At 65.0% G+C, this 57,291-nt stretch carries 51 protein-coding genes and 5 pseudogenes (1 of these 56 cut by a window edge); 31 read left to right on the top strand and 25 right to left on the bottom strand.

What is annotated here, in order from left to right; all coding sequences use genetic code 11:
• The 3 genes in view from ACFVJ3_RS26390 to ACFVJ3_RS26380 are tightly spaced (at most 54 nt apart) and all read left to right on the top strand, a layout consistent with a single transcriptional unit that may run on beyond the window.
• Positions 1-426, top strand: the final stretch of a protein-coding gene (locus ACFVJ3_RS26390) for a 2,3-butanediol dehydrogenase (RefSeq protein ID WP_378454853.1). The gene continues 624 nt to the left of window position 1, outside the view; 426 of the gene's 1,050 nt are visible here — the last part of the coding sequence; its start codon lies off the left edge, out of view; its stop codon occupies positions 424-426.
• A 31-nt stretch (positions 427-457) separates the two neighbouring features.
• On the top strand, positions 458-1,231 hold the full coding sequence (locus ACFVJ3_RS26385; protein WP_370181998.1) for an SDR family oxidoreductase: 774 nt from the start codon (positions 458-460) through the stop codon (positions 1,229-1,231).
• 54 nt (positions 1,232-1,285) lie between these two features.
• On the top strand, positions 1,286-2,314 hold the full coding sequence (locus tag ACFVJ3_RS26380) for an LLM class flavin-dependent oxidoreductase (RefSeq protein WP_378454852.1): 1,029 nt from the start codon (positions 1,286-1,288) through the stop codon (positions 2,312-2,314).
• Positions 2,315-2,334: 20 nt separating this feature from the next.
• Here ACFVJ3_RS26380 and ACFVJ3_RS26375 read toward each other — a convergent pair whose 3' ends face one another.
• The 3 genes from ACFVJ3_RS26375 to ACFVJ3_RS26365 form a co-directional block, all read right to left on the bottom strand.
• On the bottom strand, positions 2,335-4,164 hold the full coding sequence (locus tag ACFVJ3_RS26375) for a sigma-54-dependent Fis family transcriptional regulator (RefSeq protein WP_378454851.1): 1,830 nt from the start codon (positions 4,162-4,164) through the stop codon (positions 2,335-2,337).
• A 111-nt stretch (positions 4,165-4,275) separates the two neighbouring features.
• Complete coding sequence (locus ACFVJ3_RS26370; RefSeq protein ID WP_378454850.1) at positions 4,276-5,475, bottom strand: CaiB/BaiF CoA transferase family protein; 1,200 nt, start codon at positions 5,473-5,475, stop codon at positions 4,276-4,278.
• A complete protein-coding gene (locus ACFVJ3_RS26365) occupies positions 5,472-6,674 on the bottom strand; it encodes an acyl-CoA dehydrogenase family protein (protein ID WP_378454849.1) in 1,203 nt (400 codons plus the stop codon). The genes ACFVJ3_RS26370 and ACFVJ3_RS26365 overlap by 4 nt, the downstream gene beginning before the upstream one ends.
• Before the next feature lie 219 nt (positions 6,675-6,893).
• On the opposite strand from ACFVJ3_RS26365, the gene ACFVJ3_RS26360 reads away from it, so the two are divergent.
• From ACFVJ3_RS26360 to ACFVJ3_RS26340, 5 genes are all read left to right on the top strand, one after another.
• The gene (locus ACFVJ3_RS26360) at positions 6,894-8,999 is read left to right on the top strand and encodes a 3-hydroxyacyl-CoA dehydrogenase NAD-binding domain-containing protein (protein WP_378454848.1); all 2,106 of its coding nucleotides are present in this window, start codon (positions 6,894-6,896) and stop codon (positions 8,997-8,999) included.
• Positions 9,000-9,152: 153 nt separating this feature from the next.
• Positions 9,153-10,088: a helix-turn-helix domain-containing protein gene (locus ACFVJ3_RS26355; protein WP_378454847.1), complete on the top strand. Its 936-nt coding sequence runs from the start codon at positions 9,153-9,155 to the stop codon at positions 10,086-10,088.
• A 110-nt stretch (positions 10,089-10,198) separates the two neighbouring features.
• The gene (locus ACFVJ3_RS26350; RefSeq protein WP_378454846.1) at positions 10,199-12,082 is read left to right on the top strand and encodes an FAD-dependent oxidoreductase; all 1,884 of its coding nucleotides are present in this window, start codon (positions 10,199-10,201) and stop codon (positions 12,080-12,082) included.
• A 10-nt stretch (positions 12,083-12,092) separates the two neighbouring features.
• The gene (locus ACFVJ3_RS26345) at positions 12,093-12,635 is read left to right on the top strand and encodes a VOC family protein (RefSeq protein WP_378454845.1); all 543 of its coding nucleotides are present in this window, start codon (positions 12,093-12,095) and stop codon (positions 12,633-12,635) included.
• A gap of 71 nt (positions 12,636-12,706) precedes the next feature.
• Complete coding sequence (locus ACFVJ3_RS26340) at positions 12,707-13,138, top strand: VOC family protein (protein ID WP_378454844.1); 432 nt, start codon at positions 12,707-12,709, stop codon at positions 13,136-13,138.
• Here the strand turns inward: ACFVJ3_RS26340 and ACFVJ3_RS26335 are convergent.
• Positions 13,126-14,475 (bottom strand): MFS transporter, encoded by a 1,350-nt coding sequence (locus ACFVJ3_RS26335; protein WP_378454843.1) that lies wholly within the window; start codon positions 14,473-14,475, stop codon positions 13,126-13,128. The genes ACFVJ3_RS26340 and ACFVJ3_RS26335 overlap by 13 nt on opposite strands.
• A gap of 102 nt (positions 14,476-14,577) precedes the next feature.
• Here ACFVJ3_RS26335 and ACFVJ3_RS26330 point away from each other — a divergent pair, with 102 nt between their 5' ends.
• The 4 genes and pseudogenes from ACFVJ3_RS26330 (at position 14,578) to ACFVJ3_RS26315 (ending at position 17,247) form a co-directional block, all read left to right on the top strand.
• Positions 14,578-15,111, top strand: coding sequence for a PadR family transcriptional regulator (locus tag ACFVJ3_RS26330; RefSeq protein ID WP_378454842.1), 534 nt, complete (start codon positions 14,578-14,580; stop codon positions 15,109-15,111).
• A gap of 64 nt (positions 15,112-15,175) precedes the next feature.
• Positions 15,176-16,156 carry an NADPH:quinone reductase gene (locus tag ACFVJ3_RS26325; RefSeq protein ID WP_378454841.1) on the top strand — a complete coding sequence of 327 codons (981 nt, stop codon included), beginning with the start codon at positions 15,176-15,178 and terminating at the stop codon, positions 16,154-16,156.
• A gap of 134 nt (positions 16,157-16,290) precedes the next feature.
• Positions 16,291-16,417, top strand: a pseudogene (locus tag ACFVJ3_RS26320) (transposase); the annotation flags it as partial.
• A 200-nt stretch (positions 16,418-16,617) separates the two neighbouring features.
• A complete protein-coding gene (locus ACFVJ3_RS26315; RefSeq protein WP_378454840.1) occupies positions 16,618-17,247 on the top strand; it encodes a hypothetical protein in 630 nt (209 codons plus the stop codon).
• Between the two features lie 188 nt (positions 17,248-17,435).
• Here the strand turns inward: ACFVJ3_RS26315 and ACFVJ3_RS26310 are convergent, their stop codons facing one another.
• Positions 17,436-18,185, bottom strand: a complete 750-nt coding sequence (locus tag ACFVJ3_RS26310) for an alpha/beta fold hydrolase (protein ID WP_378454839.1) — start codon at positions 18,183-18,185, stop codon at positions 17,436-17,438.
• Between the two features lie 969 nt (positions 18,186-19,154).
• Between ACFVJ3_RS26310 and ACFVJ3_RS26305 the strand changes: the two are divergent.
• A pseudogene (locus ACFVJ3_RS26305) lies at positions 19,155-19,387 on the top strand (phosphatidylserine/phosphatidylglycerophosphate/cardiolipin synthase family protein); the annotation flags it as partial.
• 189 nt (positions 19,388-19,576) lie between these two features.
• Here ACFVJ3_RS26305 and ACFVJ3_RS26300 read toward each other — a convergent pair.
• The gene (locus ACFVJ3_RS26300) at positions 19,577-19,900 is read right to left on the bottom strand and encodes a hypothetical protein (RefSeq protein ID WP_378454838.1); all 324 of its coding nucleotides are present in this window, start codon (positions 19,898-19,900) and stop codon (positions 19,577-19,579) included.
• Positions 19,901-20,529: 629 nt separating this feature from the next.
• Between ACFVJ3_RS26300 and ACFVJ3_RS26295 the strand changes: the two genes are divergently transcribed.
• On the top strand, positions 20,530-21,177 hold the full coding sequence (locus ACFVJ3_RS26295) for a ScbR family autoregulator-binding transcription factor (RefSeq protein WP_378454837.1): 648 nt from the start codon (positions 20,530-20,532) through the stop codon (positions 21,175-21,177).
• Positions 21,178-21,254: 77 nt separating this feature from the next.
• On the opposite strand, the gene ACFVJ3_RS26290 is transcribed toward ACFVJ3_RS26295, so the two are convergent.
• Together ACFVJ3_RS26290 and ACFVJ3_RS26285 are read right to left on the bottom strand one after the other, a co-directional pair.
• Positions 21,255-21,566, bottom strand: coding sequence for a hypothetical protein (locus ACFVJ3_RS26290; protein ID WP_378454836.1), 312 nt, complete (start codon positions 21,564-21,566; stop codon positions 21,255-21,257).
• A complete protein-coding gene (locus tag ACFVJ3_RS26285) occupies positions 21,563-22,027 on the bottom strand; it encodes a helix-turn-helix domain-containing protein (RefSeq protein WP_378454835.1) in 465 nt (154 codons plus the stop codon). Before ACFVJ3_RS26285 ends, ACFVJ3_RS26290 begins: the two co-directional genes overlap by 4 nt.
• A 545-nt stretch (positions 22,028-22,572) precedes the next feature.
• Here ACFVJ3_RS26285 and ACFVJ3_RS26280 point away from each other — a divergent pair.
• On the top strand, positions 22,573-23,097 hold the full coding sequence (locus tag ACFVJ3_RS26280) for a thermonuclease family protein (RefSeq protein ID WP_378454834.1): 525 nt from the start codon (positions 22,573-22,575) through the stop codon (positions 23,095-23,097).
• Positions 23,098-23,629: 532 nt separating this feature from the next.
• On the opposite strand, the gene ACFVJ3_RS26275 is transcribed toward ACFVJ3_RS26280, so the two are convergent.
• Positions 23,630-23,794, bottom strand: a complete 165-nt coding sequence (locus ACFVJ3_RS26275) for a hypothetical protein (RefSeq protein ID WP_378454833.1) — start codon at positions 23,792-23,794, stop codon at positions 23,630-23,632.
• A 475-nt stretch (positions 23,795-24,269) separates the two neighbouring features.
• Between ACFVJ3_RS26275 and ACFVJ3_RS26270 the strand changes: the two genes are divergently transcribed.
• A complete protein-coding gene (locus ACFVJ3_RS26270) occupies positions 24,270-24,527 on the top strand; it encodes a hypothetical protein (RefSeq protein WP_378454832.1) in 258 nt (85 codons plus the stop codon).
• A gap of 166 nt (positions 24,528-24,693) precedes the next feature.
• On the opposite strand, the gene ACFVJ3_RS26265 is transcribed toward ACFVJ3_RS26270, so the two are convergent.
• The gene (locus ACFVJ3_RS26265) at positions 24,694-26,760 is read right to left on the bottom strand and encodes an FUSC family protein (protein ID WP_378454831.1); all 2,067 of its coding nucleotides are present in this window, start codon (positions 26,758-26,760) and stop codon (positions 24,694-24,696) included.
• Between the two features lie 120 nt (positions 26,761-26,880).
• Here ACFVJ3_RS26265 and ACFVJ3_RS26260 point away from each other — a divergent pair.
• Positions 26,881-27,352: pseudogene (locus tag ACFVJ3_RS26260) on the top strand (N-formylglutamate amidohydrolase).
• A gap of 214 nt (positions 27,353-27,566) precedes the next feature.
• Here ACFVJ3_RS26260 and ACFVJ3_RS26255 read toward each other — a convergent pair.
• Positions 27,567-27,732: pseudogene (locus tag ACFVJ3_RS26255) on the bottom strand (DDE-type integrase/transposase/recombinase); the annotation flags it as partial.
• A gap of 110 nt (positions 27,733-27,842) precedes the next feature.
• Between ACFVJ3_RS26255 and ACFVJ3_RS26250 the strand changes: the two are divergent.
• Positions 27,843-28,133 carry a DUF4193 domain-containing protein gene (locus tag ACFVJ3_RS26250; protein WP_378454830.1) on the top strand — a complete coding sequence of 97 codons (291 nt, stop codon included), beginning with the start codon at positions 27,843-27,845 and terminating at the stop codon, positions 28,131-28,133.
• Positions 28,134-28,290: 157 nt separating this feature from the next.
• Here the strand turns inward: ACFVJ3_RS26250 and ACFVJ3_RS26245 are convergent, their stop codons facing one another.
• Together ACFVJ3_RS26245 and ACFVJ3_RS26240 are read right to left on the bottom strand one after the other, a co-directional pair.
• Positions 28,291-29,172 (bottom strand): hypothetical protein, encoded by an 882-nt coding sequence (locus ACFVJ3_RS26245; protein ID WP_378454829.1) that lies wholly within the window; start codon positions 29,170-29,172, stop codon positions 28,291-28,293.
• Complete coding sequence (locus tag ACFVJ3_RS26240; protein ID WP_378454828.1) at positions 29,162-29,608, bottom strand: hypothetical protein; 447 nt, start codon at positions 29,606-29,608, stop codon at positions 29,162-29,164. The genes ACFVJ3_RS26245 and ACFVJ3_RS26240 overlap by 11 nt, the downstream gene beginning before the upstream one ends.
• Before the next feature lie 206 nt (positions 29,609-29,814).
• On the opposite strand from ACFVJ3_RS26240, the gene ACFVJ3_RS26235 reads away from it, so the two are divergent.
• From ACFVJ3_RS26235 to ACFVJ3_RS26220, 4 genes are all read left to right on the top strand, one after another.
• On the top strand, positions 29,815-30,276 hold the full coding sequence (locus tag ACFVJ3_RS26235) for a MerR family transcriptional regulator (RefSeq protein WP_378454827.1): 462 nt from the start codon (positions 29,815-29,817) through the stop codon (positions 30,274-30,276).
• Positions 30,277-30,383: 107 nt separating this feature from the next.
• Positions 30,384-31,424, top strand: a complete 1,041-nt coding sequence (locus ACFVJ3_RS26230) for an NAD(P)-dependent alcohol dehydrogenase (RefSeq protein WP_378454826.1) — start codon at positions 30,384-30,386, stop codon at positions 31,422-31,424.
• A gap of 1,570 nt (positions 31,425-32,994) precedes the next feature.
• On the top strand, positions 32,995-34,329 hold the full coding sequence (locus ACFVJ3_RS26225; protein WP_378454825.1) for an FAD-binding protein: 1,335 nt from the start codon (positions 32,995-32,997) through the stop codon (positions 34,327-34,329).
• Positions 34,330-34,444: 115 nt separating this feature from the next.
• On the top strand, positions 34,445-36,013 hold the full coding sequence (locus ACFVJ3_RS26220; protein ID WP_378454824.1) for an MFS transporter: 1,569 nt from the start codon (positions 34,445-34,447) through the stop codon (positions 36,011-36,013).
• Between the two features lie 305 nt (positions 36,014-36,318).
• Here the strand turns inward: ACFVJ3_RS26220 and ACFVJ3_RS26215 are convergent, their stop codons facing one another.
• The gene (locus ACFVJ3_RS26215; protein WP_378454823.1) at positions 36,319-36,609 is read right to left on the bottom strand and encodes a hypothetical protein; all 291 of its coding nucleotides are present in this window, start codon (positions 36,607-36,609) and stop codon (positions 36,319-36,321) included.
• A gap of 12 nt (positions 36,610-36,621) precedes the next feature.
• Positions 36,622-37,206 (bottom strand): flavin reductase family protein, encoded by a 585-nt coding sequence (locus ACFVJ3_RS26210; protein ID WP_378454822.1) that lies wholly within the window; start codon positions 37,204-37,206, stop codon positions 36,622-36,624.
• A 134-nt stretch (positions 37,207-37,340) separates the two neighbouring features.
• Between ACFVJ3_RS26210 and ACFVJ3_RS26205 the strand changes: the two genes are divergently transcribed.
• The gene (locus ACFVJ3_RS26205; protein WP_378454821.1) at positions 37,341-37,814 is read left to right on the top strand and encodes a nuclear transport factor 2 family protein; all 474 of its coding nucleotides are present in this window, start codon (positions 37,341-37,343) and stop codon (positions 37,812-37,814) included.
• 73 nt (positions 37,815-37,887) lie between these two features.
• Positions 37,888-39,057, top strand: coding sequence for an LLM class flavin-dependent oxidoreductase (locus ACFVJ3_RS26200; RefSeq protein WP_378454820.1), 1,170 nt, complete (start codon positions 37,888-37,890; stop codon positions 39,055-39,057).
• Positions 39,058-39,067: 10 nt separating this feature from the next.
• Here the strand turns inward: ACFVJ3_RS26200 and ACFVJ3_RS26195 are convergent, their stop codons facing one another.
• Positions 39,068-39,367: a hypothetical protein gene (locus tag ACFVJ3_RS26195; RefSeq protein WP_378454872.1), complete on the bottom strand. Its 300-nt coding sequence runs from the start codon at positions 39,365-39,367 to the stop codon at positions 39,068-39,070.
• On the opposite strand from ACFVJ3_RS26195, the gene ACFVJ3_RS26190 reads away from it, so the two are divergent.
• The 7 genes and pseudogenes from ACFVJ3_RS26190 (at position 39,251) to ACFVJ3_RS26160 (ending at position 46,921) form a co-directional block, all read left to right on the top strand.
• Positions 39,251-40,153 carry a 3,4-dihydroxy-2-butanone-4-phosphate synthase gene (locus ACFVJ3_RS26190; protein ID WP_378454871.1) on the top strand — a complete coding sequence of 301 codons (903 nt, stop codon included), beginning with the start codon at positions 39,251-39,253 and terminating at the stop codon, positions 40,151-40,153. The two genes, ACFVJ3_RS26195 and ACFVJ3_RS26190, sit on opposite strands and share 117 nt — an antisense overlap.
• Before the next feature lie 456 nt (positions 40,154-40,609).
• Positions 40,610-41,680: a sugar ABC transporter substrate-binding protein gene (locus tag ACFVJ3_RS26185; RefSeq protein ID WP_378454819.1), complete on the top strand. Its 1,071-nt coding sequence runs from the start codon at positions 40,610-40,612 to the stop codon at positions 41,678-41,680.
• Positions 41,566-42,243: pseudogene (locus tag ACFVJ3_RS26180) on the top strand (ATP-binding cassette domain-containing protein); the annotation flags it as partial. The gene ACFVJ3_RS26185 and the pseudogene ACFVJ3_RS26180, both read left to right, overlap by 115 nt.
• 228 nt (positions 42,244-42,471) lie before the next feature.
• Positions 42,472-43,263: an ATP-binding cassette domain-containing protein gene (locus ACFVJ3_RS26175; protein WP_378454870.1), complete on the top strand. Its 792-nt coding sequence runs from the start codon at positions 42,472-42,474 to the stop codon at positions 43,261-43,263.
• Positions 43,260-44,261, top strand: a complete 1,002-nt coding sequence (locus tag ACFVJ3_RS26170; protein ID WP_378454818.1) for an ABC transporter permease — start codon at positions 43,260-43,262, stop codon at positions 44,259-44,261. The genes ACFVJ3_RS26175 and ACFVJ3_RS26170 overlap by 4 nt, the downstream gene beginning before the upstream one ends.
• 70 nt (positions 44,262-44,331) lie before the next feature.
• Positions 44,332-45,168 carry a mycofactocin-coupled SDR family oxidoreductase gene (locus tag ACFVJ3_RS26165; protein ID WP_378454817.1) on the top strand — a complete coding sequence of 279 codons (837 nt, stop codon included), beginning with the start codon at positions 44,332-44,334 and terminating at the stop codon, positions 45,166-45,168.
• A 907-nt stretch (positions 45,169-46,075) separates the two neighbouring features.
• Positions 46,076-46,921: an SDR family NAD(P)-dependent oxidoreductase gene (locus ACFVJ3_RS26160; protein ID WP_378454816.1), complete on the top strand. Its 846-nt coding sequence runs from the start codon at positions 46,076-46,078 to the stop codon at positions 46,919-46,921.
• 1,249 nt (positions 46,922-48,170) lie between these two features.
• On the opposite strand, the gene ACFVJ3_RS26155 is transcribed toward ACFVJ3_RS26160, so the two are convergent.
• The 9 genes from ACFVJ3_RS26155 to ACFVJ3_RS26115 all read right to left on the bottom strand — a co-directional run bounded on the left by ACFVJ3_RS26155 (position 48,171) and on the right by ACFVJ3_RS26115 (position 57,074).
• Positions 48,171-48,611 (bottom strand): nuclear transport factor 2 family protein, encoded by a 441-nt coding sequence (locus ACFVJ3_RS26155; protein ID WP_378454815.1) that lies wholly within the window; start codon positions 48,609-48,611, stop codon positions 48,171-48,173.
• 41 nt (positions 48,612-48,652) lie between these two features.
• Positions 48,653-49,126 (bottom strand): nuclear transport factor 2 family protein, encoded by a 474-nt coding sequence (locus ACFVJ3_RS26150; RefSeq protein ID WP_378454814.1) that lies wholly within the window; start codon positions 49,124-49,126, stop codon positions 48,653-48,655.
• Positions 49,127-49,182: 56 nt separating this feature from the next.
• Complete coding sequence (locus tag ACFVJ3_RS26145; RefSeq protein WP_378454813.1) at positions 49,183-49,668, bottom strand: nuclear transport factor 2 family protein; 486 nt, start codon at positions 49,666-49,668, stop codon at positions 49,183-49,185.
• Positions 49,665-51,149: an aldehyde dehydrogenase family protein gene (locus ACFVJ3_RS26140; RefSeq protein ID WP_378454812.1), complete on the bottom strand. Its 1,485-nt coding sequence runs from the start codon at positions 51,147-51,149 to the stop codon at positions 49,665-49,667. Before ACFVJ3_RS26140 ends, ACFVJ3_RS26145 begins: the two co-directional genes overlap by 4 nt.
• Before the next feature lie 217 nt (positions 51,150-51,366).
• Complete coding sequence (locus tag ACFVJ3_RS26135; RefSeq protein WP_378454811.1) at positions 51,367-52,077, bottom strand: hypothetical protein; 711 nt, start codon at positions 52,075-52,077, stop codon at positions 51,367-51,369.
• A 562-nt stretch (positions 52,078-52,639) separates the two neighbouring features.
• Positions 52,640-53,407, bottom strand: a complete 768-nt coding sequence (locus ACFVJ3_RS26130; RefSeq protein ID WP_378454810.1) for an SDR family NAD(P)-dependent oxidoreductase — start codon at positions 53,405-53,407, stop codon at positions 52,640-52,642.
• Between the two features lie 79 nt (positions 53,408-53,486).
• On the bottom strand, positions 53,487-54,902 hold the full coding sequence (locus ACFVJ3_RS26125) for an MFS transporter (RefSeq protein ID WP_378454809.1): 1,416 nt from the start codon (positions 54,900-54,902) through the stop codon (positions 53,487-53,489).
• Between the two features lie 36 nt (positions 54,903-54,938).
• Complete coding sequence (locus ACFVJ3_RS26120) at positions 54,939-56,447, bottom strand: aldehyde dehydrogenase family protein (protein WP_378454808.1); 1,509 nt, start codon at positions 56,445-56,447, stop codon at positions 54,939-54,941.
• Positions 56,448-56,552: 105 nt separating this feature from the next.
• Positions 56,553-57,074, bottom strand: a complete 522-nt coding sequence (locus ACFVJ3_RS26115; RefSeq protein WP_378454807.1) for a nuclear transport factor 2 family protein — start codon at positions 57,072-57,074, stop codon at positions 56,553-56,555.
• Positions 57,075-57,291: the final 217 nt, after the last annotated feature.

Here is a 57,291-nt window from a genome sequence, read left to right as displayed (position 1 = left end):
CGCGCATCGATCGAGGCGCTCGGCGCGCGGACACTCGACCCGACGAGCCAGGACGTGTCCGCACTCATCGCCGACCGCACCAACGGTGACGGTGTCGACGCCGCATTCGACGCCGCAGGGGTCGCCCCGGCGGTCACCTCGGCGCTCGAGTGCGTCGGCGAACGCCGACCCCTGATCAGCGTGGCAATCTACGACAAGCCACTGCCCACGCCGCTGATCAACCTCGTTCTGCGCGAGCGCCGCATCCAGGGAACGATCTGCTACACCGGCGACGATTACCGGGCCGTCATCGACCTCATGGCCCGGGGCCACTACGACACCACCGGATGGGTCGACACCGTGCCCCTCAGCGGTGTCATCGAGCAGGGGTTCGAAGCCCTGCGCGCCGGCCAGAAGATGAAGCTGCTCGTCGACCCCACCATCTGATCCCACCCACTTTCACTACAGGAGAATGACAATGACCGTTGCACATGTCACCGGTGCCGCCCGCGGCATCGGGAAGGCCATCGCCCTGCGCCTCGCCCAGGACGGCCACGACGTCGCCGTTTCGGACCTGCCCTCGATGAAAGACGAGCTCGACGTCACCCGCAAGGGCATCGAAGCGCTCGGCAGACGATCGGCTGCCCTGACCGGTGATGTGTCGGATCATGATTCGGTCCGGCAGTTGGTCGTGGACACGGCCGATCAGCTCGGTTCCCTCGACGTCTTCGTCGCCAACGCGGGCATCGCGCAGACCAAAGCGCTGCTGGACGTCACCCCGGAGGAGTACGACCGGGTTCACGCCGTCAACGGCCGCGGCGTCTTCCTCTGCTACACCGAGGCGGCACGACAGATGATCAAGCAGGGCACCGGCGGCAAGATCATCGGCGCGTCCTCGATCGCCGGCCACAAGGGCTTCCCCCTGCTGGGCGTCTACAGCTCGTCCAAGTTCGGTGTACGCGCCCTCACCCAGGCGGCCGCGCAGGAATGGGCCGAGCACGGCATCACCGTGAACGCCTACTGCCCCGGCATCGTCGACACCAACATGTGGGTGGAGGTCGACCGCGACCTCGGCGCCATCAACAATGTCGGCGAGGGCGAGTCCATGAAGGCCATGGCCGCCGGCATCACCCTCGGACGAGTGTCCCGGGGCGAGGACGTCGCAGGGTTCGTGTCCTACCTTGCCGGACCGGACTCGAACTACATGACCGGCCAGTCCGCCCTCATCGACGGCGGCATGCTCTTCGTCTGATTCGCTCGCCCACCCCTCACCTCGTTATCCCTCCCCACAGTTGTGGAGCCCCTCATGACCTCATCTCACGTCCCGACGTTCGGCCTCTGGTACGACTTCCGAAACCCGGCCCAGTGGCGGCAGCCGCTCGGCAGACTCTACCGCGATTCCATCGACCAGGTGGTCTGGGCGGAGCAACTCGGGTTCACCTCCGCGTGGCTGAGCGAGCATCATTTCGCCGACGACGACTACGCGTCCTCGCCTCTGACGGTCGCCGCGACGATCGGCGCACGGACGTCGAAGATGCGGATCGGCACCAACATCGTCGTCGCGGGCCTGCACGAGCCGGTGCGTATCGCCGAGGACGCCGCGGCGCTGTCGCTGTTGACCGGCAATCGGTTCGAGCTCGGCGTCGGACTGGGCTACCGCGCAATGGAGTTCGCCGCCTTCGGGCGCACGGTCAAGCAACGCCCGAGCCTTCTCGAGGATGCCATCGCCGTGATCCGACGCGCCTGGAGCGGCAGCGGAGAGCCCTTCGACGGCAAGCGCTTCTCGCTGCCCGGAGTTCCGGTGACACCCCTGCCGGAGGTGTCGCCGCGGCTGCTGATCGGAGGCCAGTCCGAGCCGGGTATCGATCGGGCCGCCCGACTCGGCGACGGCCTGATCACCCTGTCGAACGACCACTGCCAGGTCTACCTGGACGCTGTCGAACGCCATGGCGGAAGCACTGCCGATGCGCGGATCTACGCGAGTCAGTGGGCGATCGTCGCCGACGATCCCGAGCGGGTCTGGTCGCAGGTGGGCGAGCACGCCCGGTACCAACTCAACAAGTACATCGAGTGGGGATCGTTCGAGGGCCCGAATCAGCCGTCACAGTTCCCCGACACCCAGTCCATCCTCGACGCCGGCGCCTACCGGTTGATGGACGCCTCGATGGCGGTCGACGAACTGGTGTCACTGGCGACCACCTATCCCCAGATCCGCGACTTCCACTATTGGGCTCAACTGCCCGGCGAGTCCGTCGAATCCGGATCGGCGCGCATCCAGTACCTGGCCGACAAGGTCATCCCCGTGGTGACCGAGAAACTCAGCGCCCGAACCTGAGGTGACTCGAGGATGCAGGCTTACACCTCGATGTTGTGAGCCTGCATCTTTCGATACAGCGTGGTCCGGCCGATTCCCAATGCCTCCGCGGCCTTGCTGCGATTGCCCGAGAACTGTTGGAGAGCCCGCAGAATCGTCTCGCGTTCGGAGGTTTCGATCATGGACAGCCGACGCCCGGACCGCGCCCCTTGAATCTGAGCCGGCAGGTCGGCAATCTGGATCACCCGGCCGGGCATACGGCGGACGAGTTGCTCGATGGTCCGGCGCAGTTCGGCGAGGTTTCCGGGCCAGCTCCAGCGAATCAGCAATTGTTGCGCTTCGGAGGAGAATTTCGTCGTGTGCTCGGAACCCTCCAGTTCCGACAAGACCGCATCGATCAGGCCGGGGATGTGTTCGCTCATGTCTCGGAGGTCGGGTAACGCCACGGTGGTGGCCATCTGACTGATCAGGGCGCTGACGTGCGCGGGGGCGCTGTCGCCTTCGACGGTGACGACTACCGGAACGTGCGATTCCGCGGGACGCATGAGCGCCTTGACCCGGTTCACCTGCAGCGGGGCGAGGTCTTGCAGGTGCTGCACGATCACCGGCCGTCCCGTCTCGAGGGCGGCGGTCGCTGCGGCGAACCATTGCGGTCCCTCGTCCGGCAGAAGGGTTGCGACATCGACCACGTGGGGGTCCTGCTGCGCGAAGTGCGTGCGCAGGAACGCAGCGGCTGTGTGAAGCTTCCCGGTGCCCGGACCCCCGTCGAGTGCAAGGCATTCGCGGTGCCGAGCCACCTGGGACAGCTGCTCGTCGACCGCGGGCACCGGATGCACCGGCGGTCGGGGTGATCTCGTCGTCGCGGGGGATCGACGACGCGCGGTCGCGGCCTCGCCCCGGTGCAGTCGCAGTCCGGTGTCCTGTGTCGGCAGTACTCGAATCATGTATGTGGGGCTCGATCCGGACCCGCGGTCGATCATTTCCACCTCGGCGTCGTGCCACTCGGACTGCAGCGGTATCGGCATTCGGCACTTGTCCCGGGTGGGTGTGTTGTCGTTGAGGTAATGCCACAGCATGGCGTGCGTGCCCGGACCCAGATGGGAGAGGCCGGCGGTGTTGGCGAACATGGTCTGTTCGTTGATCACGATGACCTGATCGTGCTTGTTTCGGTTCGCGTAGAGGTAGGACCGGACCAGGGCATGATCGTGCATTTCGAGTGTTGCGGCGAGGTTGCTCTCGATCTGCCGTCCGACGTCGACAGTGATCGCCCCCATCAGCGGGGACGCGTCCTCGGTGTTGGCGGCGAGTGAGAACGTCCCCAGCAGGCGACCGGTGAAGGGCTCGAAGACCGGGGCCCCGGCGCAGGAGAACGCGGCCAATCGCTCGCTGAAGTGCTCGTTGCCCTGGATCACCAGCGGACGTCTCTCGGCGAGGGAGGTCCCCATCCCGTTGGTGCCGATAGTGCGCTCGGAGAAGTCGAATCCTTCTGCAGCGTAGGCGCTGTCGAGTCGAGAGCGCTGGCGCGGTTCGCTGGCCTTGCGACTGAGGATGTTGCCACTGCTGTCACTGAGGAACATCGCGACACGCACGTCTGCCAGGTGGTCGGCCAGGCGCGCCAGCACCGGCTCCGCAGCTTCTTCGAGAGCGGAATTGGTGACCAGGCTGCCCCGGTGCGGCGGCTGGACGGACTGCACTTCCTCGCCGATGCACCGTCGCCAGCTACGGTCGATGACCTCTCGGACCCCGGAGTGCAACGTATCCGAGTCCAGCAATCCCTTGGTGAGGAGTTCCTCTTTCGCTCGTCGGATCCGCTCCTGATCGAGTGGACCGGCGACACGACCGGATTTGCCTCCGCCGGCGCGCTGAGCCATGTGCTCCCCTTACCCGATACAACAGTGTTCCGCACCACATTCTCGGTCAGTTCAAGTATGCGCCGGTGTTCCACAATGAAACACCGACGATATATCGGGAAAGTGAGGTGCCTACCCGACGGTCCCTCCGGTACGCAGTCCGGCGATCGTGGCGTCGGTGAGGCCGAGTTCGGTGAGCACGGCCTCGGTGTGCTGCCCCAGGGCGGGGACCGGTCCCATGGGCAGTTCGACGTCGGTGAACGTCATCGGCGGCAACACGGCCCGGACCTGGCCGGACTCGGTGTCGATCTGACGCCACCGGTCGCGCTCGGACAGCTGCGGGTGGTCGATGAGATCGCGCATGTCGTTCAGCCGTGAGGCAGGCACCCCTGCTGCGGCGAGCCTTTTGTCGAGTTCGTCGGTGTCGAACCGACGGGTGTGTTCGGCGACGACCGCGTCGGTCTCGGCTCGGTGCCGGACCCGAAGGATGTTGGTCGCGAACTTCGGGTCCTCGACGAGGTCGGGGCGGTCGAACACCTCGGTGACCAGGGCCCGCCAGCCGCGGTCGTTCTGCACGCCGATGAGGATCCGGCCATCGACGGTCGGATAGGCGTCGTAGGGCGAGATCGAGGCGTGGCTCAGTCCCATCCGTTGCACCTGCGTGTCCTGGTACATCTGCAGATACATCGGGTGGCCGAGCCATTCGACGGTGGCATCGAACATCGACACATCCACAACGGCGCCGACGCCGGTGCGTTCGCGCCGGAACAGCGCCGCCTGCACGGCGGTCAGGGCATACATGCCGGCGGCGATATCCGAGACGGGGACACCGGTCTTCGTCGCGGTCTCGGGGGTACCGGTGATCGAGCACAGCCCGGTCTCGGCTTGGACGAGCATGTCGTAGGCCTTGCGGTCCTTCAGCGGCCCGTCGGTGCCGTAGCCGGTCATGTTGACCACGATCAGCTCGGGACGATCCCGGCGCAGTTCCTCCGCGCCCAGACCGAGCCGGTCCATGGCGCCGGGTGCGAGGTTCTGGACCACGACGTCTGCCCGGCCGACGAGTTTGCGGACGACCGAGACGCCCTCGGCCGTTTTCAGGTCGACGGTCACCGATTCCTTGCCGCGGTTGAGCCAGACGAAATGCGACGCAATTCCGTGCACGGCGCTGTCGTAGTTGCGGGCGAAATCGCCCTCACCGATTCGTTCGACCTTGATGACGCGGGCACCCAGATCGGCCAGGTGCCGGGTGGCGATCGGGGCGGCGACGGCCTGCTCGAAGCTGACGACGGTGATTCCGTCGAGGGGCAGTAGTCCGGGTAGCTGGTTGCTCATCGTTGCGCGCCTGCGGTGTTGCGGGCCTGCTTGACCAGGCCGCCGCCGATGATCAGGCGCTGGATCTCGCTGGTGCCCTCGTACAAGCGCAGCAGCCGGACGTCCCGGTAGATCCGCTCCACGGCGACCTCGCGCATGTACCCGCTGCCACCGTGAATCTGCACCGCGAGGTCGGCGACCTTGCCGACCATCTCGGTGCAGTACAGCTTCGCGACCGACGGGGCGATCCGCCGGTCGGTGCCCTCGACCCAGGCGCGGGCGGCGTCACGTACCAGCGCCCGCCCCGCCATGACGCCGGTTTGCTGATCGGCGAGCATCGCCTGGACCAATTGGAAGTCCCCGATGGCGCTGCCGCCCTGCGTTGCGGTCGCCGCGTAGGCCACCGACTCGTCGAGCGCACGCTGCGCCTGCCCGACCGCCAGCGCCGCGACGTGCACGCGGCCACGGGCCAGCGATGTCATCGCCGCACGATAGCCGACATCCTCACTGCCACCCACGAGAGCCGAGGACGGCACCCGCACGTCGTCGAAATGCACGGTCGCCGTGGTGGACCCGGCGTGCCCCATCTTGCGGTCCTTGCCGCCCACCTGCACGCCGTCAGCATCGGCCGGGACCAGGAACACGGCGATGCCCGGGCCATCACCGTCGGCGGGCCGGGTGCGGGCGAACACCACGAACAGATTCGCGATCAGGGCGTTGGTGATGAAGCGTTTCTCGCCGGTGATCAGCCAGTCGTCGCCGTCGCGCACCGCCTTGGTGCGCAGCCCGGCCGGGTTGGAGCCGGCGCCGGCCTCGGTGAGGGCGAACGAGGCGACAACGTCGCCGGACGCGATGTCCTCGAGCCAGGTCGTCTGCTGCTCGTCCGTGCCGTAGTTGACCAGCACCTGACCCGCGATGCCGTTGTTGGTACCGAACATCGACCGAAGGGCGAGGGTGGTGTACCCCAACTCCATCGCCAGTTCGACATCCTGGGTCAGGTTCATGCCGAGACCACCCCACTGCTGGGGAATGGCGAACCCGAACAGGCCCATGTCCTTGGCCGCGGCCCGGATCTCGGCGGGGATCGCATCCGTCTCGTCGATCTCCTGCTCACGCGGAACCACCACGTTCCGCACGAACGCCCGGGTATGGGAAAGGATGTCGCGGAAGTCGTCGTCGTCCAACTGCGTTGTCGGATCACTGGTCACGGTGGCGGTCACGGTTGTCTCCTGAAAATCGAACCAATCGTCAGCTCACGCGGCCGGCGAGCCTCGGTACGCCGGGTGCGGCGTGCGGTGGGTGCTTCCAGGATCGCTCAGCTAGAGGGCGTCCGGTTGTTCCAAATCGGAACACCACGGCGCCGCGGAATCGGACACGATTGAGAGGCGGTATCGGAGTCGACCACGACGCCCGCAATCAGCATCCGAGGAAAAGGGTCCATGAGCACGTCCCAGCAAAACCAGCCGTCGTCGACAGTGCGGTACGAGGTACGCGACGGTGTCGCCGTCATCCGCCTCGCCAACCCGCCCGTCAACGGCCTCGGTGACACCGTCCGCGCCGGTCTCGCCTCCGCCGTCGGCCGTGCCGCCGCCGACGACCAGGTACGCGCCGTCCTCATCGTCGGCGAGGGCAAGGGATTCTGCGGCGGCGCCGACCTGCGCCAATTCGGCACCCCCGCCGCGACCACTGACCCCACCCTGCCGGACGTCCTCACCACCATCAGGCAGCTACCGAAACCGGTGATCGCCGCCATCCACGGTTTCGCCCTCGGCGGCGGCCTCGAACTCGCTCTCGCCTGCAACTACCGCATCACCCACCGGGACGCGAAACTCGGCCTGCCCGAGGTCAACGTCGGCCTGATCCCCGGTTCAGGCGGCACCCAACGTCTGCCCCGGTTGATCGGCGCCGCGGCCGCGCTGCGGATGATCCAGCAGGGCACGCCGGTGTCCGGCGCCCGGGCCGCCGAACTCGGTATAGCCGACGCCTGCTTCGACGGCGACCCGCTCGGCGCCGCCCTCGACTTCCTCCGCACCCAGGTCGACACCAATACCTCGGGACCGGTGATCGACAGCCTGCCGCCGGCCGACACGGCAGGTGTCGACTTCGACGCCGCCCGCCGTACGGTGCGGCCCAGCACCCGCAACGGTCTGGCCCAGCTCACCGCCATCGACGCCCTCGAGACCGCCACCCGGCTTCCTACCGCCGCCGGGCTCGCCTTCGAACGGGCCGCCTTCCTCGGCCTGCTCCGGGGCCCGGAATCCGCGGCCCTGCGGCACGTGTTCTTCGCGGAGAAGACCGCCCCCAAGTTCTCCGGCGTCCCCGCCGTGTCCGCGCGGCCGATCTCCCGGGTGGCGGTCATCGGCGCCGGCACCATGGGCAGCGGGATCGCCATGGCGTTCGCGAACGGTGGACTCCCGGTCACGTTGATCGAACAGAACCAGGACGCCCTGACCCGGGGAACGGCCCTGGTCCGCAAAACCTACGAAACATCCACCACCAAAGGAACACTCACCGAGACCCAGGCACGCGACCGCATCGCGTTGATCGAACCGAACCTCGATCTCGACGCCGCCGCCGACGCCGACCTCGTCGTCGAAGCCGTCTTCGAGGACATGGCCGTGAAGAAGGAGGTGTTCGGCAAACTCGACGCCCTCTGCAAACCGGGGGCCATCCTCGCATCGAACACCTCCCGACTGGACCTCGACGAGATCGCACGCGCCACCAGCCGTCCGTCCGACGTGATCGGACTGCACTTCTTCAGCCCCGCCAACATCATGAAACTCGTCGAGGTCGTCCGCGGGGAAGCCACCGCCGACGACGTCGTCACCACCGGCCTGACGCTCGCGCAACAGATCGGGAAAACCCCGGTGCTGTCGAAGGTATGTGAGGGTTTCATCGGCAACCGCATGCTCACCCCGTACCGCCGCGAAGCCGAATTCCTCCTCGAAGAGGGTGCGACTCCGCAGCAGATCGACGCGGCCCTGCACCAGTTCGGGTTCGCCATGGGACCGTGCGCGATGTCGGACCTGGCCGGCCTCGACATCGCCTGGGCGGCACGCAAGCGACTGACCCCGAACAGGCCGAAAGACGTCCGGTATTCGCGGGTCGCCGATACCCTCTGCGAGAACGGACGGTTCGGGCAGAAGAGCGGTGCAGGCTACTACCGGTATGAGAAGGGCAGCCGCACACCGGTTCCGGACCCCGTCGTCGACGAGATCATCCGCACCTTCGCCGCCGAGGACGGCATCGAACGCCGCACGATCACCGACGAGGAAATCGTCGATCGATGCGTACTGGCCCTCGTCAACGAAGGCGCCACACTGCTCGGTGAAGGAATCGCCCAGCGCGCCTCCGACATCGACGTCGTCTACGTCGACGGCTACGGATTCCCCGCCTTCCGCGGCGGGCCGATGTACTACGCCGAAACCCTCGGTCTGGAGGTCACCCTGCAGAAGATCCGCGACTTCGAGAACGTACACGGTCGAACGTGGACACCGGCACCACTACTCGCACAACTCGTCGACGCCGGTCGCACCAGCTTCTAGTATTCGGCTGCAACGGGTTCCGTCCTTCGATGGAAGGGCGGAACCCGTTCCGTTGGGTCGCTCACGGACCAGTCACCGTGGTGGGCACCATAATTGACGTGCGGTATGATGTGGTTCACACCAACAGGCTCTCTTGCGAACGGTGATGAACACATGCGCGACACATCAGCACACGACAACCCCTCGGCCACTGGCACCTTCGTGGATGACGGACCGGGTAACCCGTTCATGACGAGCCATCTGCCGTGGAACCTGGAGTTCGATCCCGCAGTGGCACCCACCACCACCCGTGTCCATCTCGGTGAACCGTGGGTGGTCGGCTGCCGCGTCGGGCGCATGAGTGGACGTCGCCGTGCTCCCGAAATACGAAACACGCCTGGCGAATACGTCGCACTCCTGATGGTGCATCATGGAACGGAAATCCTGGCACAGCAGGGCAGGAGCGCCGAAGTTCCCGCGGGCACTGCCGCTCTGTGGGACGGCGTGCGACCCGTCGAGTGTTTCAGTGCCGCATCGCTCGTCAAGAGCACGATGTTCATCCCACGCGCGTTACTGGCGGGCGCGGTCCCCGACCTCGATTCCGTGTTCGTGCGCACGATCGAGGATTCGGCGACCCTGCGACTGCTGACCGGGTGGCTCGACGTGTCGATGCGGCAGACCGCACTCGACCGCGACGCTGCGCACACCGCGGGCCGGATGGCGGTCGATCTGCTGCATTCCGCCCTCGCTCGTACTCGCGGCGATGTGAGTGACTCCAGGGAAGTCCTTTTGTTGCAGATCAAGGACTTCCTCGACCGCAACCTCGGAGACCCGGATCTGACGCTGGACATGGTCGCGCGGGCGAATGCGGTATCGGTGCGCTATCTGCACATGCTCTTTCAGGGCACCGGCGAGACCGCCCGGGAATTCCTGCGACGCCGCCGTCTCGAACGCGCCCAGCGCCTGCTGCTCGGTTCCGGACCGGAGCTACCGGTCGCCGAGGTCGCCGTCCGTAGCGGCTTCGACAGCCCGTCGTCCTTCAGCCGCGCGTACCGCACCCGATTCGGCGTGGCACCACGCGAGGCACGGCGGCAGTCCACTGCCGCGTAACGGTGTGCGCTGGAGGTGAAGTTCCGTGCTCATCACGTCAAGACCGGGGCCCTGGTACGTGCCAGCCTGTGATCATCGCCTCTTTCAACGACGCAAAGGCAGGCAACACCATGACAATCACGACACCCGATCCCGCCGGCGTGCGCGCGCCGCAGGACGGCCCACTCTTCCAGCCCGGCCAAATCGGGAAGATGACACTGCGCAACCGGTTCGTGCAGGCCCCGATCTTCACCCAGTTCGCGAGCACCTTCGGCGAGGTCGACGAGCGGCTGATCGAGTACCACCGCGCACGTGCCCACGGCGGGGTCGGACTGATCATCATCGAGAACACGTCCATCGACTGGGAAGTCGGCCGCACCGTCGGCCACCCGATCCGCATCGATCACGACCGGTTCCGCGCCGGCCTGTCGGATCTGGTCGAGGCCGTCCACAACGAGGGCGCCAAGATCGCCGCCCAGCTCCATCACACCGGCCGCCAGAACTCGCAGGGCAACACCGAGCGCAACGAACCACCCCTCGCTCCGACCGCGGGAATCACCAGTGCGTTCGGCACGCCGCCGCGGGCCATCGAGGAACATGAGATTCCCGGACTCATCGATCGTTACGTGCAGGGCGCCCGCCGCGCCGTGGCCGCGGGTTTCGATGCCGTCGAATTGCACGGTGCCCACGGTTACCTGCTGGGACAGTTCTTGTCCCCGTTCACCAACCACCGCACCGACGACTGGGGCGGCCCACTCGCGAACCGGGCCCGGTTCGCGCTCGAGGTCGTCAAGGCCGTCCGCGCGGAGATCGGACCGGACGTCCCGTTGCTGTACCGCCTCAGCGCCGAGGAACCCTACGAAGGTGGCCTCAGCCTCGACGACGGCCTCGCGTTCTGCGAGATGCTCGACCCGCTCGTCGACGCACTCGACGTCAGCGCGGGCAACTACGACACGGCCGCGACCCTGCTGCCGATGATCGCCCCGGGATCCCTCGTCGGGTACGCGAAGGCGGTCAAGAGGCGGGTGTCCGTGCCGGTGATCGGCGTCGGTCGCCTGACCTGGCTGCTCGACGACATGCACAAGGCCGTCGGCGACGGGGAACTCGATTTCGTGGCACTGGGCCGCGCACAGCTCGCCGACCCCGAGACGGTGGCGAAAACCCGTCGGGGCGAGCCCGATCGGGTGCGACGCTGTCTGGCGGTCAACGAATGCATCTCGCGGTGGATGTTTAACGGCAAGCGCACCCAGTGCGTGATCAATCCCGCCCTCGGCCAGGAACGACGTGCGGCAGAAGCGCGACGTCCCGCCGCGATCCGGCGGCGGGTGCTCGTCGTCGGCGCCGGCCCGTCGGGCTGCGAAGCCGCCCTGCTCGCCGCCGCCCGGGGCCACGACGTCGAATTGGTCGACCGTGCACACCACATCGGTGGGCAACTCCGTGCCTGGTCCGCCCCAGGTGCGTTCCGCGCCGAGATCGAGAACCTTGTGGCCTTCTACGAAGGTGAGCTCGACCGGTCGGAGGTGACCCTGCGGCTCGGAACCGACGCCACCACGCTCGCCGTCGATGCCTGGGACTCGGTGCTGCTGGCGACCGGCACGATCCCCACCCACGACGGTCTCGACGCCGTCACCATGCTCACCGAGCGGCGCGCACCCGCGGCCGACGACGTCACCGTCTTCGGCGAGACCGAAATCGCCATGTTCGCGGCCTTGTGGCTCGCCGAGCAGGGCAAACACACGACCCTTCTCTCCCCGAACGACGTCGTCGGCGTCGACACCAACGACATGGAGCGAGAACACCTCACCGGCCTGCTCACCGAACACGGTGTCACCATCGGACTCGGCGCGACGGCCCCGGAGACCGGCACCGTCGTCTGGGCCACGCCGCGGGTCCCGTCCACAGTGTTGTCCGCTGCCGTCGACGACGACCGTGTGCAGACGATCGGCACCCGCTTCCGCGGCGGCCGCCTGTACGAGGCCACCCAGTCCGGTTTCTGGACAGCCGCACGAATCTGAGGAGAACACCATGACCGTCCGAGCTATCGAACACATCGGCATCACCGTGCCGGACCTCGAACAAGCCACCACCTTCTTCGCCGACGCGTTCGGAGCCGAGAAGATCTACGACATGATCGATGCCCCGCTAGCCGGTCCCGGCATCGAATCCGGCCTCGGTGTTCCACCGGGAACCGCCATCGAGTCGATTCGAATGCTGCGGCTGGGCAACGGCCCGAACCTCGAATTGTTCGTCTACTCCGGGACGAAACAGCGAGAGCCCGTGCTGCCGAGCGATTTCGGCATCCAGCACTTCTGCGTCTACGTCGACGACATCGACGCCGCCGCTACAAAACTGGAGAAGGCGGGCGGAACTCTGCTCAGCGCCCCGGGCGACCTGCCCGGCGGCGACGCCGGACCCGGAAACCGGTACCTGTACGCCAGAACTCCCTGGGGAAGCACGGTCGAGCTGGTGACCTACCCCTCCCCGCAGGCCTACGAAGCCGGCACCGAACTACGACGCTGGCGGCCGCCGGTCACCGAGTCCACGGACAGTCGGCGGCAAGAGTCGTGACCCTCCGGCACGCAGTCCGCATGAACGCCCCGCCGTCGTCGTTGCTCCACAAAGAAATCGGGTGATCGCGTATGTCGCACTCTGACGCACCGCCCACGACCGGAATTCACCACTTCTCCCCCACGGTCTCCGACGTGGAGGCGTCGGCTGACTGGTACAGCCGAGTCTTCGGACTCGAGCGATTACCGACCGTCGCTCCTCACCATGGCGACGAGGAGGGCGGATATGCGGTGCTGTTGATCGATCCGCGCACTGGTTTCCTCATCGGGTTGCACCACCACACGGCTGTCATCACAGGCTCATTCGACGAACGTCGTGTCGGCCTCGATCACATCGCGTGGGGTGTGCCCCAGCGGAGCGACCTCGACGCCTGGGCAGCATGGCTGAATGAGCTGAGTGTTCCGCACTCGGGTGTCATCGACAAGGACAGCGCACGCCCCTACTCGGTGGTCGTCTTCCGCGATCCGGACAACATCCAGTTGGAGTTGTTTCACAGATCGTGACAACCGACCGCCGGCCGGATGCGAATAAACCCGGGTGCGGTCTCGGGCATGCGCCACAGGACGGGGAGAGCCAGTAGGGCGACAGCGGTGACCATGGCTCCGGGGACGATCACCGAACCGCCGGCCTGGACCAGGGTTTGGGCGCCGTACGGGGTGAGGCCACCGAAGATGGTGGTTGCGACGGTGCCGACGGCCAGACCAGACAACCGGCCGGCGACAGGTAGTTGTTCGGGAGTCGCGGCGGCCCCGACAGCGCCGAGGCCGCCGGCGATGCAGGCCAGGATCACCGCGCCGGTCAGCGCGCGGCCCAGCGAGCCGTGGGCCATGAAACCGAACATGTTCACGGGCAACGCAACCGCAAGGACGCCGAGAACGATCAGGGTCGGTCGCCGCCCGAAGCGGTCGCACAGTGCCCCGGCGATCGGGGTGACCACGACGACGGCCACCGACGCGATCGTCGTCAACCCGAGTGACCACCGTTCGTCATAGCCGCTCACGGTGGACAGAAAGACAGGCACGTACGTGATGCCGACGTAGTAGGTCACCGAGGCCAACGCGGAGATCGCGAACGTTCGATACAGCGCGGGCCGATGCGATCGCAGAACCGACCCGAAAGGGCGAGAAGGCACCGACCCGGATTGCCGCAACCGCTCGAAAGCCGGGGACTCCTGCATGATCGACCGAGCGGCCACGGTGAGCGCGGCAAGCACGGCTCCGACCAGAAACGGGATCCGCCAACCCCACTCCTCCAGCGCGTCACCACTGACGAAGAACACGGTCAGTGCGGAAACCCCGGCGGCGAGCAGACCACCGATCTCACTCGCCGCGGCAGCAAGTGACGCCACCAACCCGCGACGGCCCGGAGCCGCACCCTCGACGAGGTAGGTCATCACGCCGGTGTATTCCCCGCCCACGGAGAACCCCATCACGCACCGCAACAACAGCAGCAGGACGCCGGCGGTAGACCCGATCTGCGTCTGGGTGGGTAGCAGCGCGGTCGCGAGCATCGCGGCTGTCATCACGGTCATCGATGCGAGCAGGACAGGGCGCCGGCCGAGTCTGTCACCGAAGTATCCGAACACGAGCGCCCCAACCGGTCGCATCACATAGGCGATCGCAAAGACGGCGAGGGTGGTGAGGATCGATTCCGGTCCGTCGCCGAAGAACACGCGTGAAAGCACCGTGGCCATGAACAGATACAGGGTGAAGTCGTACCACTCGACGACGGTCGAAAGGGCCGCGACCACGATCGAGGCCCGCGGGAGTGGGTGGTCGGTCGCCGCGTCGCCTGCGGCGGGCGGCCCCTGAGGGTCGGGGGCAGCGGGATTGATCGTCATGAGGAAGTGCACTCCGGGGTGTCGAAGAGGCAGGCGCCAAGTTTGCGCAGGCAAACGATACCTCGTATCGAGGTATCTCGTTTCGAGGTGTACTCTGGCAGCATGCTGGAGTTGACCATTCTGGGTTTCCTCACCGACGGTCCGTTGCACGGTTACGAGCTGCGCCGCCGCGTCACCCAGTTGTCCGGTTACACCCGCCCGGTCAGTGACGGCAGCCTGTACCCGGCGATCAAACGCCTGGTGCGGCAAGGGCTTCTGGAACAGCGGGCCGAACCCGGCTCCGCGGCGGCCCCACGGCAGGTGCTGCACCTGACCGCCGGCGGCCGGAGCGAACTGCTGCGCCGCCTGCGGGAACCGGACGAACACGAGATCACCGACAACACCAAGTTCATGACCATCCTGGCTTTCCTGTCCCGGTTACCCGACCCCGCCGCTCGGGCGGCGGTGCTGCGGCGGCGCCTGGCGTTCCTCGAGGAACCGGCCAGCTTCTTCTACGAGGGCGACCGACCGCTGCGCGCCGAGGAGGTCGGTGACCCCTACCGCCGCGGGATGCTCCAAGTGGCCCGGGCGACCAGTACCGCCGAGCGAGCCTGGCTGCACGAAATCCTTGCCGAACCGGAAGTCGATCCCAAGTAGAACGTCCGCCGCAACATAATCGCGTGCGCGTCACTCCTGTGGCGTGCGAGAGAAAGGACTCCCCGTGCTGGCAGTCTGGTACGACACGCAGGGCCCGGCCGAGCAGGTGCTGCGATTCGGGGAACTGCCGACCCCCGAACCCGGCCCCGGTGAGGTTCGGGTGCGAGTGACCCGTTCCGGGATCAATCCCGGCGACACCAAGAAGCGTCGGGGCTGGCTGGGGTCGGCGATGCCCTTCCCCCGGGTCATCCCGCACAGCGACGGCGCCGGCGTGGTCGACAAGGTCGGCGCAGGTGTCGATTCTGCCCGCATCGGCGAACGGGTCTGGGTGTTCGGTGCGCAGTCCTACCGCGCGTTCGGCACCGCAGCCCAGTTCACGGTTGTCCCTGCCGGTCAGGCCGTGGCTCTTCCCGAGACCGTCGGGGACGATGTCGGCGCCGGCCTGGGTATCCCCGGCATCACCGCCCACCGCGCGGTCTTCGGTGACGGCTCGGTCCGGGGCAGCACCGTCCTGGTGCACGGCGTGCTCGGCGGCGTCGGAAGTCTTGCAGCGCAACTCGCTACGTGGGGCGGAGCGACCGTCATCGGGACGGTGCGTCATCGCGTCGACCTCGAGAACGCCCACGGCCGCGGCGTCGAGCAGGTCGTCGCACTGGGTGGTCCCGACCCCGCGGGCGAGATCCGCGATCATGCGCCGGGCGGGGTCGATCGCATCGTCGAGGTCGCCTTCTCCGACAACGTCGACCTCGACGCCGCGGTCGCGAAGAACAACACCGTGATCGCCGCCTACGGCACCGGCGAGGGGCCGCCCAACTTCCCGTTCTGGCCGATGCTGTTCGACAACATCACCATTCGCTTGCTGGGCAGTGACGACTTTTCGGCTGAGGCCAAACAACAGGCCGCCACCGAACTGACCGCCGCAGCGGCGGACGGCGCCCTGTCGATCGCCATCGACGAACCCGTCCCCCTTGATCAGGCCGCGCGCGCCCACGACCTCGTCGACCGCGGCACCCACACCCGCATTCTGCTGGATGTGCCGGACTGAACGAATGACAGGAAGGGCGTCCTCTACGCACGTCGGATGCCACCACCGCGTCGCAGGCACCCCGAGCGGCCTTCTCCACCGACTCGACCGCTGACTCCATATCACCAATCGGCCAATGCCCACGAAGGCCGGTTAAGGAGCGGCTGAAGGAGATCCGCCAGAGGTCCGACCACGGCGGATCTTCCCAACCGCACCGCGCTGATCCGGTTCGTCGGAGCGGTTCTCGCCGAGCAGCATGACGAGTGGAGCGAAGCTCGCCGCTAGCTCGGGCTCGATGCGCGCCGGCACCACCGCCCACCGAGCAATCACGCGGCGGCCTCGTACACCACGCCCCGGGACTTGACCCGTGGGTGAGTACGACGGCGTCCGCCCTCGGTGGTGAGCTGGCACGAATCGGCCTGACCGTCCCCCGCGGACCGACTCGAGGATCTGCTCACCGAACGAGTGGCGTAGCGGAGCGAATGCGCATCACAGAACGCACCGCGCGTCAGTATTTCGATCAGGAAGCACTGCGCACGCTCGCCCGTGAACTGGCCCTTAGCATCAAAGAAGAGGCACCCGTCGCCGACCTGCTGACCCTGCCCCGCACCGTCGCCATACCCCTCTCCACCCTCGGCGTCCTGACCCGAGGTCACGACGATGACCTTCCCACCGTCTGGGTGCTGGAGCCACTACTCATCCGAGCGGTGCGGCTCGTCGAGAACACCGCCGACCTCGTACAACAAGGCTCGCACTGGAACGTACGACCCCACCTGCAGAAGGCACTGAGCGAAGACGCCGCCCGGCTCCGGGCACTGGATTCCCGACACCGACCGACGGTCCGGCTCGGGTCTGTGGGCGGTTCCCGACGATCCATCGTGAACACCGTGGTGTCCCAGGCCAGATCCGCGCGTCAATTGGGGCATGGCTTAGCGGCGGCCGAGTTGATGTGCTGGCCAGCCCGGTTGGGTGTTGTGTCATCGACCCGGATGATCATCGGGGGTCACACGGTGCGGTGTGGGCGCCCCGCCGGCTTGACACACACCACCGGGTCGGCGGGTTCCACTGAACCCGATCCTGGAGATACGTTGCGTGAGTTCGTAAAGACATAGGGGCAGGGAGCCCTGGCGGGGTTGTCCCAAAAGAACTGGTGCGCAAGCACTCCACCCGGTTCCGGTAAAGCCGCATATTCGATTCCGTCGTAGTGGGCGCCTGGGGGTGGCGAGGGGTCAGCGATCGCCGGCGCGGCGACGACGCTGACAGCGCGCAGAGAGCTTGTTGCTGATCGTCATCCTGGGTATCACTGTCGTCCCACTCCTGCCCAGAAGTCATTGATGGTCGCGGCGCCCCGTTGTGGGTCTTGCGTGAACCACCAGTGGCCGAGTCCGGCGAGCTCTGCGATCTCAGCACCGGCGCGCGCGCTTGCGCGGCGACGATGCTCGTCGGTGGCGTAGGAGTCCTCGGTGGCGATGACCGACAGGCCTGGCCGCGCGGCGGCTCGCTCGAGATTGCGGCCTAGCTCGGCCATGGACGGCTGGGTGGCGTCGCGGTACAGGCGAAGGATGCACTCGCCCATGGCGGCGTTCTGCCCCTCTGCGACAGGTAAGGCAACGTCTGGGTGCATTCCCTTCTGCACCAGTGCCGCAGCACGTTCGGTGACCGGCGGGTCGATCATCGCCGCTACCGCCTCCTCGCCGGCTCCCGGGGTCGCCCACACCTGCACCCGATCGGGCCACCGGAAATCCTGGTCGAAGAGGCCGATGACGTCGCACACCCAACTGCGCACCAGTTCTGGCCGTGTCATCGCGACGTTCATCACGTGGGCACCGCCCCAGTCGTGACCCACCAGGTGGACCGGCTGCCCGAAGCGCTCTAACTCGGTGACCAGCCAACGGCGGTACTCCTCCACCGTGGCCGTAAACCGCGGGGGCACCGGGGCACCGAAACCCGGTGGGGACAGGCGTACGACGGGTCCGCGATCGAGGAGCGGAGCCAATCTGTTCCAGACGGCGGCGGTCTCGGGGTTGCCGTGGACGAGGCACACAGTCACGCGCTTCCCCTTTGCATCAAACTCGAACATCGGTGGCGGCCCTCAACCGCAAATAACCAGGTCAACACCCCGGATGCCCGTCGAACCGTACAGTCCCCGTACTCACCGTGCGACGAAAGGAATGCATCTGATGAAATAATGGAGGGCTTCAGTTGACATAATAACTCTCTTATCGGCGTATTACGTAGCGCGGCAGGGATCTCTCGATTACTTTTCGCGATCGTGCGCCGAGAGCAACGAACGCCCCTCGCCGAACGGGGGGCGTTCGTTGTGCGTGGGTGGGCGCGCAAGGCTGGAAACCGCTGTGTGGGGCTGCCTACAGAGGGTGCTTACGCCCCGGAGACCCCGCCCGCCGAACGTCGCCGGCGCCGTCTCTTCACTGCCTTTTCGGTCCCTACCTGCGCGAAATCCTCGATCGAGGCGCTCCGACTGCACTCTGCAGAGCAAAAAGTGTGCTCAGCTGGGTTTTGATCGAGACGTTGCGAAAAAGTCTTTTTACAGCAGTCACCCCGCACAAATCATGAGTGACACGGACCAGCCCCTGGACGATCAGGATTCGCATTGGTGATGTCCCACTTACCGTCCCGTTGCGGAGATGGTCAACGGACTACCTCTACGGGACGGGGGTTGCCCCCTGAGTGAGGACATCGTGCAGACACACTCGGCCGAGAACATCCCGAACCACACCGCCGATGACGGTACATTCGGCGGTTCGGCGGTTGCCTCTATCGGCACTGTCCGCCCGGTCGTCACGCATACGCCGGGTGCGCGCAGGTGGGCGGCGAACCTCGATTCGACCTCGGCGGTGACGACGAGCGCCGTAGAGAACCCCACAAACCGCGGTCAGCGTACTACGGGCGGTGCAACCCCTTGGATCGACATTCCGTCCAGTTCGACACGGCGGGCCACGGACATCGCTACCGTCCGAGACATAGGACCACATTCCACTGGCCGAGCCGCTGGCCGCAGATCACCCGCGCCATCCGAACGCGGGACACGACGCACCCGAACTGCGGCCCCTGCGTGCCGGCGACGTCCTCGACAATGCCTCCCGGGCCGCGGTGCGCGCACACGCGACATTGCCGATTGCACTCGCGCACTACGTGGACGCCGGTCTCCGGGTGCTGTCGTCGCCGAACCCGCAGGCCAACGTGATCGCCACCAGTAAGCGGGCGCTCATCGTCTCTACGAAGCCCTCCTACAGACCGGCGTGTCAGTGCCCGTCCCTGCCCCGGCGGCCAATCGCGAGTCGCAATGTGTACCGGCCGGCGGGGTCGAGACCGCCCGAGTCTGGGAGCGGGCGGCGCTGACCACAATACGGCGACGGACCTTCACCGTCCCACAGGCACCGAACCCTCGCGTCAGCGGAAAAGAGCACCAACAAACAGGAACTACTCCCGGCGGCGAGGTGCGGCGCGTTCCCACCAGTCGATCCTCTCGCCTTCGGCCACGCGCTTTTCCAACGAACGCGCGGTCAACTCGACCTGGGCGCCGGAACCGGACCAGCAGACCTTCCACAGTTCCTTCGCCGCGAGGTGATAGTGGTGCAGGACCTCATCGACGGTGTGCGCGTCCACCTCGCCGGCCCGGAAACGGTCCACCTCCGCCGCGACACTCGAACTCGGCAAACCACCCGCCCCTTCCTTGCGAGTGGTCCGTCGATGCGCCACGGAGATCAACCGGCCGTCCTCCCGCCAGAATGCAGACCCCGGCACCGCAATCCGGTACTACAGGAGCCATCGTTCGCGGAGAGTCGAATCCGATCCGGACCCACGGCCTCCATCAGCAAGAGAATCAGAGCCAGATGTGAACCCTCCGACCGAAGGGGTCCGGCGGCCGGAGGGTCTGGCCGTCGCGGGGTTTGACGTTCCGAGGTCACGCGGCAGCACGCCCATCGGATACCCGCATCCGACTGGTCTACTCCTCAGCCGAGAACGCACCGGTCCAGCTGACCGAAAGCGCCTGCCCCCGCCCGCTGAGCAGATCCTACGACCTGATGAGCCGGACCGAGTCGGGTCCAACGGACCCCGACATAAAACCGGAAAGTGTGTTCGATCTAGGAAAGTGTGTTCGATCTAACGGGGTGCGGACGCTGGTCACCGCCCTGATCGTCGTCGCCCGTCCGGCCTCACCCCTGGGGACGACCCCGTGGGGCCAGTCCGACGAAGACCGGAATCGGGCGGCGCGTCATCTTCTGCGAGACCCGACAGAGGGGGCCACGCCGAACATCATGCGACGAACCTCCACATCGGGTATGCATTGTGCAGGGCGTCGTTCAACCCCATTCAGGACGGTTCACGACAGCCGTCCGACCAGATGATCTCGTTACTCGAAGGGCAGGTGAATGGCCACCCAGAAGCGGGCGGAAGTCACTCGTCGCGCATTGCTCCATTCCGCGGCCGAGGTATTCACCCGCCACGGCTACACAGACACGAAGCTGAGCGAGATCCTCACCCAGACCCGGGCCACCAAGGGGGCCCTGTACTTTCACTACGCCTCCAAGGAAGAACTCGCCCGCGCCGTCATCGACGAGGGCACGCACCGATTCACTGCCGTGTGCACCCCGTACCTCGCCTCCCCCACACCCGCATTCGAGGCCATGATCGGCATCTCCTTCGTCACGGTCGACGCCGCCCTCACCGACCCGGTAATGGGCGCAACATTCCGCCTCATCACCGAAATGGGCGACTACCGCAGTTCCGAGACGGACACCTTCACCACCTGGATAACCACCTACCAACTCCTCGCCCGCCGAGCAATCGACGACGGCGACCTGCGCGAGGACACCGATCCGGACGCTGTCGGTCAACTCCTGGTGGAACTCTTCGCCGGCGCACGCCTGCTGGCGACGGCCACCGACAACCCTGCCACCCTGCCGACGCGGACCGCGATGGCGTGGGATCTGCTGCTCCCCGTCCTGGTAACCACCCCGAAGATCGACTACTTCCGACAATTCGTCACCCGGAGGCTGCCCACAGTGCGGCTGCCATGAAAGGTGCTGTCAGGAAGCGTCGAGGATCCTCGGTGTAACGGAACGCAGGATAGAGCCCTCGCGGAGTGCTTGTTCGATCAGGTGATCCTTGACCATATCGGCGTCGAGGCTGCGGTACCCGTCCAGGTCGGGGATGTGGTCGCGGAGCAGGGTGCTTGTCCCGGCGCCGGGTGCGCGGCGGTGAGGATCGCCGAGCGTCCTTCGCGGAGTGGGGTTTCCCGCGCCAGATACCGGTCGATGACGGTGCGGCGGAACCGCAGCCGGGCAGGGGATGCCGCGAAGCGGACCATCGTGTTCGTGTCAGCCTTGGTGTGCAGCGGGCCACCGGGCACGGACATGGCGGTGAGCTGCGCGGCGACCTTGCCGCGCAACGGATCCGGGGAGTTCACGCAGACCGTGCCGCCTGTTCGAGGGAGTCCTTGTTTCGCTTCATCAGCCGCCCGATCTCGTCGTCGGTCAGCAGTCCGCGGTAGTAGGCGCGTTCGATCTCGTCCCAGCTGCCGGGCTCGTACGCATCCGCCGAGACGCCGCCGCTGACCGGGACCCGGCCGAAGGTGAAGTTCCAGTCCAGCAGAACCTGCATCATCTCGGTATCGCTGATCTGGCCGGCGGTGCGGCGGTCGATGACCTCGGTCGGTGTCCGATCGAGCAGGGCCGGGTTCTCCAGCACGGTGCGCAGCATGCGGTGAATCGTAGGTTGCGAAATTCCGATGTGCTCATGGATGACCCGTTGGGTGATGTTGGCGGCGTTCGCCTCGGCCACCGCCCGCAGGACGTCGAGGTCGGCGACCCTGCGGCGGGCGGCCGCAGCATCGAGTGCGGCGACAGCCTTGTGGTCGATGGTGTCCACAACAAGCACCTCCTGATTCATTTTGAATCATCCCACTACAGGATACCCACACCCGCCCGACACCGTCCACCGCAGGCTCGATCGGACAGGAGAACGTCTAGGCCCGAGCACGTCACGGCCTGTCGGCGAGCAGGCGCGGGAACCCGGGCAGGTCACCGGTCCCTCATGGTGCGTGCTTCCGCAACCGAGCAGAGCAGAGAGGACGCACCGTTCAGCGCTACCGGCCGCACAACGTACACGTGCCAGCCAGGCGAGCGGGCATCCGCGAAACCCGTGAGGCGATCACAGCCACCGGGCGAACGATGGCGTCCCGGCGAAGCTGATGCGCGAGCGCGCGGGCTTGCGTGCACCCGCCCGACATCACGGTGCGCCCACCACGATTACTCGTGATGGGCGCACAACCGCCCCGACACCGTGGCGACGGTTTCCTCTCGGCCACCGACCGGGCACCCGCCACTAGTCGGGATCGGCGAGCCTACCGAGCAACCACGCTGCCACCTCCGGATCGTCGGTCATCACCATCAGCTAGCGGTGAGACGCTCACCGTGTCCGTCCTCGGCATCGACGCCCCCGAAGGCCAGGACTGCTGGGCAGACCAATCAACCCAGTTCGCGAAGGATCACCTCCTCGGCCGGGCAATCCAACTCAACCCGGAGTCGACGCAACCCGACACCGATAGTGCGGGCCAGGTCCACCGTTACGTCGCGCTCGACAACGACATGGACGGTGACTACGCGATCAAGGCCGCCCGCGAAGGAGCTGCCCGCGCCTACACCGTCGACTACTTGCGCACATCGGACCGGTTGATCGAAGCCGAATCCGCCTCCCGCGCAGCCGACCGCGGACTGTGGACCTGCGACGGCGGAACCCCGGCACCGAGTCCCGCGCCGGCACCGCAATCTCGCCCTGCACCAGCACCGTCCACCCCGGCACCGAGCCCGGGCCCGTCGGGGAACGTCGTCAAACCCGGTGCCTTCTGCAGCGGCGGCACCGGCGTCACCAGCACCGGAACTCCGATGGTCTGCGCACCCGGTTCCGACGGACACAACCGGTGGAGGGCCGCGAGCTAAAACCAGCCGCTGGGTGGTGACGATCGAGCAGTCACGCCGTACCGCGTGACCTGCTCGCTCAACCCGAACACCGGCAGTGGGGCGCGCCTACCATGAGATGCGCCCCACTGCGCGTTCGTGTTCGTTTACGAACGCGCCGATCCGTCCGCCGATACCCGTTCCGGGTTCGGGGGGACCGTTTACGGGCCGGGCGGCAGCATGTCCATGGCGCCGGCCGCCGCCAACTGCCGTCCGGGTGGCGCTCAGCCACGCATCGGCCCACCCGCCATCGATGTCGTTCAACAGTTGAGACTGGGTGGCCCAGGACGGACCTCGGAAAATCCGGCCGCTCCGGTGGATGCAGACGCAACGAAGTCCGCTCGGACACCCACTGCACCACGCAGAACACGAACTCCTCTGGATCGGTGGTGCGGGATTCGGGCACTCCCCCTGCGCCCCTCTGTCATTCACATGAATGACACAGGGCAAGCACATCGGGCGCCACTTCGCGGCGCGGACGTAACGCCAGCCCCAATCCCCGGCGCGATGGCGGCTACTCTCCCCAGCCGTCGAACAACTCGAGGAATGGGCGCGACGGCTCCATACCCGCCGCGCGCGCCGCCCGCCGCTTCGCGGCCTGCTCCCGCGCGACACCATTGAGGATCAGACCGGCCACTTCCACCCGGCCGCCCACCACCACGACCCGACCAGGACGCACACCATTCCGGCGACCAACGCTGCCACTTCCAGCCCTCGCATCCAGAAGTCATATCAGCAATCCCCAGCAAACACACGATCCCGGCGCATGACGACACCGATGCTCTGACACAATCGAAAGCACATCGCGCAGAGCAACAAGCGAAACGGGAACGATGACACACCACTGATCACGTCCGCCACCGGCCTCGTCACGGCTACCGGGGTGTACTGCCTCTCCCCGACAGCAACCACATGGTCACCCACCATGTCCGTCATCGGGATCGGTACCTGGGCGGTCAGTGCCACCGCCATCGTCCGCCACCAGCACCGGCGACACTCACCACCCACGGCACGGTGAACACCTCCCTCCGCTGCGACTCCAGCACCAAGTTCAGCGCATAACACAGCGCATAACACTGTGACCGGTTGCGGCGAGGGCTCAGTGGTCCGACCCGGCCGCATCTTCTGCACCAATGAGTGAGAGGAATTTGCCCGTGGTGACATTCGACGAGACCAACCTCGGTATCGAGGCGCCCGAGCGCACCAACGTCTGCGCGATCGTTGCACTGTCCTGCGCCCTGACAGGGCTATTCGTCCCGGCGCTGGTGTTCGGAGCGATCGGTTACGTCGAGACCGGCGGGCGCGACCACGAAACCGGCTCCGGTCTGGCCGTTGCCGCACTGATCCTCGGGGCCATCGAACTAATCGTCGCCGTGCTGACCGCGGTCATCGTGCTCGTGACGATGCGTTGAACGGGGCAGTCCAGGCCCGGCATTGTCGGCACCCGACACCCACCCCCGAGGCAGCCGCATACCGTCACGGTCATCGATTCGCGCTGGACGAGCCGCGCGATCCAAGCCGCCGCTTCCCCCTTCGACTGGCTTGCTTTGTGCTTCGGAGGGGGTATGCACGACGCCATCAGACACGCGTCAATGCCTCCCCCATCGTGCGGTTGAGGGTGCCGAGCGAGCGGACGGCACTGCGAACCGGCCCGGGTGTGGTGGTCGACTGCAGCATGACGTCGGGTGCCGAGGTTTCGGTGAGTTTCTCTGGAGGCTCTACGTGCTCGCCGGCGAGTGCGCGTTTGACGTCGGCGATGGTTGCCTGAGTGACGTCGGCTGCTTGGCGCAACGCCTTCGTGGTCGCCTGCGACGGTCCGCTGTCCGATTCGCCGCGAGAGGCGCTCACCCCCGCTCGGGCGAGTGCATGAGACGATCGATTGCTGACCGTCATGATCCGCAACAACCGTTTCGCTCCCCGACGGGTCCGCGTCGTCGGTCCCATTTCCAAGGGCTTGCCCGCCGTGACAAGGTCCTTCAGCGCGTTGTCCAGCTTCCGGATGTCGGCGACGAGGTCAGTCTCATGGCCTGGTTGGACGACGGCTCCGATACCGGTGTCGATGATGGCACTCATCTGATCGAGGTAGTCGTCGATCTTCGAGATCAGCGTCGATCTCGTTCCGGTGGAGAAGATGAAGTACGCCGCCGCTATTCCGACGAGTCCGCCGGCCGCCGTTTCGTAGATGCGCAGTTCGAGTACCGCGATGCTGAATGTGCCGAGCAGTCCGTACAGCATCGCAAGCATGACGGTGACGAAGAAGGAGAGCAATGCGTAGGCAACCGTGACGAGGTAGAACGCGAAGAATACGCAGACAACGAGCAGGAGCAGCTGCAATGGCTGGTTGTTTCCGACCAACGCGGACAGCAATACTCCTGCAAGAACTCCCGCGATGGTGCCGACCACGCGGTGGCCTGCGCGCGAGAGAATCTCACCGCGGGTAGACGCTCCGGTGAAAACGAGGAAGGCCGTCAGGACCGCCCAGTACCAGCGGTCGGGCGAGATGAGCTCACCGAGAATCGTTGCAGCGCTGGTCGCGACGGCTACCTGGATCGCGGCTTTGGTGCTCGGATTCCATCCGGTGTCCGTGTCTTCGACCTCGTCCGGTTTCTTCCTCGGCCCCGGTTCTGTTCGCAGGGCATTATGGGTGATGTGATGGATCGCGATGTGTGCCTGCACTGCTCGCATCGCGACGGCGGTCGCGATACCCGCCGGAGTCGATGGATCGGACTTGTCTGCGGCCGCGGCGGCGAGGCGTCGGGCAGCGCGGAGTTGGTCGTCCGACGGATTGTTCTGCAGGCACGATCCCAGTGCCGTGGTCGCCTGCCCCAGCGAATTCGGCCACGACTTGTTCGGGTCGAGCGCCCACAGCGCGCTGACGAGTTGTTCGGTCGCGATTTGCGCGTCGAAGATACGAACGGACAGATCATCGTTCGTGACGCTCAGTAGCTGGGCGGCATCGTTGCGGTCAAGCCAGTCGTCGATCATCAGCGCGGTGCTTCCGAGCCGGTCGAGTTTCTTGCGGAGTAGATCGAGTTTCCGATAGCCCCTGTTCGACGCCACCTCCAGCACGTCGATCGACGCGGCCCGCAGCGCCCGAACCAACCGTGTGAGTTCGAGCCCGGGCCGGTCCGGCAGGATCACGGTACGGACGAGGAGCGAGATACCGACGCCGGCGACGATGGACACGGCGAGGATGGGAATCTGCCCAGGCTCGGCCCGAAGGAAGAGCGCGAAGAAGTAGCAGATGAACGCGACCATCCCGAGAGCCGTCCCTCGCAGGCCGTAGCGCCGCACCCAGACGGCCGCGAAGAGCACCGCGATGAAGCCCACATCGGCGACCTTCCCGAACTGTGACAGCACCGCGGACATCGACACCGCTGCGATTGCGGGGAACACGAGCAGCAGTGTCGTGATCACCCTGCTGTGCTGATCCCTGTCCTTGACCGCCGCCGAGGACTGCATCGCGACGACCGTCCCGAGCAGCGCGACGGTGAGTGGCTGGCCGATCACGTGGGAGCCCGGTAGCAGCACCACCATCGCGAGCACGACGGTGATCGTCGTGGCGGTTGCGGCACGCAGCCGCAGCCTGCCGGGATCGGAGACCGCGAGAAAACGGACTGTCTCCTGTACGAACCGAAAAGCCATTCACCGATTGTGCGCCTTCGGCACCCGCGCATCCGTCATGACACCCCTATACATCGCGGATACGTCCCGAATCAACTTACAGTGCATAGGATTAACTCTTCGACAGGAGGAGTTTCGGGTTTGGGAGATATCGCTCAGCACCATGTGGCCACCGTCTGCATCTCAGCGGATCCACACCTCATCACAGTGGCGGCGGCGCGCACCGGAACGGACGTCGAGCTGCAGATCCACGTCCATCGCGGCGTTCGGCGTCGCGGCAGAGCAGTGGTTCCCCGCCGTGGCCGGGTTCGCGGTCACGGTTCTCGTGCACACCGTCGACGCCGAGACGGGTCGGCCACGGTATCTGCCGCCCGCCGAGCCCGCCGAGTGGGCGCGCGTGATCTTCTCCATCGCCGGCGCCTCGCACGGATACTTCCTCGGCGCCGTCGACCCGGACACCGGCCGCCACCGACGCGGGCAACTCGCACACCGCCTCTACCCAGGCACCGACCGCCAGGCGATTCCCGTGCCACGACAGGTGCTCACCTGCCCGCACTACCTGCTCCCTGCCATCGACGGCAGAGAGCAGATCACCATTCCCACGACGGCCTGACGATCACCAACGCTACGGCGCAGCCGAAACTGCTCTTGACCTGCCACGACGACACGTTCCCCATTTGGATGCGACCGCCGACCACGGCCGGCGATTACGACGGTGACGATGCGAACCTCCCGTGACAGCCTCCGGAGATCGCGGTACGCGTGAGCCGCGGGTGCTGATCGTCTCGGTCAGGTCGATGACCGCAGCCGCGGGTGTCGCGGTCGGTGAACCGTTTCGTCGCCCGTTCTCGCTGTCTGGTGGGTGGTGTGAGTTCTCGATCCGATTGTTCAAGTACTTCGAGCGGCGATGCTCGACCGATGCGATCAGCTCGCGGTGGGCGACCTGGTAGCTGTCGAGTTTACGTCGGTGACGATCACCCGCGGCGCATAGTCCGCCCCAGGAGGTTGACGTCGCAGCACGCGATGCCCCCGAGAGCATGGCGCGGCACCGCGCCCTCTAGTCTGGCGGGTCCGAACACCCACAGTATGAGGAAAGATCAGTCATGGCCACCGACTACGACGCACCACGAGTCACCGAATCCGACGAGACGGACACCTCCCTCGAACAGCTGGCCGCCAGCCGGAAAGACACCCAGTCCCCCGTCGTGGACGTCGAGGACGCCGACACCGCCGAGTCCTTTGAACTGCCCGGCGCCGACCTCTCCGGTGAAGAATTCACCGTCCGCGTCATCCCCAAGCAGTCGGACGAATTCACCTGCACCAGTTGCTTTCTGGTCCACCATCGCAGCCGTCTCGCTGATGCTGATCAGCTGATCTGCCGGGACTGCGCCTGAGAACGTCGATCAATCGGAGTGCCTCGCATCTCCGAAATCCGGGCTTCCCGGATTCGGTCGCCATCGCCGTCGCTGAGTAACCTCTCACCTCGCCCGTGGGCCCGCGGCCGAGGCGTTGCGTCCACGGGCGGGTTGGCACGTGGCACGGACGGGAGGGTCAGGTCTCGGGTCGGTCGGCCGGAACCTGCGGGTAGACCACGACACCGTTCTCCTTCACCCACGTCTCGTCTCCACCATCGGCATGCTCGACGAGCAGCTCCACGGTCGGGATCTCCGCGGACAGTGGGTGATCGAACGCCGCGCGGGCGTTCCGCGCGCACACCGTCACCTCGGAGTTGCCGGTGTAGAGGGCGTCGATGACGAATCCCGGGGTGAACCGGCCACCGAAACCGTCACCGCCACGCAGCGCTTCCTGCCGCCCCCGCCACCACCTAGTCAGAGCGCGTGCCCGGGTGATGTGCTGGGGCGCTTCCACATCGAGGATGGTGAACTTCTCATACTCGGCGTAGGCGAGGTCTCTCAGTAGCCGGGGGCCGAGGCCGGGCCAGCTGAACGTGCCCTCGAGGACCAGGTTCTCCCCGCGGGACAGACAGATCTCGGTGATGATGTCGAGGAGCTTCGTCGACTCGGTGTGCACCAGGGTGGCGAGTTCGCGGGGCATCAGCCGGTGCCCGTCCGCGAGGTCGATGGTCAGCAGGTCGGTGTAGATGCCCTGCTCGATGGCGTCCCGGAGCAGGTAGTCCTTGATCGTGTCCGCGTCGAGCACCCGCCATCCCTGCCCGGCGAGGTGCCGGCGGTCGATGCTCGATGACTTCCCCACCCCCGGTGGGCCGGCGGTCGCCAACGCAAGGAACTGGCGACCGATCCCGACGTCGGTCTGCTCCGCCAGGTAGGCATCGACGATCGCGTCCCGCGTGCGCCGGCGGGACACGGGTTCGAACAGGTGGATCGAGGCGGAGGGGCCGTCCTTGTCGAGGATCCCGCCGGGCCGGCACCAGGCCTCGAGGTCGGCGGCGACCGCGGCGGGGTCAGAGTGCATTCGCCTGCGCACGCCGGTCGGCGGTGGCCGCGAACAACACCCGGTAGTCCTCGTCGCTCAGGAGGTCGCGGGAGCGTTCGATCTGATCCCACGTCCCCCGCACATAACTCTCCCCGAGCGGATCATCGCCCGGAACGTGCCCGAAGGTGTAATCCCACGCCATCAGCTCGGCCATCATCCGCTCGTGGTCGATCCGCTTCGCCGCATGCTCGAGCAGCACCTCCCTCGGGCTGCGGTCGCGGGCGGCCGGGTTCAACCGCAGCTTCTTCACGATCCGGCTGACCTCCGGTTGTGTGACGGCCAGGTTCTTCGCGATCACCCGCTGCGGCACCTGATTGTCCGTCGCGTGCGCCACCGCCCGCAGCAACTTGATCTGCAGCAGCTCCTTCTCCGCCGGGATCGCCCGCAGGTCGCGCTCCACATCCGTCAACGCCATCACACACCACCTTCAACTGCAGTTATACAAAATGGTATCACTCCAACGAGGGCCACCCGGTGCAAGGTCACGCCGGCGGGAAGTGGAGGCGCCTATCGAGTACGCCAATCCCCCGCAAGCCCACTGATCCGCCGGGGCCCGGGGACCACGGGTGTGACTCACCCGACCTTTGACTTCAAGTACTTGAAGTTCCTAACGTCGATGACGTGAGTGCACAAACCACCCCACGCGACTACACCATCAAGGACGCGGCCGCCCTGACCGGACTTCCGGCCAGCACGCTGCGCTACTACGAGTCGGTCGGGGTGATACCGCCGATCAACCGCGGGGAAAGCAGCAAACACCGAGTCTTCGACGAGAACGACCTGGGCCAACTGCTCGGGATCGCGTGCCTGGCAGCGACCGGGATGTCCGTCAATGACATGAAAGAGTACGTCGCCAACGGGCAACACGGGGCCGCGGCCGCCCCCGCGCAGATCGAGTTGCTGACCGAACGCCGGCAGCAACTTGCACTCGAGGCCCAGCAGATCGCCCTTCGTCAACGCTACGTCGACCTCAAGATCGACTACTGGCACGCCATCGACGCGGGCGACGAGCCCCGCGCCACGCTCCTCGCGGCCGAGGCGAGCGCACTGGCCGACGACCTCCACAACACCAAGAAGCGATAACCCCACCCACCTGCCCCGGTGCGCCCCTCGACTGCTGCGCCACCGGTTACTCAGCCCTGCCCTGCTCACCACCCCTGTGACCACCACAGAAGTAAGGAAGTACTGCCATGCGCGTCAACGCGTACGCCGCCCCCACCGCCGGCCAGCCGCTGGCCCCCACCACCATCGAGCGCCGCGACGTCGGCCCCCACGACGTCCTCATCGAAATCCAGTACGCCGGCATCTGCCACTCCGACATCCACACCGTCAACGGCGACTGGGGCCCGCAACCCTTCCCCGTCGTGCCCGGCCACGAAATCGTCGGCCTCGTCGCCGAGGTCGGCACCGATGTCACCGGCCACCAGGTCGGGGACCGCGTCGGCGTCGGCTGCCTGGTCAACTCCTGCGGTCACTGCACCCACTGCCAGGGCGGCGACGAGCAGTACTGCGAAAACGGCATGGTCCCCACCTACGCCGGCGTCGACCGTGACGGCACCACCACCCAGGGCGGCTACTCCACCCACGTCGTCGTCGACGCCGACTACGTCCTGTCCGTACCGGAGAGCCTGGACCCGGCCGCCGCGGCCCCGCTGCTGTGCGCCGGCATCACCACCTACGCCCCGCTGCGCCGCTGGGGTGCCGGTCCCGGCAAGAAGGTCGCCATCGTCGGCCTCGGCGGGCTCGGGCACATGGCCGTCAAGATCGCCCACGCCCTCGAAGCTGAGGTCACCGTGCTCTCCCAAACCCTGAAGAAGCAGGAGGATGGCCTGCGCCTCGGCGCCGACGCGTACCACGCCACCTCCGACCCCAACACCTTCGAGCACCTCGCCGGCCGGTTCGACCTCATCGTCAACACCGTCAGCGCCGGCATCGACCTCAACGCCTACCTCGGCCTCCTCGCCGTCGACGGCACCCTGGTCAACGTCGGCGCGCCAGCCGAACCGCTCAGCGTGAACGTGATGTCACTGATCGGCGGCCGCCGCAACTTCGCCGGATCGATGATCGGCGGCATCGCCCTGACCCAGGAAATGCTCGACTTCTGCGCCACCCACAGCATCGGATCCGAAATCGAGGTCATCCCCGCCCACAAGATCAATCAGGCGTACGAACGGGTCCTCGCCTCCGACGTCCGATACCGCTTCGTCATCGACACCAGCACCCTGAACTAACCCACCACGAACGCCCGCCGCAGACAGGTCCCGCCGGGCGTTCACCCACACCACAACCCACCTTGCCGCCCGAGGGTGCACAGATCCGCAGCCTCAACGACTGTGCACAGGAGTGCTACTCAGCCGGGGGTGCTACTCAGCCGGGGTGCTCGGCCATGACCTGCCGTCGGTGTCACCACTCACGCTAGTTCGGCGGCAGTTGGCGTCGCGGGACGGCCAACATTTGCGGTGCAGGCTCCCCGATGACCTACACCACCGCCCGGTCCGATGACGAAACACATCCATTGAGGTGAAAGGACCGGTCCCCGACGGATCCACGCCATCTATACACCGACAGACGTCACCCGCGAAAAGGGCGCCTCTTGTCCGGGAACCCACTTCGGTCCGCCGATCCGACGTCAACCTTCCGAACGGGGATCATGACCGCCGCCCGCCGCCCGCAGCACCCGTTCCGACCGCTGCGTGTGTTCCTCCGCCGACAGCAACGAGATAGCGCACCGACATTCTTCGCGATTGCCTGCCGTGTCGATCGCCCTGAGGACGCTCTCCGTTGCTGCGTTCTGGGTGATCGGACTTGGATTCGTCCTGGCAGTGGCCGCGATTGCCTGCGGCGCCATCACGACGTCGCGGTCCCCTGCGGCCGACGACGAGGCCGCATCCTTGCGTGCGCTGCTGCGCGCGCTGCTAGAGGCGTCGTTGCCGGCGTCGCGGGGGTCATCGTTTCCGCGATTGCCCTGTTCCCCTCGCTGCGCAGCTGTGACCACGGGCGTGGCCGCAACATTCCCGGTCGACACCTGGATTGATACACGCCATCTGTGACCGCTGTCCCGGCTCGCACCGGTCCGCGAAGCGCACCGAGGTCGTCAGCGTCAGGCGGCGAGCCAAGTGGCGCAGCGCTTCTCGATCCGTAAGGGCCGGGTGTCGCTTCGGCCGATTTCCCGGGCCATTGCGGGAACCGATCCCCGGGGGCGTGCGACACGCTTCATACGCACTCTCAGGTCGGCGACGCTGCCGGCGATGCTAGCGATGCTAGCGACCACTGCAGTCCGACACCACCCGCCGCCGCAGCGCGGCGCACCACGGCGATTGTGGCCCGTGTTCGGTGCACCCCACGACCGGACAGCGTCAGTGACGCCTGTTCCCGCGGTCAGTGTGGCTCGCAGCACCCTCACCCGGCGGACAAATCGTCGAACAAGTGCGCCCGCTCCCCGCGGGACCGCCAATGCGTCCACGGGTCTCCGATTCGGCGTCGACGAACACCGACGACCACCGCCCCACAGCCCGCCAATGACCGGCCTTGACCTCGACCGCCGCACGATGACCGCCATGAAGCCGGCACAGCAACGCCCGCCCCGGCCGAAACCCGTGCTCGCCCAGCCACGACCGGGTCTGCCCCGCACACCAGACCTGCCGGCCAGCGCGCAGTACCGGACCCGGGCTCTGCCGGGGTGGTCCGGGCTCTGGCGCGGCGGTGGAACCGTGCCCACACGGATCCCTGCACTTGAACTGACTTCAGTTAGGCGACTAATGTGACGGCTGACACTACAGCTGCACAACGGAGGGGCACGATATGCCAGGAATCGACACCGACGTACTCGTCATCGGCGCGGGGATGGCTGGACTGACCGCTGCCGCCCGGTCCCTCGGCAGGGGTAGTTCGGTGATCGTCGTCGAGAAGTCCGCGACGGTGGGCGGGTCGGCTCAGTTCGCCGGGTACGCATGGACGGCGCCGTCGCATGAGGTGATGGACGAGGTCAACCCCGACGGCGACCCCGCATTGCGGCGCGCGCTCGTCGACGGGTTCGCTCCGGGAATCGAGTGGATTCGCTCCCTCGGGGTCGAGTGTGCGGAGGCCGTGACGGTCCTGCGGTACGGCACAGGCCACCAGTTCGACACCAACCAGTACATCGACGAGTGCCGCAGACGAATCCGGGCCGGCGGCGAACTGCTCACCGGCACCCGCACTCTCGGGCTACTCGCCGAGAACGGTGCCGTCGTCGGCGCGCGGATGCTGCTGGCAGATGGCACCGAACGGGAGATCCGTGCTCGCGCGACGATCCTCGCCACGGGCGGATTTCAGGCGAATGCCGAGGCGGTGAACAAGCACATCCATCCGGCTGCGAGCGCGATGCAGCTCCGGTCCAACCCGGCGAGCGTCGGCGACGGACTACGCCTGGCCGATGCTGTGGGTGTCGCGACCGGGACGGATCGCTCCGGTTTCTATGGACACCTCATTCCCACTGGGGTGAGCTTCCGTGACCCGTCCGACTTCGTGGCGCTCTCGCTGTACTACAGCGAGCACGCACTGCTGTTCAATCTCGACAACCGCCGGTTCACCGACGAGACCATCGGCGACCACTTGACCACGATGGACCTGCTCGAACAGCCCGAGTCCCGCGGATTGTTGGTGGCCGACGCGCGTGTTCACCGCGACTGGATCACCGGCAGCTACGTGGAAGGTGCGGCTGCCATCGACAAGTTCGACCTCGCGCAACGCCGCGGTGGCAGATGCGGATTCGCCGAGAGCCTCGACGATTTCGCCTACTTGCCCGCAGAGTGGGGTTACGACGGTGCCGCGATCGCCGAGCAGATCCGCGCGATCAATGCGGCAGGAAACGCGGTGCAGCCGCCACGCACCTACGACGCCGAGCCCATGGACGAGGGCCCGTACTACGTGATCGAGGCGTGCCCGGCGCTGACGTTCCCGTTCCACGGCGTGCGCATCGACGAGACCGGCCGGGTTCTCGCCGCTGCGGGCGGAACGATCGAGGGTCTGTTCGCAGCGGGTTCCGATACCGGCGGACTCTACGTCCACTCCTACACCGGTGGTATCGCTCCCGCTCTGGTGTTCGGCCTCGCCGCGGCGGACCGAGCTGCAGCCGACCGTGCGATCGTCAGCGCGTAAAGCAGGTGCCCGGCCACAACTGAAAAGGCGTGACGCCGTCGACGTCGATCCGAACGGTGCACGGCACACAATCCTCCAGTGCGTCATGCCGACTGATCGGAAAAGGAGATTCATCGTGCAGACCGCTGCGGTTACGCCCTCGCTCCGGGATCCGCTGCGCAACGCAGATTTCACGGTCCTCGTTGCCGTCCAGTGCGTCACAAATGTGTGCGTCTGGGTTTTCGTCGTTGCGGTCCAATGGACGCTGACCGTGTCTGGGGAGTCGTCGACGGTCATCGCCTCCGTCCAGACGGCGCTGGCGATTCCCTTTCTCCTGCTTGCTCTTCCGATGGGCGTCTGGGGTGAGCGCGGGGCGGGGCAGGTGTTGATGCAGGGCGCGTTGCTCGTCCTTGCGGGTGCGGCGGTGGCCGCGGCCGTGCTCGCGAGCATCGGCGACGTGCCCGCATGGCTGATGCTCGCCGCGGTCGGTGCGGTCGGCGTCGGGTTGTCCACTATCACGATCGCGTGGCAATCGCTCATGCCGCACATCGTGGGCCGACCCCTCGCGGGTACCGGGGCCATCCTCGATGGCGCCTCCTACAACGGCGCCCGTGCAATCGGTCCGATTATCGGTGGTGCACTGTTGACCGCGACGACGTCCGAGGCCCTCTTTCTGGCGTTGGGCGTCGTCTTCGCCGTGCTGGTCGTGCCGCTGCGCTCGCGGAGACGCGTCGGCTCGGTGCCGCGTTCATCCGAACGGATGCTGCCCGCACTGGCGGCGTCGACGCGGTTCGTCTGGAATTCTGCTTGGACCCGGAGACTGTTGTATCGCCTCTCGGTCTTCGGGATGCCCTCGAGTTGTCTGTGGGCTCTGCTGCCCGTGATCGCATACGAGCGGTTGGGCCTGTCCTCGAGTCGGTTCGGTCTGATGTTCGGGCTCGTCGGGTTCGGTGCCGTCGTAGGCACCGTGGCGGTGATGCCGCTTCGCCGCCGGATGACGCAGAACGCGTTCATCTGCGCCGGATCACTCGCCTATGCTGCCGTTCTCGCCGCGGTCGCGACGGTGTCGAATGTTGTGGTCGTCGCCGTGCTCATGGTGGTCGTCGGCGCCTCGTGGGTCGGTGTGCAGAGCTCCTGGATGATGGCTGCCCACGGTGCTCTGCCGACGTGGATCCGGGCCCGCGTGATTGCCTTGATGCTATTGGTCTTCCAGGGCTGCCAGGCGGTCGGCTCCCTCGTGTGGGGAGCGCTCGCCGACATCGTCTCCCTCGAGGTCGCATTCGCCGCGGCAGCCGTTGTGATGATGTGCGCGGGGATGGGCGCACTCGTCCATGGGATCGTGCCGGCGGAGACGATCTCCCCTACTCTCGACGACGAGACACGGTCCGCGGTTCCGCTGGCACCGGTGGCGGAGGAGTCGGCACCGGTCCGCGTGACTGTGACCTATCGTGTGCGGCCTGGTGGGGACGCATCGTTTCGGACCCTTCGGCGCGACCTCGCACGCGCCCGCCGCCGTCTCGGCGCGCGCCGCTGGACCGCTGAGGTCGGTACGGACCGCGTGATCGAGCGGTTCGATTTCCGCGATGTCGCGGAGTACCGACGGTATCTATCCACCCGGTTGACCGATCCGGAAAGGTGCCTGCTCGACAGAATCTGGGTCGACGCGTGCGCCGAACGCCCCATATCGAGGCTTTCCCACCGCTGATAGATTCCGACCGGCGCACTCGACACGACTGATTCCCCATGTGCGGTTGTTCGCGTCGCCTCGGCCGGTACAGAGTCCTTTCACACGAAAACGCGCGATTCGGAATCCGTATTACCTGGCCGACGCCCTGTCACGTGAGCGGCGGTGGCCATCGCGGATGGACGAATTGCCCCTAGCAGGGGCGCCCGGGCGGGGTGGCTCCGATTGCGGCAACGAGCCCAGCGTGCGCGTTGGAGACGACGGCTAACCTATGCCCGGCCAGGCCGCCTACTGGGTGACACGGCGCGCTCGAAGCAAGATCTGGTCTATTCGTCGGGCTCTATGTGCCCTTCGATGAATTCCCCGTCATACCACCCGCGGTCCTCTGCGTAGGACAACATGGCTCCGAAGTTCTCGCGCCACTCACGGGTGTGTGGTCCTTGATCACGGAGCCAGGCAGACCTGATGAAGACCGCGTCGTTGTCGATGTAGCCGATATTTGCGCTGACCAGCGATTCGTGGGCCTTCTCGCGATCGGAGCTCATTCGTACGTGAAACGTCTTGAGATCCAGGAGGTGACGAGTTACAACACTGTCAGAAGTGACCTCGATGTACATTGTCTTCCTTCCCTAGCTCGACGGGTAAGGCCCGGAGCGCGCCATCCGATGGAATTGGCTGTCGTGGAACACAATGGGTGATACCGAACTGTGCATCTTGATGCGGTTGACGGCAAGCACTGCGATTTCGTGATCACCCGCCCGAACCTGCTCGTAGATTGAACAGTTCACCCAAAGGGCTGCGCCGGCAATGAAGACGGCCCCGGAACTGTCGCGAACCCAATCTATTTCCGCGAATCGATCGGGCACTTGCGACGCGAGTGCCCGAGCGGTCGACGCGTGGGCGTCGGCCAGCACACTGACACCCAGAGATTGGGCTCGTCGGAGCAGAGGCCATGTTGTTGATGTGAGGGCGACGCACACGGACACCAGTGCTGGTTCGAGCGACACTGACACGAAGGAACTGGCTGCGATACCGGCCGGCTCGCCGTCGATCACTGCGCACACTGCCGCGACGCCTGATGGAAACCGGCCGTACGCGCCACGAAGGACGTGCGGCGACAGATCGTCGCCGCCGAAGAATCCGTCATCGGACCCTGCTGCCTGAATTTCTGACATTGACACCCCGCCACTCGGAACAAACTGAATTGGGTTCATGTCAGGTTACCGCAGACGCCCGCGCACCAGAACCGTTTCGGTCGCACGACTTCCAGCACAAAGATCTATTGACGAGACGTGGATCACAGCCTAACCTTCGCATGAAATGAGTTCAGTTTGCCAAAGGAGAGCGTGTGCCGACTGTCGAGGAGTTGCGAGCGTCGAATATCGACATCGCCCGTAGGTATCTAGAGGCCATCAACACCTGGGACTTCAAAGTCAAGCGTGAGCTTCTCGCGGAGGACATCGTCTTCGAGATGCGTTACGCCCCGCCTGGATTCAATCGCCGGATGGAAGGCATCGAGGAAGTGATGGCCTTCCTGGAGACCATTCCCTCCATCATCGAGACCGAGGGGCTGTACGACTTCAGGCTCGAGACGTATCACTCCGATCCCGGCGAGGTCATCGCCGAGTACAAGAGCGACATGAAGATGGTCATCCCGGTCGAGCTGAAGAACGAGTACGTCACGCGGTTCACCATCCGAGACGGGAAGATCACGCACTTCTGCGAATTCTACGACCCGATTCCCCTGGTTATCGCTCTCGGCGGCCGAGTGGAGCCCGCGACCATCGAAAGCGCCAGATCGGCCCATACCGAAAGTGCCTAACGCTCATCAGCAAGATATGTGCTCGCTGGGCTACGACAAAAGTCAACGCTAGACCGAGAAACCGAGGTGTTGTATGTCCGAATCCCACTACCCGACCGCGTTCGGTGTCTTCATGGCTCCCTTCCACAAGATCGGAGTGAGCCCCACCGTTCTCTATGAGCGGGACCTGCAGATCATCGAGCTCGCCGACAGCCTCGGGTTCCAGGAGGCGTGGCTCGGTGAGCACCACTCCGGTGGTCACGAACCGATCGGCGCGCCCGAAATGCTGCTCGCAGCGGCCGCGCAGCGCACCAAAACCATCAAACTGGGAACGGCCGTCAACTCGCTGCCCTACCACAACCCCTTCCTCCTTGCAGAGCGCCTGGTCACCCTCGACCACCTATCTCGCGGTCGCGCGATCATGGGATTCGGTCCCGGACAGCTGCTTTCCGATGCTTACATGCTGGGTATCGACCCGACGAAGCAGCGCGACATGATGCTCGAGGCCGCGGAGGTCATTGTTCGGCTCCTCCGGGGTGAGACGGTGACGGAGAAGACGGAGTGGTTCGATCTTCGCGAGGCCAAACTGCAGGTACGCCCCTACAGTCTGCCGGAGCTGGATGTAGTTGTCGCAGCTGTCACCTCACCGTCCGGGCCTGTCACCGCCGGGAGGCTGGGTGTGGGGATGATCAATCTTGCTGCCACCAGCCCTGCCGCCTTCGGCGCCCTTCGGGGCCATTGGAAGATCGCCGAGGACGAGGCAGCGAAGGCCGGGCGGACGGTGTCGCGCCGCAACTGGCGACTCTCGGCGATCACCCACATCGCAGAGACAGAGGAGCAGGCACGCCAGGACTGCACCCACGGGTTCGAGGAGATCTGGAACTATCTGGCACATATCTCACCGCTGCCGGCCTCCGAGAAGCCCGACGTCGAGGGAATGATCGACGAGGCCATCGAGTCCGGGTCTGTGCTGATCGGAACCCCAGACACAGCAATCAAGAAGATCCGGCAACTTGCCGACCAGACCGGCGGATTCGGAAGTTTCATCATGACGCTCACCGACTTCACCGACTACGAACGCCAGCGAAATGCCGTCACGCTCTGGGCCGAGCACGTGATTCCCGAATTCCGCGGGCAGCTCAAGCCCATCCGCGAGCACAATGCGTGGGTGCGGGGTAACGAGTGGAAGGCCGAGACCATGGCGGCCATCAACGCTGCCACCGAGAAATACGCGGCACAGCATCAGCCGGTAGCGGTCAACTAACACTCCATTCTCACGAGCTGTGACCAGCCGTCTGCAGCAGCTCGAGAGACAGGGCAGTTCCCGGCCTGACCACCAGGAAGACGATCTCACCATGACTGTCACCGACGAAAGTCCGCTCGCGCAGCGCATCGCCCTCGTACCAACGCTCACTGAGATCCACGCGGAAGAACGAGTGGTGGCTGCGATCAGTCAGCTGTCCCGCGGGGAGGCCATCATCCTCACCGATGGGATTGACTCGCCGACCAGCGGTGAGATCGTCTTTCCTGCGGTCCGGATCAGCACGGCTGATGCCGCTTTCGCTATCCGCCACTCATCAGGATTCCTGCAAGTCGCCTTATCATCGGACCGATGCGACGCCCTATTGCTTCCGGCTCAACAGGGTGCCGCTCCAGGAACCGCACAGTGCGTCACCGTCGACGCGGCCACTGGTATCACCACCGGCATCTCTGCCGCGGACCGTGCAACAACGATCCGGCTCTTGGCGTCCCCGGACGCGTCACCCGCGTCCTTCAGCCGTCCAGGCCATGTGGTGCCCCTGCGCGCGGACGCGGCGCTGCCCACGTCGGAATTCGGGTATCCCGAGGCTGCAGTACATCTGGTAGCGGCAGCCGGTTTCCCACCCGCCGCGGTGCTCACCACCGTCGTCGGCACTATCCACCCGACAGACGTCGCCTCAGGTAACGACCTGCACGAGTTCGCCCGCACGCACCAACTTCCTGTCGTCGGGCTCCGTGACCTCGACTCCGAGAAGCCACCATTGCCCTGCCTCCACGTCTCGGTGGACCTCCCCGGCGGAAGAACATCCCTCGAATCATTCACCGACCGGGGCCACAACTATCTCGTTGTGGCCGTGGGTGAGGTATCCGGCCGAGCGGACGTGCCTGTTCACCTGCTGCCGGCAGATCAGGTGTTGATCGACGCAGGATCTCCACGCGCCGAGCCGCGCATTGTGATCGGGCTACCCCAGACCGCGGAGGACGAATACAGTCGTGCGATCGACGGGCTTCATCGGCCGCACAGCGTGATCCGCGCCGTCCTCCGCCGTCTGGGTTGCCTTTCAGTGCGAGCACACCACCGCCCCGACAGTCTCAGATAACCGGCAACGGAAGGACCATTCACTGCGTCTGCAGGTCCGACGCCGAAGGCTCTCGGAGGACTCCGCTCGCCGCGACATCCGCGCAGCACGCGAGGACCAGACGAATGCAAGGAACCGTCAGAAACCCGATCGGCAACACCGGAGACGACGACCGAAACGCCGCGACAGCGCGCCGGAGCGCACACCAGTCGATCCCGGCTCCTGCACTGTGCCCCACTCATATTGGCGCGAAATCTACAGATCCATCGGGCGCACCTGCTCGATCGGCCTAAGCATTGCACTGTAATCCAGGTTACGCCCAGACCCCGTTCGTCAACAGAACCCAATTCGATTCAGAGTGAGGCGACATTGAAGGTCCTATGTGCCACAGTCATTCTAGGAGTTGCGCTCACACTCACAGCGTGCGACTCCACATCCTCCTCCGCGGCGGGAGACGGCTCGGTCAATACCCACGCCGTGCAGATTGCGCAAGCAGAAGTCGACACGCACCTGGCGGACGCGACGAACGTCGGAGTCACCGAACCTACCAGTGGCGCACCGCGTCAGGGACTCCGATTCGCCTACGTAGGCTGCGCACTGCCGACCTGCGCGACGTTCCGCGATGGCATGACCGCTGCAGCCGACGCCATCGGGGCGACAGTGACCACGCTGACCTACCAGGGCACCCCGGAGAGCATCCAGTCGGCCTTCGACAACGCGGTGCAACTACATCCTGATGCGATCTTCAGCACGGGTACCCCGCCGTCCGCCACTGTCAAGCAACGTGAGGAAATGAAACGCCTCGGCATTCCGTTCATCGACAACTCCGCGATCTACGAACCCGACCCCAAGACGGCGACCGGCACCGTAGACAACGACCCGGCTCCACCGACGGTCCTCTTCGAGCCGGCCAGCATGGTGCGCTACATGGGCCAGTTGCTCGCAGACTGGGCGATCACGCAGTCCGGCGGCAATGTGAACAGCATCTTCGTCAACGTTCCGGATTTCCCGATTGTCGTCCCCCCACAGGTCGGATACGAGGATCGGCTCGCGGAGCTGTGCCCGGATACGTGCTCGAATACCAACATCAACGGTACGGCCAACGACATCGGGACGGCCATTCCATCCAAGGTCGTCAGCGCACTGCAACAGCACCCCGACACCAACTACATCGTCTTCACGGCGGGTGACTTCTCGCTGGGCGTACTGCCCGCAGTACGCGCGGCAGGGTTCACCGACGTAAAACTCATTGGCAACAGCCCGATCGCCGACAACATCGCGGGCTTAACTGCTGGAGACCAGAATGAGGCATGGCTGGGCGTCTCCAACCAGGTACTGGGCTGGCGTTACGTCGATGCCGCGGTGCGCGCGCTGAAGGGCGATGCAATCCCCTCGCCGGTCGCCGACAGCCCGGACGATACGACCGCAGCGGCATGGCCGTGGATCCAGATCCTCACGAAGGACACCGCCCCAACCGAGGATCCCTGGATCACCCCGCGCAACTACAGGGAGCTCTTCCTGAAGATGTGGGACCTACCAGTTACCTGACCAACCACGAACATTCGAGGTCTCAGCCTTTTCAGAACGGGAAGCCAGTGAACGATTTGCTAGAGCTCTCCAGCCTGTCGATGACTTTCGACAGCGGCCGCGCGCTCGACGGCGCGGATCTGAGCCTGACGGTGGGTGAGATACACGGTCTGGTTGGACAGAACGGGTGCGGGAAGTCCACGTTGATCAAGATCCTGTCGGGTTACCATTTTCCAGACCCGGGAGCGGAGGGCACCTTTCTCGGAGCACCACTCCCCTTTGGTGACCCTTCCGCACCGCACCGAGTCGGAATTCACTTCGTGCACCAGGATCTCGGGCTCGTGGACGGCCTTTCGGTTGTGGAGAACCTCGCATTGGGATCCGGGTACGCAACCGGCCCATTCGGGAACATCCGATGGCGGCGGCAAGTAGCTGCGACCAGGGAGGCCACCCACGCCCTGGGATACGAGCTGGACCCGCACACCGATGTGAGCAAACTGAGTCCCTCAGAGCGCGTCGGTGTTGCGATATCACGCGCCCTGATCAACGACTCGAGCGCAGCACTTCGGCTGCTAGTTCTCGATGAACCAACCGCGGCGCTGCCACCGACGGAGGTGCAGCGCCTCTTTGCGGTCCTACAGAGATTGCGCGAGCGCGGAGTGACCACGTTGTTCGTCTCTCACCGGCTCGAAGAACTGCTCACCGCCTGCGATCGAGTGACGGTGCTTCGCAGCGGTCGCCGCGTATCCACTGCGCAGACGTCCACCATGACACGTGAGAGTCTCATCCGGGACATCCTCGGCCGGCCACTCGTGCCGCACAAGCCGACAAGTCTCTCGGTCAACAGCCAGGAGCCATCCGTCACGGTTCGGCGGCTGACCGGCACGAGACTGAAACCGCTGAACTTCGACGTCTACCCAGGCGAAGTCCTCGGGCTGGTCGGTTTGACGGGCTCGGGCCGGGAAGAGGTGGCCAGCCTCATCGTTGGCGCGACCGAGCCGATCGACGGATCTATCACGGTACACGGGAGCACATACTCGGGATTGAACCCCCACACCGCATCTCGGGCGGGGATAGCCTTCCTGCCGACGGACCGGCGGCGCAGTGCGGTCATCCCAGACGCAACGGTTCGCGAGAACCTGACTTTGCCCATGCTCGCCGACATCACCCGGCTGGGCCGTATCAGCAGGCGTGCAGAGAGCCGTGTCGCGGGTGACTGGATCGGGAAAATGCAAGTCCGCCCATCAGACCCGGAGAACCTCGTCATCAACCTGAGCGGCGGTAATCAGCAAAAGGTCCTTCTTGCACGATGGCTGCGAACCAAGCCCAAGATGCTGATTCTCGATGAACCCACCCAGGGTATCGATGTGGGAACGAAGACACAGTTCTACGCGTTGCTGAGCGCGGCTGCCCGAGACGGGATCGCGGTCGTCGTGTGCACAACGGACGGTCAAGAAGCGGTCGAGCTCTGTGATCGCGTTCTTGTTCTCGCGGACGGGGTCTGCACGCGTTCACTCACCGGCTCGTCACTGACCACCGCGGTCGTGGAGCAAGAGTTGCTGGGCTTGCACGAAAACACAGAGAAGGACGAGGTACTGGCATGACAAGCGTTGAATCCAAACCAGCAGCACACCCCCAGATGCAAGGGGACAAGAAACCGCTGCTCGGCATTGTTCTGCAGCGCTACTCGGGCCTCGTCCTGCTCGCCGCGCTGATTGTGTTGTTCTCCGTCCTGCTACCGGAAACATTCCCCACGATCCGGACCTTCCGCACACTCATCGCCGACCAGGCGATCACGACGATCCTCTCTCTAGGCCTGCTCGTCGCGTACCGCGCGGGTGCCTTCGACCTCTCAGTCGCGCAAGGCCTCGGCCTGGCCGTCATTCTTGTCTCCTGGCTGCAGTCATCGCACGGGCTATCCGTCCCGATGGCTACCCTGCTCACCTTGACTGTCGGGGCCCTCGTCGGAGCCGCGAACGGGATCGCCATCGCGATACTCAATGTGAACTCCTTCATCGCCACCCTGGCGATGGCATCAATACTCGAGGCCGTCATCTACGGCGTCTCCGGGGGCAACCAGATCGTCGGCGGAATACCGCAGGGATTCCTCTCGCTCGGTCAGGCCCAGTACTTCGGGATTCCCGTCGTGGTCATCTACATGGCCGTCGTGGCAATAATCGTCTGGTACGTCACCGAACAGATGCCAGTTGGACGCCGACTTCAAGCTGTCGGCAGCAACACGGAAGCATCGCGTCTCAATGGCATTCGCACAGCACGGTACATCTTCGGCGCGCTCGTGGCTTCATCAATCCTCGCCTCACTCGCCGGTGTGATCTTCGCCGCCAAGATCGGAAGCGCATCCCTGACCGCCGGCGCCCCCTACCTCCTTCCCGCGTTTGCCGCGATCTTCCTGGGATCGACCCAGGTTCATCCCGGCCGAGCGAATGTGGCTGGGACGCTGATAGCGATCGCGCTGCTGGCAACCGGAGCCAAGGGGCTTCAACTGCTCGGCGTGCCGATCTGGACAAGCAGCCTGTTCAACGGCGCCGTGCTCTTGGCCGCAGTGTCCATAGCGCAGATCAGGCGCAGTAAGTCGCGGTAATAGCTCGCCGCACACCCTGATCTCTGCCGCCGAATCGTCCCCAACCTACTCACGAGAAAGAGGAACGGAAATGGTCGATCTAACAGGCAAAACTGCCCTCGTAACAGGTGGAGCGCGAGGCCAGGGCCGTTCGCACGCCCTCGCCCTCGCCAAAGCCGGCGCTTCAGTCGCCATCCTCGACGTCTGCGAAGACATCAAGAATGTCTCTTACCCGCTCTCCTCGCAGGCGGACATGGACGAAACCATGCGGCTCATCAACGAGGCTGACGGAAAAGCACTTGCACTCAAGGCAGACGTGCGCGACCGGGAGGCCATCAGCGATGCAGTCGAGCGGATCGTCGACACCTTTGGATCGCTAGATATTCTCGCGATCAATCACGGCGTCATGGCGATCAGCGAATTTCGCCACATGGATCCCGCCGACTGGGACGTGGTCATCGACATCAACCTCAACGGCGTCTTCAACGTGCTGCACGCGGGCCTTCCGCATCTGCTGAATCAGACCTGGGGACGGGTGATCATCACATCGTCGATGGCGGGCAAAGGCGGCTACCCGCAATTCAGTCACTACTCGGCCTCGAAGTGGGCGGTCATCGGGCTGGCAAAGACCGTCGCCCTCGAGGTGGCGACCACCGGGACCACCGTGAACGTCATCTGTCCCTGCTGCGTCGACACACCGATCATCCACAACAGCACGATGTACGGGCTGTTCCGACCCGACCTCGCCTCCCCGACAATCGACGACGTCGCCGAGGAATTCCGCCGGTATCAGCCCCAGGGAGTTCCATGGATTCCCCCTCATGCAATCACGGACGCACTGATGTTCCTGGTCTCCGACGGTGCGAAACACATGACCGGCGAGACCCTCTCCGTTGCGGCCGGCCAGAACGCCAATGGTGCGGCATAACCAATCCATCACCGTCATATCGTTCGCGGCGCCCATCAGGGTGCGGATTCACAAGAAGGACGGACGGGATTGGCGGTGCCGCCGCGGCGACCACCCGGCCGAACGTGCTGAACAGATCGTGCGCTTGACCGAAGGGAGCAACACATCGGCGCGAACCCCAGGCCCACCCTCGGTGCGCGGTGATCGGGAGCCGCGGCATGAGATATTCGGCACGGCAGACTGATTCGGATTACCTCCGTTCCGGATTATCCCACAACGACGAGCATCTCTGAGGTGACACTCTCCCCATCCGGACGGTAGCGGCCGCCGCCCGCGAAACCCGCGATCTCCTCTCACCCGCCACCGGTACGGCGCCATCACCCGTACTTCACCAACCCCACCGCACCCATTCCGTCGACTCCGACATCACGCACCGCACACCCGCATTGATCGATATCGCGCACTCGGACCGGATCGACGGACCGCTCCACCTGCCCGGGGGTTGTCGGCGCCAACTCCGCCTCAATCCCAGCACCCGGCGACCGCCGATATCCGGAGGCCATGTCTTGCCCTGTCTTCACGACACGATCATCGCCGACCGATGCCCCCGAGGCTGGCACCGTGCTGTCGCCCCACTCACGTGGTGATGCCGAAGTCATTCCATCTCAGTTGATTTCGGTTGCACGGCCGACAGAAACAGAGTTTACTTAACTGAGTTCAGTTTACGTCGCAGTCGCAGACGGAATTTACTTCGCGAGACAGCCGCCTCCCGTGGCGCATGAGGAAATGGAGCGAGAATGACCAGCAATCCAAATACCCGAATCGAGCCGATTGTGGCCCCTTGGAAGGATCTCACCCTCGCGTCCATCGCGGCGATGCCGGCGGACCGTCCCAGTCCTAGGCCCGCACCAGTCGAGGGACAGCCGGCATGATCGATCTCACCGGCAAGGTCGCCATCGTCACCGGCGCAGCGTCCTTCCATGGCGACGACGATCCTTACCGCGTCGGCCAAGGCGCATCGACCGCGAGTCTGCTTGCGCAACTCGGCGCCAAGGTCGTACTCGCGGACATCAACGGCGAGGTTGCCGAGCAACGGGCGAAGCAGATCAGGGCCGACGGTGGCGACGCGATCGCCGTCGAGACCGACGTCCGCGTCGAGGAACAGGTCCAGCGGATGATTGCGACCGCGGTGGACGAGTTCGGACGACTCGACATTCTGCACAACAACGCCGCCGACCTGAGAATCCCATGGGAGCCCGGTGACCCCCCCATCACGGAATTCGTGGTGGACACCTTCCATGCCCAGGTCGAAACACTGCTCCTGGGCCCGATGCTCGGCTGCAAGCACGCGATCCCGGCAATGGTGAACACCGGCGGCGGCAGCATCACCTGCACGTCGTCGATCTCCGGCGAAATGGGCGAGCTCAACTTGACCACCTATAGCGTCGCAAAGGCGGGCGTCAACCAGCTCGTGCGCGCTGTCTCCGCACAGCATGGCAAGCAGGGAATCCGGTGCAACGCCGTGGCGCCCGGACTCATACTGAGCTCCCCCGGCCTCCAACTCGGGGACGAGTTGATTACCCAGTACACGCGCCACTGCGACACCCTTCACGTCGGTCAGCCCGAGGACATCGCCCGGGTCGTCGCGTTCCTGCACTCCAATGCCGCGCGGTACATCACAGGGCAGGTCATCCGAGTCGACGGGGGCTTCACCGAGCACTCCCCGATGGTCACCGAGGGTCGTGCATCCGGCCTCGTCGCCGGAACCACGTGAGGATCAGCGCCTTGGACACCCGCCGAAGACGCGAGGCGACAGGACATCCGGACACCCCGCGAAAGCACTCCGACCTCTGATCGGTGAAAGTGCCCCGCCGAGCAGTGGGGTTCGCATCGTCGTCGGCGGGTTTGGCGACTTCTCTGTTCAGAATTTCCGAATGGGCGTGGTGACGTCAACTTGAGACACGCGAAATTCGCGAAATGGCAGGTTCGCCCTCCCAGATCGCCGAGTTGGGGGGGCTCCCCGATCCACGTGACGTGTCGGGCCGGTCCCGTCCCAGCGGTCGTGGCCGAAACGGGAGGAGCCGTGCACCAATGGACGTGATCGCGAAGGCCATCGCGAGTCGGTTCCGGGCGGGCCTGCGCGCGCGTGGGTTGCTCACGTGAGCAAGCGGCGCTGGCGTTCGCGGTTCCCGACCGGGCCGTCTCGTCCTCATGTCGCAGCCCAGATCCAGTGCGCCCAAGAGACACAATCTCGAGGAACTGGTTCCGGTTCCCGGTTCTGCGGAGTCTCGCTCCCACCGTGAGCGTGGTCTCGGTGGGAGCGGCCGAGCACCCCAGTTGATAGCAAGCAGACGGCGTGAGCACAGTGGCACACCCGCCCTGTCGGTACCGATAGCGCGACGCCGGGAACGGGTCACCGGACCCCCTGCCCCGGCCGCCACCATCGATGCGGCGCTCGTCACTACGTGCACGTTGACCGTGTAGCGCCCCTGCCAGCTGATACCCGTCGTAGGCCGGGGCTGCGCTTGGCTGCGCCGCAACACAACCGGCATTGCCACCTCTCCCGGCACCTCGTTGGACCACGTCTCCCGACCAACGACCCCGGCCTCGAAGCGAGTCACCATTCCCATCGTGTGCTGGAGTTCGAGAAGGTGGGCTCGCTTCCTGACCTTCGTTTCAGAGCGTCAGCTGACCTTGATGGCGTGGCGCTCATCAGTCGCCTTAGCGCCCTCGGCCGCCTGTTCCAGCGGCAGGATCAGGTCGATGACCTTGCCCGGCCCGGTTGTGCGGTCCCAATGAGCTGAATCTGGTCCCTCGTACCTGGCTCAGTGAACCGCGCCGGGGCGGTCTACCGCGCATTCACGGCACGAGGCACTCAGAGGTCCGAATCTTCGCACCTACGCCTTACCTATTTTCGGTGGATCCGCGTCCGCCTCACCCCTGCCGACCAACCTCATGACACGATCGGTCTGTCCGGAGTCTCTACCCAGTAGAACGTCGGGTCTCCATGAACCTCGGGGTGTTCAGTATGAATCGAGCTGTGGTGGCATCAGTGGACTAATGCGTCGCGAGGCGATACGCCAACCGTCCGCAGTGCGCCTGTAAGTATCGTCGTTGAGGCAAAAGCACCGAACGGTCGCACCATCTTTGTTGTGTCCGTCCTGGAGGAGGTAGTTGCTCCCGTAAGCCTCGTCGGAACCGCTGAACTCGATGACGAAGTTGCTCAACAGGTGCATCTGGTCTGCCATGACTTCCTGGTTATGGGCGAAGAACTCCTGGATCGCCGCGCGACCCGAGTAGCTCTTTAGTCCCATCGGTCCGGCGTCGAACACGGCATCATCGGCATATGGCTCCATCAGCGCCTCCATGTTGAACTGGTCGAGCCCCCGTGCGTAACGCGCAGAGAGCATACGGATTTCTTCGATGTCCGCGGTTTGCTGCGGCCTGACGGTGGGAATGGTCATGCACTTCTCCTCGATAGGTCTGTGAGTTTTCGGGCGACAAATCACTCGCCGGCTTGACGGGCCAGGAAGCCCTCACCAAGCATGCGTTCGGGCCAAATGAAGTTCAGATTCTGGCGCACGATCTTCCAACCGTCATCGGTGCGGCTGTAGGACTCCTCGTAGACGCCGAGCCAGTAGAGTGGGTTGCCCCCTTCGCGGATCTGATCACCGGTGACGAAGTCGAGAAGATAGACAAGCCCCGTCGCGGTGTCCGTCCCGGTGAGCTCGACGACGTGGTTGACCACGACGTGCAGGTTGGAGAAGTACCCACTGGCGTAGAAGGGGCTTTCGGCCTCGGCGAAATTCTGTTTGAACTCAGTCCGATCCGTCCAACTCCCATATGGACCGAAATCACACACCGCGTCGGGGTGATACAGCTCCACCAGCTCATCCAAACGGCCCCCGTCGAGGTAGGCCGATCCGAGGGTTCGGAGATGTTTGATGGATTCGATGTCGAGCAGTTCGTCGATTGTCATGAATTCTATTCCTCAAAAGGTATTTCGTGAAGGGAGGAAGTGCGCTCGCCGAATCTTCACGGCCAGCCGGGGATCTTCGGACCACGGCCACCGACGGCGGCAATGTATTCATTTTTGGCCGGGCGCTTTTCACCCCAGACGATTTCGAATACAAGCTTGGAAATCTTCCAGGTGCCCTCGTGGCGCACCAGCTCGTTGTGGTAGCGAGCGACCAAGAAGCAGACGTCGTCGTCGCCGGCGAACTTCTCGAAGGAATTGTGGTAAACGAGCGCCGTCGCCTTATCGCCCTCGATGTCGATGTGATAGACGTTCAGCATGTGGTGCTGCCATTCACATGTCTTCGTGAAGTCGGTCATCCAAGTGATGACGGCGTCCGCGCCTTCGACGGGCTCCCCGTTGCCGTACTGCGCCTGAAGATCAGGATGCAGGACATCGTGCAGCTGATGCATCTGCGCCGAATCGACACTCGACGCGTAGCGGTACAAAACTTCTTCGATCGCGATCCGGTCGTAGCCGACGGTCCATTTCCCTGTGGTGGTCATCGTGTCTCACCGACTTTCGTCCACACGCTCTTGACCTGGGTTAGCTCGCCGATCGAGGCTTCGCCGAGATTGCGTCCGTGCCCGGAGAGCTTGACGCCGCCAAAGGACACGCCGGGGTAAACCATCTGATAGCTGTTGATCCACACCGTGCCCGCGTTGAGCCCCGCCGACACCCGCTGGGAGGTATCGAGGTCACTGGTCCACACTCCCGCGGCGAGACCGTAGTTCGTGTCGTTGGCGATCCTGATTGCTTCTGCCTCGTCATCGAAGGACAACACCGCCATCACCGGGCCGAAGATCTCCTCCTGCGCGATGCGCATGTCGTTGGTTACTCCGGTGAAAACGGTTGGCTCATGGAAGTATCCGGGCATGTCGAGGCGAGACCCTCCGCTGGCAAGGGTGGCACCTTCGTTCTTGCCGATGTCGACGTATGAGCTCACCCTGTCGAGTTGTTCGGCGGAGACCAAGGGACCGAGTTGCGTCGCTGGGTCGAAGCCGGAACCGATCTTCATTCCCTGCGTGCCCGCGAGAACCGCCGCGGTGAACTCGTCCTGGATCGAGCGATGTACCAATACTCGTGATCCGGCAGTACAGACCTGGCCGGATGCGCCCCAAACTGCCGTCTGGGCAGCAGCTGCAGCTGCGGCGATGTCGGCATCAGGGAACACGATGAACGCGCTCTTGCCACCCAGTTCCAGTGAAACCCGCTTCACCCGCTTGGCGGCCGCGGCCTGAATGGCACTGCCGGTCGGGACCGAGCCAGTGAAGGAGATGGCGTCCACACCCGGATGCTCCACGAGCGCAGCGCCCACAGTGGCACCACGGCCCTGCAAGACATTGAACACACCGGCCGGAATGCCTGCCTCGGCGGCGATCTCACCCATGAGAACAGCGGTCATCGGCGTCTGTTCGGCTGGTTTGAGGATCACGGTGTTACCCGTCGCCAAGGCCGCCGCCACGGAGCCGAACACACTGATCGGCCCGTTCCACGGAGTGATCAACCCAATTACGCCGATCGGTAGACGTTCCTGTCGCACAGAGAAACTCGGCGGCGTGGGCGGAATGCTGCCGTGAATCTTGGTTGGCCAACCGGAATAGTACTCGATCCCATTTGCGGCGAAATCGACCGTGAAGTCGACGTACCACCGCAGCAGTCCGGCATCGATGACATCGAGTTCGGCGACCTCCTCACGGCGGTCCAGAAGTAGCTTGCCCATCCTGCGCAGCCGCCGCTCCTTTTCAAGCGGGTCAAGAAGGCGCCAGCGGCCGTCGTCGAAGGCTTGCCGAGACGAGGTCACCACGCGATCTACATCTGCCTGGTCCCCGCGGGCCGCACGTGCGACGACCTCTCCCCGCGCGGGATCTATGACGTCCATAGTCTTCCCGTCGAGGGAAGGAACAACCCTCCCGTCTACGACGTGGCCGAAGACGTCACGCGCCAGGCTTTGCCTGGCCGCCTTGGAGATGGGGTACTCATTCATGAACGTTTCCTCGCCTCACTCCGATGAAGACTGGCATTCGAACTGACTTCAGTTTAGGTTGGCACACCATATGTGTCAAAGGTCACAAGCAGGCGCTGCTCATGCAGCTGGCTACACCGCAGCCCATGCCTAATTCCGGCCCGAGATTCTTTGGGACAAGCCAGTTGCCACGGCGCAGTCCAGTCGCTGCACTCGTACCCCATTGGCTACTCTGTGATCATTTGTTTGCACGGCCTCCTGGAATCTCTTCTTCGCCACTGAGCCGTACACCCAGGACAAAGTCGGCAGGTATCATCGACCGCATCGCCTCGAGCACCAACTGCGGGAATCGCATTCGATTGGCGAACGAGCCGCCGAAGCTGTCGGTTCGCTGATTGGACAGCGGAGACATGAACTGAGCCGGCAGGTAACCGTGTGCCGCATGAAGTTCGACACCGTCGGCGCCTGCCTTGACCAAATTCTGCGTCGAGATTCGCCAACCCTCGATAATGTCGTCGATCTCCGCGACAGTGAGTTCATGGGGTGGATACGCATCCCGCACCGTCTTGATCGGCGATGGCGCGGACGGCGGCGCATCCGATTCTCCGCCGATGAACTCCCTTCCGAGGTGGCACAATTGACCCACGAAGCGGGCACCGTGCCGATGAACGACCGCAACTTTTGCCTCCGCCGCGGGCACGAACTCGTCCAAGTATGCCTCGATAAGCTTTCGCGAACGCAACGCGGTGGTTCGATGCACAATGGTAGCGCCGCCGATGATCAGCCCAACGCCACCTGCAGCAAGGCGCTCGAAATGTTCGGTATCACGGTGGGTGGGAACTCCACCCTCAGCCATACTCGTCCCAGCGGGCAGTGCCACCAGGCGATTCTTCAGGGTGATCCCACCAACCTCGAAGGGTGAGAAGAGGTAGGGAAACTCAGTACTCATGGGTCGTCTCTTTCCGGCTGACAAGGCAGCCGCCGATGTCACCTAGGACTCCAAGCTCCTGCGACAGACGGGCGCCTGTATTGAAGTCAGTTCAGCCTGCTCGCTGGGCACAACCCGGCCTCCCGAACGCTCAGTTCGATTCGGACCACGCTGTCGACCAGTGCATTACGGGTGTCGGGCGATATCCAGGTTCGCCATTCTCAGTTCGTCGCGTTTATCGCCGTGCAGGCCGACGAGCGACGTTCGCTCGCCGCTCTCCCCGGACAACTGCCGCGTGGGCGCGCACATCCGTCCACCGCGGATCATCCCGCCGTCACCGAGGCGTACACATCCAATGCCCTGAGGCCATCGCCTGACATCTGCAATGGAATTCGGTGGGATCTGGGCACGACCTCGTAACAGCCCCGCTCCGTCCATTCGACCATTCATGGCGCATTACTGGCTGCGACCATCGTCATCTCGTCACCAGCACCATTAGATGCTTGCCGCGCATCGCGCCGCGCGGGTCAATGCGGGGAGGGCTATAGGCTCCGTCGTCGATCCGGCGACCGCCGCCTCGCTGTTAGCGCGCCAGGTAGCCGCCGTCCACGGGCAGCGGAACTCCGTTGACGAAACTCGCGTCGTCGCTCGCGAGGAACGCCGCGGCAGCCGCGATCTCCTCGGGTTGGCCCTGCCGGCCGAGCGGTACGTTGACAGTGAAGCTGTCGACGACGTCGGACACGTCGGCGCCGGTATCGCGTCCGAAGAACTGCGGGAGCATCGGAGTCGCGATCGGGCCGGGGCAGATCGCGTTGACGCGGATGCCGAGCGGGCCGAACTTCAACGCCAGTGACTTCATGAGCAGCACGATGCCGCCCTTGGTCATCGAGTAGAGCGGGCTCAGCGGCGAACCGACGATGCCCGAGACCGAGGCCGTGAAGATGACAGAGCCCTTACCGCCGGCGGCCTCGAGCAGGTCTTGGCACGCGGCCGTCAGGAAGAACGCGCCCTTGATGTTGACGTCGACGGCCAGATTGAACTGGTCCTCCGAGATGTCGAGTCCGGAGGCGCCGGGGATGCCGGCGTGGTTGTAGAGGACGTGGAGCACGCCGTGGGTGGCGCGAACCTGCTCGATCAGGCTGGTGACGGCCGCCTTTTCAGCAACGTCGAGCTGATGCGCTTCAGCCGAGCCGTCAGCCGCTTCGATCTGCGACACGGTTCCCTTGGCCGCGTCTGCGTCGAGGTCGGTGACGATGACATGCGCGCCCTCTGCGGCGAAGCGCACACAGGCCGCGCGACCCATACCGGAACCTCCGGCGGTGACCAGTGCGATGCGATTCTCGAGCCTCATTGAATCCTGCCTCCGTACCAATAATTCAGGTGTGTTTCGTATCTGTATGTCGTGCATGATGCGCCGGGCTGCTCGGCCGCTATCGCGCGGCTTCTTCCTCGGCACGTCCTGCGGCCGCGGCCTCGGAAGGAAGTGTGGATGTGCCGGGGTACGCCTTACTGCGGGCCTTTGACGGAGCCACGCGTGGGACGAGCAGGACGATCAGCGGGCCGAGCGCCGCGGGAATCATGAACGCGTAGAAATTCCATTCCACCGGCGCACCCATGGCGAGCACGAAGCCACCGACCTGCGGTCCGAGGATCGCGCCAACGCGGCCGATGCCCATGCCGAGACCGAGCACAGTCCCGCGAGTTGCACTCGGGAACAGCGCAGCCGTATATCCGTACAAAACCACGGTGGTCCCGTTCGCGCCGATTCCGGCGAGGAACAACGCAGCGAAGAAGACCGGCGTCGGCGGGCTGAAGCTCAAGATGTACAAGGACAGAACGGCAACGCCGAACGCCCAACAGACCACCGGACGAGGCCCGAAACGGTCGGAGAGAACGGAGAGCGTCATGATGCCGACAATCGCCCCCATGCTCAGAACCATCAGCGATACCAGCGCCGAAGTCAGCGGGTACCCCGCTTGCCTCATAATCTGCGGCAACCAGGAGTTGAGTCCGTATGTCAGCATCAAACCGACAAAGAAGGTGGCGACCAGCGGGACGATGACGACAATGTGCTCGCGCTTGCAGAGGGTACGCAGCGGATTCACGGGCTTGCCCTCACCCGCAGCCTTGCCTACTTCGTCAGGCGGCCAGGGCATCCCGTACTTGGTACAGGTTGCACGCGCCTCCTCGAAGCGACCTCTCAGAATCAGGTAGTCCGCCGATTCCGGCAACCACTTCATCAGCACCGGAACAAGGACAAACACCGGGAGGAAGCCGATCCAGAACATCAGCCTGAACCCGTAGTCGGCAAGAAACCAGACCGCGAGCAGGCTGGCGGCGATGCCGCCGAAGGAGTACCCGATGTTCATCACGCCGTTGAAGAATTGGCGGCGGTGGCGAGGAGCGAACTCGGCCACCAGTGCGATCGCCGCAGGGAGGACGCCGCCGAGCGCGAGGCCGCCGAGGAACCGGAGAAGCATGAACACCTCCGGACTCGGCGCCATAGCGCAGAGTGCCATCGACGCCGAGAACCAGATCACCGACCCGATGAGCAGCCTTTTCCGGCCGAACATATCCGACAACACGCCGCTACCGAGGGCACCGACCAGCATGCCGGCAAGAGCAAGGCTCGCCATGGTGCCGACTTGCGTTGCAGAAAGCGCCCACGGTTCGTAATCAAGGAGCGCCGGTGTGACGGCGCCGTGGACGACCATGTCGTAGCCGTCCCATGCACCGATGAGGAGACAGAGAATAACGACCCACGCGGCCCGACGATGCCCCTTCGCGAGTTCCTCCGAAACGGGTGTCTGTCGGTCGATTCGATTAGCCACAATCTTCCTTTCCATCCTCACCGCGGAGGACAGGCGAGCGGAGACGCAGGATTAGTCGCAGGCCCACTGAATGTGCTGCGGTTCGAGGTACTCGTGGATGCCCCAGGATCCGATTTCTCGGCCGACTCCGCTGGCACCGAATCCGCCCATCGGTGCGTCGGCGCGAAGGCCTCCACCGCCGTTGACCGATACCGTGCCCGCTCGCAGTCGCGGCGCAATCTCGCGTGCAGCATCCGTATCGGGCCCGAATAGGTACGCGTGCAGACCGTATCGGGTCTCATTGGCAATCTTCACCGCTCCGTCGACGGTGCTGTACGGCATGGCCGTTGCGACCGGACCGAAAATCTCTTCCTGACAGATCCGGTCGGTGTTGTGCACGTTGGTGATCAGTGCGGGATTGACAAACCACCCAGGACCGGAGTCCGGACGCCCGCCGCCGGCAGCGATCACCGCTCCACCGTCCACCGCCTCACGGATGAACTGTTCCACCGAATCACGGTGCGCCTCAGTGATCATTGGTCCGACAATGGTGGCCGGATCCCGCGGATCTCCCACCTGGATGGATTCGTATGCCTTGTGACTGAGTTCGATGAATTCAACCCACTGCGATTCATGCACCAGGATCCGCGTCGGCGCGGCGCACGCCTGGCCACCGTTTCGGCAGTACCTCTGGTGCAGTCCGGGGACTACAGCAGTGAGATCGGTTCCGGGAAGAAGGATTGCAGGCGACTTGCCACCGAGCTCGAGGACGACGCCACGAACACCCGTCGCAGCCTGCCGCATCACTTTCTCGCCGACCGCGACCGAACCGGTAAATGCGATCTTGTCCACACCTGGGTTCTCGGTCACAGCACGCGCGATATCTGCCTCGCCCACGACGATGTTCACCACACCGGGCGGGACATCTGCATTGCGCAGCACCTCGGCCAGCAACAGTGTCGACAGCGGCGTACGCGGTGACGGAATCGCGACCACCGTGCACCCTGCAGCGAGTGCCGCGCCTAACTTGTGAACCAGCAGCAGCAGCGGGTAGTTGTACGCAGCGATCGCGGCGACGACGCCGACCGGTCGATACGCGACGATGCTGGAGGACGGTATCGGGTCGGTATGCCGTCCCAGATCCTGGCTCCGCTCGTCGAGCGCGGCCTGCGCGTACTCCCGCAGGTGCTTGATCGGCCAATCGACCTGCAATGCTCCGGCGGCGCTGATCGGCGCACCCACCTCGGTCACGATCGCGTTCACGAACTCGTCGCGACGCTTTTCGATGCCGTCGGCGATTCGGTTGATCAGGGCACTACGATCTGCCGCCGATGCCGAGGCCCACGGACCCGACTCGAATGCCTCACGAGCCGACGTCACAGCACGGTCCGCCTGCGTTCTGTCCGCGGCAGCGACCGACGCGACCACCCGTTCTGTCGCGGGATCGATGACGTCGATGCTGTCGCCGCGCCCCTCCGTCAACTCCCCGCCGATGAGAAGCGACAAGTTCGGCCAGACTTCGGTGCCTGGCGGCGTAAGGATGGTGCCAACTGTTGTCGTCTGGCTGCGCTCTTCGCCCATCGTCATCACTTTCGTTCAGCGGTTGTAGGTATGTGTGATCGCGTTTCACCGCGGTAATGCTGCGGCCGTGTTCGCTTCGCGAATGCGGGAACGGTTCAACGAAGTTCAGCGCCAAGACGGCAGCGCGGTCGTTTCACACGACCTCTCGAGTTCTTCCGGCGTGACCTCGCCGCCGACGTAGCACACCAGCTCCGTCTGCTTCCAACCATCTTGCGTGCGGCGGTACACATCTCGGTATCGCGCCCAGCGGTGCCTGTCCCTTAACTCTGGATACTCCTTGTAGCGCTGCCACGAAAATAGATACGACTCCATCCGGGCGGTATCCGCGGAATCGAACACAACATCCATGTTCGAGAGGTGGTGGCTGCTCGCAATGAACTTGCTCAGTGCGCCGGAGTAGAACTTGCGGGCAGCGGCCACGCCGGTAACTGCGCCGCCGCGGCCACCGGACAGATCTACAACGCAGTCGTCTGTGAACACTGCGAGCATTCCCGCGGCGTCCATTGCATCGGCAGCGCGGCAATACGCGTATTTCAGTCGCCGGATCTGTTCGGCGTCGATGAGCTCCCTCAACGCGGCTGGCCCGTAGCGGTCTTCGACCGGGCCTGTTTCGGAAAGTGTCGACATGTCAGCGAACCGCCCTCATCTGTTTGGCTGCCTAGGGAACGTGACGCCGGACTCATTCATGGGCCCTGCGTAAACTGCGCCACAACGATGCAAGGGACATTAGTTCGCATAGTTCGAGTAGTCAACCGAAACTTACAGAGATTCTTAAGGTTTGGGCAATGGCATCGTTAGCCATCGCGACATACGAGCGGTACGCCGTGAACTCCTGGCAGCGCGC

The sequence above is a fragment of the Rhodococcus sp. NPDC127593 genome, from assembly GCF_042671975.1.
Classification (GTDB): Bacteria; Actinomycetota; Actinomycetes; order Mycobacteriales; family Mycobacteriaceae; genus Rhodococcus_F.
The sequence above is the reverse complement of the archived record's forward strand: the minus strand, read 5'-3'. Positions and strand labels throughout refer to the sequence as shown.

What these genes read in the sequence shown, in the direction of transcription:
- ACFVJ3_RS26335 (WP_378454843.1), bottom strand. Translation starts at nt 14,475, where the DNA reads ATGACGATCAATCCCGCTGCCCCCGACCCTCAGGGGCCGCCCGCCGCA.
- ACFVJ3_RS26140 (WP_378454812.1), bottom strand. Translation starts at nt 51,149, where the DNA reads ATGAATGAGTACCCCATCTCCAAGGCGGCCAGGCAAAGCCTGGCGCGT.
- ACFVJ3_RS26160 (WP_378454816.1), top strand. Translation starts at nt 46,076, where the DNA reads ATGATCGATCTCACCGGCAAGGTCGCCATCGTCACCGGCGCAGCGTCC.
- ACFVJ3_RS26215 (WP_378454823.1), bottom strand. Translation starts at nt 36,609, where the DNA reads ATGTACATCGAGGTCACTTCTGACAGTGTTGTAACTCGTCACCTCCTG.
- ACFVJ3_RS26295 (WP_378454837.1), top strand. Translation starts at nt 20,530, where the DNA reads ATGGCCACCCAGAAGCGGGCGGAAGTCACTCGTCGCGCATTGCTCCAT.
- ACFVJ3_RS26315 (WP_378454840.1), top strand. Translation starts at nt 16,618, where the DNA reads ATGCGCATCACAGAACGCACCGCGCGTCAGTATTTCGATCAGGAAGCA.
- ACFVJ3_RS26355 (WP_378454847.1), top strand. Translation starts at nt 9,153, where the DNA reads ATGCGCGACACATCAGCACACGACAACCCCTCGGCCACTGGCACCTTC.
- ACFVJ3_RS26345 (WP_378454845.1), top strand. Translation starts at nt 12,093, where the DNA reads ATGACCGTCCGAGCTATCGAACACATCGGCATCACCGTGCCGGACCTC.
- ACFVJ3_RS26170 (WP_378454818.1), top strand. Translation starts at nt 43,260, where the DNA reads ATGACAAGCGTTGAATCCAAACCAGCAGCACACCCCCAGATGCAAGGG.
- ACFVJ3_RS26145 (WP_378454813.1), bottom strand. Translation starts at nt 49,668, where the DNA reads ATGACCACCACAGGGAAATGGACCGTCGGCTACGACCGGATCGCGATC.
- ACFVJ3_RS26265 (WP_378454831.1), bottom strand. Translation starts at nt 26,760, where the DNA reads ATGGCTTTTCGGTTCGTACAGGAGACAGTCCGTTTTCTCGCGGTCTCC.
- ACFVJ3_RS26370 (WP_378454850.1), bottom strand. Translation starts at nt 5,475, where the DNA reads ATGAGCAACCAGCTACCCGGACTACTGCCCCTCGACGGAATCACCGTC.
- ACFVJ3_RS26165 (WP_378454817.1), top strand. Translation starts at nt 44,332, where the DNA reads ATGGTCGATCTAACAGGCAAAACTGCCCTCGTAACAGGTGGAGCGCGA.
- ACFVJ3_RS26120 (WP_378454808.1), bottom strand. Translation starts at nt 56,447, where the DNA reads ATGGGCGAAGAGCGCAGCCAGACGACAACAGTTGGCACCATCCTTACG.
- ACFVJ3_RS26230 (WP_378454826.1), top strand. Translation starts at nt 30,384, where the DNA reads ATGCGCGTCAACGCGTACGCCGCCCCCACCGCCGGCCAGCCGCTGGCC.
- ACFVJ3_RS26250 (WP_378454830.1), top strand. Translation starts at nt 27,843, where the DNA reads ATGGCCACCGACTACGACGCACCACGAGTCACCGAATCCGACGAGACG.
- ACFVJ3_RS26245 (WP_378454829.1), bottom strand. Translation starts at nt 29,172, where the DNA reads ATGCACTCTGACCCCGCCGCGGTCGCCGCCGACCTCGAGGCCTGGTGC.
- ACFVJ3_RS26240 (WP_378454828.1), bottom strand. Translation starts at nt 29,608, where the DNA reads ATGGCGTTGACGGATGTGGAGCGCGACCTGCGGGCGATCCCGGCGGAG.
- ACFVJ3_RS26330 (WP_378454842.1), top strand. Translation starts at nt 14,578, where the DNA reads ATGCTGGAGTTGACCATTCTGGGTTTCCTCACCGACGGTCCGTTGCAC.
- ACFVJ3_RS26385 (WP_370181998.1), top strand. Translation starts at nt 458, where the DNA reads ATGACCGTTGCACATGTCACCGGTGCCGCCCGCGGCATCGGGAAGGCC.
- ACFVJ3_RS26225 (WP_378454825.1), top strand. Translation starts at nt 32,995, where the DNA reads ATGCCAGGAATCGACACCGACGTACTCGTCATCGGCGCGGGGATGGCT.
- ACFVJ3_RS26115 (WP_378454807.1), bottom strand. Translation starts at nt 57,074, where the DNA reads ATGTCGACACTTTCCGAAACAGGCCCGGTCGAAGACCGCTACGGGCCA.
- ACFVJ3_RS26155 (WP_378454815.1), bottom strand. Translation starts at nt 48,611, where the DNA reads ATGACCATTCCCACCGTCAGGCCGCAGCAAACCGCGGACATCGAAGAA.
- ACFVJ3_RS26125 (WP_378454809.1), bottom strand. Translation starts at nt 54,902, where the DNA reads ATGGAAAGGAAGATTGTGGCTAATCGAATCGACCGACAGACACCCGTT.
- ACFVJ3_RS26135 (WP_378454811.1), bottom strand. Translation starts at nt 52,077, where the DNA reads ATGAGTACTGAGTTTCCCTACCTCTTCTCACCCTTCGAGGTTGGTGGG.
- ACFVJ3_RS26360 (WP_378454848.1), top strand. Translation starts at nt 6,894, where the DNA reads ATGAGCACGTCCCAGCAAAACCAGCCGTCGTCGACAGTGCGGTACGAG.
- ACFVJ3_RS26210 (WP_378454822.1), bottom strand. Translation starts at nt 37,206, where the DNA reads ATGAACCCAATTCAGTTTGTTCCGAGTGGCGGGGTGTCAATGTCAGAA.
- ACFVJ3_RS26200 (WP_378454820.1), top strand. Translation starts at nt 37,888, where the DNA reads ATGTCCGAATCCCACTACCCGACCGCGTTCGGTGTCTTCATGGCTCCC.
- ACFVJ3_RS26375 (WP_378454851.1), bottom strand. Translation starts at nt 4,164, where the DNA reads ATGGCTCAGCGCGCCGGCGGAGGCAAATCCGGTCGTGTCGCCGGTCCA.
- ACFVJ3_RS26350 (WP_378454846.1), top strand. Translation starts at nt 10,199, where the DNA reads ATGACAATCACGACACCCGATCCCGCCGGCGTGCGCGCGCCGCAGGAC.
- ACFVJ3_RS26130 (WP_378454810.1), bottom strand. Translation starts at nt 53,407, where the DNA reads ATGAGGCTCGAGAATCGCATCGCACTGGTCACCGCCGGAGGTTCCGGT.
- ACFVJ3_RS26380 (WP_378454852.1), top strand. Translation starts at nt 1,286, where the DNA reads ATGACCTCATCTCACGTCCCGACGTTCGGCCTCTGGTACGACTTCCGA.
- ACFVJ3_RS26150 (WP_378454814.1), bottom strand. Translation starts at nt 49,126, where the DNA reads ATGACAATCGACGAACTGCTCGACATCGAATCCATCAAACATCTCCGA.
- ACFVJ3_RS26340 (WP_378454844.1), top strand. Translation starts at nt 12,707, where the DNA reads ATGTCGCACTCTGACGCACCGCCCACGACCGGAATTCACCACTTCTCC.